Source organism: Nesterenkonia ebinurensis, assembly GCF_008711175.1.
GTDB classification, from domain to species: domain Bacteria; phylum Actinomycetota; class Actinomycetes; order Actinomycetales; family Micrococcaceae; genus Nesterenkonia; species Nesterenkonia ebinurensis.
In genome coordinates, this window is the sequence record NZ_VWNF01000041.1 from 287,554 (window position 1) to 341,806 (window position 54,253).

Here is a 54,253-nt window from a genome sequence, read left to right on the forward strand (position 1 = left end):
GTTCAGCGCACCCTCCTTGCAGGTGCCGATCTCCTCGGATCGAGGCCAGGTGCGAGTCGACTTCTGCTGGGAGGGCGACAAGGTGATTGGGGAGTTCGACGGGCGCACTAAGTATGTTGACGAACAGATGCTCAACGGCCGGGATCCCGGTGAGGTGCTGTTTGCCGAGAAGCTGCGCGAAGATGCTCTGCGCCGGGCAGGGTGGACCGTTGTGCGCTGGACCTGGGATGACCTCAACAATCCCCAGCGCTTAGCAAAGTACCTCGCTGCTGCCGGGATCAGCCTCAGACAGTGAGCCTTCCCAGAGTGTGAGCTTGTCTGGGTTGCGCATAATCCAGATGCTGGCGATCCCACGGGCGCCCGTCGCACAGGTCATCACCCCTGCGATCTGACCCTCTAAGAGCATCACCGCACCCAGTGCCCCCGGTGTCCTGGCCAGCTGGACTGTGGCATGCGGATACTTGGTGCGCAGTCCAATCAGAAGGCGAGAGACCCTCTCCAGTCCGACTACTGGACGGCGTGCCGCTGAGACCTTTCCTCCGCCGTCGCTTCGAACCACTACTGCCGGGTCGAGGCTCTTTGCCAAGCTGGCCAGATCGCCGGTCACACAGGCACTCACGAAAGCTCTGACGGCGTCGTCGTGCTCAATCGGTGTTACCTGGTGACTCAGGAAGCTTTCCTGCAGGTGCCGGGTCGCGGTGCTGAACAGCTGGCGGCATGCTCCCGGAGTGCGCTGCAGTATCTCCGCGATCTCCGCATACGGCAGAGCAAAGGACTCTCGGAGCACATACACGGCGCGCTCGGCTGGAGTGAGCCGCTCGAGCAGAATCAGGATGGCCTGGGAGACGTCATCCTGGATGACCACAGCATCGGCAGGGTCAGTGGCCATGCCAGAGGCAAAGTCCGACGCCGCCGGGATCGGCTCCGGAAGCCACTCACCGATGTAGTGCTCACGTTGAACTCTGGCGGATTTGAGATGGTCTAACGCGATTCGGGCGGTGACCCGCATCAGCCAGGCTCCCTGGTGACGAATGGACTGCTGCTCCTCGTCCGGCAGCTGGTAGAGCCGGGCAAAGCCTTACTGCACCACATCTTCGGCATCAACTACAGTGCCGAGCATCCGGTAGGCCAGTGCCCGCAGTCGAGGGCGCTCCGCTTCGATGTTCACAGTCCACATCATGACAGAGTGCAAACTGACATTCTGGCGGCCTGGATCGTCGTCTGTGCAGTAGGGGATCATGCCGTGCTGAGGAATGACTGACATAAGGAGTCTGACGTGAGAATAGTTGTGATCGGCGGGACAGGAGTCGCAGGCAGTGCTGTGATGCGGCAGGGCCAGCGGCGCAAGCATGAGATGACTGCTGTTTCACGCGCCTCGGGAGTGGACGTGCTGAGAGGGACCGGGCTCGAGGAGGCCATGGCGACAGCGGATGCGGTAATCGACGTCAGCAGTATCAGGACATTGTCACAACGCCGAGCCACGCAGTTCTTCCGGACCGCAATGACCAACATCCTTGCGACTGCCACCCACGTGGAACTGCCGCACCTGGTCCGCCTGTCGATCATTGGAGTGGATCAGAACCCGCGAGGTTTCTACGCAGGTCAGCTTGCGTTGGAGCAGATGTGCGGAGACTCTGCGGTGCCGAGCACGGTACTCCGGGCCGCTCAGTTCCACGAGTTCGCCGCCCAGACGCTGCAGCGGGGCGCGGTCGGGCCGCTGGTGCTGGCTCCGCGAGCGCGGGTGCAGCCGATTGCAGCAAAGGAGGTCGGTGCGCGGTTGATAGAGCTTGCTGAGAATGGCCCCCAGGGGCGGGTGCGCGACTTAGCGGGGCCGCGGGAGGAGGAGCTCGGCGAGATGGCCCGAGACTATGCTCGGCGGACTGGGCGAGGCGGCCCAGTGGTGTCGGTGAGTTTGCCCATGGCGATGATGCGCGGTATGCGGCAGGGGCTGAACCTGCCAGGGTCTCACGCAGACCTGGGTGTCCAGACGTTTGCAGAGTGGCTCAGGGAGCTGCCATAGCGCACAACTACACCGGGTTTTCACGTCTACACCGCTTTATAACCCCGTGCACTTGAGAAAAGTCGGTGTACTTGGAGTGTGCTGGGCGGGCCAAAACCGGAGCGGAACGTCCGTGACTACGGACGACGGGTTCTTGGTTCTTAAGGGCGCGTGAGGCTGGCCGAGGCAGCCTGCACGGCTAGAGGAAGAAGTCGGGGAGCAGCTCGGCGCTGGGATCCACCGCATAGTTGGTGAAGTCGGTGATCCCGGTGGCTTTGAGTACCTGCTCATCGGTGAGGAAGTTCCCGGATCCCAGGTCAGCCTCCCCGGTGATCAGGGCGGCGGCAGCCTCGGCCACGATTTCCGGCCTCCGAGCCCCGGGAACCAGGTTCTTTCCGCCTGGGATATTGCGCACTGCCTCGGTGGCGATCAGGGTGACCGGCCAGAGACTGTTGACCATCACCGGCGCATCAGCCAGTTCAGCGGCCAGTCCGATGGTGGTCATCGACATGGCGTATTTGCTCATGGTGTAGCCCAGGTTCTTGGCGAACCATTTGGGGTCCAGGTTGATCGGCGGGGACAGGGTGAGGATCTTGGAGTCCCAACCGTCCTGCTGGGCGCTGGTACGCAGATGCGGGATCGCGGCCCTGGACAGGGCGAAGCTGCCGCGGGCATTGATGTCCTGCATCAGGTCGTAGCGCTTCATCTCCTGCTGCTCGGCCGGGCGCAGGTCGATGGCCGAGGCGTTGTTGACCACCACATCGATCCCGCCGAAACGCGCAGAAGCGGAATCCACAGCCCGGGCGATGTCCTCGTCATTGCGGATATCGCCGACTACGGCCAGACCCTGACCTCCAGCGGCCTCCACATCAGCCGCTGCGGTGTGCACCGTGCCGGGCAGAGTGGGATGCGGCTGATCGGTCTTGGCCAGCAGCACAATATTGGCTCCGGCCGCGGCCAGTTTCACCGCAATGGCATGGCCGATGCCGCGGCTGCCGCCGGAGATCAGAACGGTCTTGGAAGTCAGGGAGGCTGTGGTCTGCGTCATAACCCCTTAGCTTACTGACCAGTAGCTACTACCGCCACCAGCTGCAGGCAACAAGTCGAGGGCGATGTTGCGACTTTCCAGACGCAAAGGCCGGCACGGCTTTGTCAGCCGGGAGAGGAGCGCGGCGGAACCCATGACGTTAGGGTCACGCGCAATCGCGTAATCATGATGCGGGCCGCATCATGGCGAGGCGAGCGCGGCGGAAACCGCGACATAGGCACCCGTGCAAACGCCTGGGCGTTGGTGCGGGCCATGTGGTGGCGCACGCGCCGCCGGGACCAGCGCCGAATTTTGTAGGGTCCCTACATTAGGACGTCCCAGCATCCTCATTAGACTGTGCTTCAGTTTGTAGGACCTCGACGAAAGCGCGCCGTAGAACACCATGGATGATTCCCCGCAGCCGATCCCGCGCCCCAAGACCACTGCCGATAAGCTGGCGGACTTCCGGGCCCGGCGCGATAAAACCCTGCACCCGGTCGGTGATGAGGCCATCGCCAAGCAGCACAACCGTGGTAAGCACACAGCGCGGGAGCGCGTCGAGATGCTGCTGGACGAGGACTCCTTTGTGGAGTTCGACGCCCTGGCTGTGCACCGCACTCATGCCTTCGGGATGGAGAAGAAGAAGCTGCTGGGCGACGGGCTGGTCTCCGGCTATGGCACGGTGGAGGGGCGGCTGGTGGCTGTCTACTCCCAGGACTTCACCGTGTTCGGCGGCTCTTTGAGCGCGGTCAATGGGGAGAAGATTGTCAAGGTTCAGGAATTCGCCGCTCGCAACGGCTGCCCGGTGATCGGCATCAATGACGGCGGTGGGGCCCGCATCCAGGAGGGCGTGGCATCGCTGGCGATGTTCGCCGATATCTTCCGCAACAATGTGCACGCCTCCGGAGTGATCCCGCAGATCACCCTGATCATGGGGCCTGCTGCCGGCGGGGCTGCCTACTCACCGGCGCTGAATGACTTCGTCATCATGGTGGACAAGACCTCCCATATGTTCATCACTGGCCCGGATGTCATCAAGTCGGTCACCGGTGAGGACGTGCAGATGGAGGAGCTCGGCGGGGCGCGGACCCATAACACCACCACCGGCACTGCCACCTATATGGCTGCCGATGAGGCCGACGCCATCGAGTTCGCCAAGGAGCTGTTGGAGTTCCTGCCGCTGAACAACCTGGCCGAGGCCCCGGTAGAGCCCTTTGAGCCCCGGCCCAAGATTGAAGCTGAGGACGAGGCGCTGAACTCACTGGTCCCCGACTCCGCCTCCGCTCCCTATGACACAACCCAGCTGGTCGAACAGCTGCTGGATGACGGCTACTTCTTGCAGCTGCAGGCCCTCTATGCGCCCAACATCATCATCGGCTTCGGCCGGGTCGAGGGGCGCTCAGTGGGGGTGGTAGCCAACCAGCCCAGCCAGTTCGCCGGCACCCTGGACATTGCCGCATCCGAGAAGGCCGCCCGGTTTGTGCGGTTCTGCGATGCCTTCAACATCCCTGTGCTCACGCTGGTGGATGTGCCCGGGTTCCTGCCCGGCACCGACCAGGAATGGAGCGGAATCATCCGCCGCGGGGCCAAGCTGCTCTACGCCTATGCGGAGGCCACAGTGCCGAAGATCACAGTGATCACCCGCAAAGCCTTCGGCGGCGCCTACATTGTGATGGGCTCCAAAAAGCTGGGCGCGGACGTGAACCTGGCCTGGCCCACTGCCCAGATCGGGGTGATGGGAGCCCAGGGTGCGGTGAACATCCTCTACCGACGCGAGCTGGCCGCGATGGAGAAAGCCGGCGGGGATGTGCAGGCCCGGCGGGCTGAGCTGATCGAGGAGTACGAAGCCAAGCTACTGAATCCGTATCAGGCCGCTGAGCTGGGCTATATCGACGCGGTGATTGAACCGGCGGAGACCCGCTGGCAGATCGCCAAGGCATTGCGCGCCACGTATCACAAGCGCGAGCAGCTGCCCGCTAAGAAGCACGGGAACATTCCGTTATGAGCGAGGATCTTCTGCCCGTGCGCGGCGCCGAGCTCACTGAGGAGGAGACTGCCGCAGTGGTGGCCGTGTTGGCCACCCTTGCCGCAGGGGAAACGGCGAATAACGACGACGCCGGCTCTACTGGGCCGGTCGACCGGACGATACAGCGTAAGCATCGGCTGCAGGGTTCTCAGCACGGACTCTGGGGCCGGCCCGGCCCCACCTCCTGGTACCAGGCCACCGGGGGTCTGCGATGAGAGCGAGTTCCCAGCAGCCGCGTCTGATTCTGGCCTCAGCCTCTCCCAGCCGCAGGATGATCCTGAAAGAAGCCGGGTTGGAGTTCCAGGTGGTGGTCTCTGATGTGGATGAGCGCGGCGTCGTCGACTCTGCCGCCTCAGTCTCCGGTCCGCTGAGCCCGGCCGAGGAGGCTGAGCTGCTGGCCCGGGCCAAGGCCGAGGATGTGGCCACCAAGCCGGAGGCACGCGGTGCTTTGGTGCTGGGCTGTGATTCGGTGTTTGAGCTGGACGGCACTGCCTACGGCAAGCCGTATGAAGTGGAGGTGGCGGTACAGCGCTGGCAGCAGATGCGCGGACACACCGGCATTCTGCACACCGGGCACTGGCTGGTGGACACTACTGAGACTCCTGACTCGCGGCGCGGGCGGTGGTCCGAACCCGGGCTGGAGTACATTCTGGGCTCAGCACCCACCGGGGAGACCCGCAACCTGCATTCAGCTGGGGAGACGGTCTCCTCCCAGGTGCACTTCGGCGCCCCCACCGATGAGCAGATCCGCGCCTATTGCCAGTCCGGGGAGCCGCTGCACTGCGCCGGGGCGTTCACCCTGGAGGGCGGGGCCGCGGAGTTCATCGATGCCGTGGACGGTGACCGCGAAGCAGTGATTGGGGTTTCTCCCGCAGCTCTGTGCCGTCTGCTGGAACGACTGGACCACAGGTTAGAGAGTTTCAGAGGACCACAACCGTGAGTGCGTGGTTTGTGCAGCGTTTCGGGGCCGAAGCCTGGCAAAGTGCTGCACAATTCATGCACTCAGCGAAGGAACGAGTGAAGGACTGAGAATGACGGAGTTCAACAAGGTACTGATCGCCAACCGCGGGGAGATCGCGGTGCGGATCATTCGGGCTGCCCAGGATGAGGGCCTGTCCACGGTGGCGGTCTACGCTGAGCCTGACCGCCAGGCCGTGCATGTCAGCCTGGCCGATGAGGCTTACGCCCTGGGCGGGGATACTTCGGCCGACTCCTACCTGGTGATCGATAAGCTGCTGGCCGCCGCTGTGGCCACCGAGGCCGATGCTGTGCATCCCGGCTACGGGTTCCTTTCCGAGAACGCCGAGTTCGCCCGGTCGGTGATCGAAGCCGGGCTGGTCTGGATCGGGCCCAGCCCGGAAGCCATCGAGCTGCTCGGCGACAAGGTCTCCGCCCGTCAGCTGGCCGAGAAGGTGGGCGCCCCGCTGGCCCCGGGCACCAAGGAGCCGGTGAGCTCCGCCAAGGAGGTGCTGCGCTTCGCCGAGAAGCAGGGCCTGCCGATCGCTATCAAGGCCGCCCACGGCGGCGGCGGGCGCGGCATCAAGGTGGTGCGTGAGCATGAGGAAATCGTGGAGCTCTACGAGTCCGCCGTTCGCGAGGCCACTGCCGCCTTCGGCCGCGGCGAATGCTTCATCGAGAAGTTCCTGGACAAGCCCCGGCATGTGGAGACCCAGTGCCTGGCAGATCAGCACGGCCATGTGGTCGTGGCCTCTACCCGTGACTGCTCCCTGCAGCGCCGGAATCAGAAGCTGGTAGAGGAGGCCCCAGCCCCCTTCCTGACCCGGGCGCAGAACCGGCAGCTGTACCGGGCCTCCAAGGCGATCCTCAAAGAGGCCGGCTATACCGGTGCCGGCACCTGCGAGTTCCTCATCGGAGCAGACGGCACCATCAGCTTCCTGGAGGTCAATACTCGGCTGCAGGTGGAGCACCCGGTGACCGAGGAGGTCACCGGCCTCGACCTGGTGCGCGAGCAGTTCCGGATCGCCCGTGGTGAGAAGCTCGGCTATGACGACCCCGCAGCACGGGGACACAGCCTTGAGTTCCGGATCAACGGCGAGGATCCCGGCCGCAGCTTCATGCCTGCCCCCGGCCGGCTGGAGAAGTTCGAGACTCCCACCGGGCCCGGGGTCCGGGTGGACTCTGGGGTCCGCGCCGGTGAGGCCATCTCCGGTGCCTTCGACTCCATGGTGGCCAAGCTGATCGTCACTGGGGCCGATCGCCGCCAGGCGCTGCAGCGGGCCAAGCGGGCACTGGCCGAGCTGAACATTGAGGGCATGCCCACAGTGATCCCCTTCCACCGCAAGGTGGTGGAAGACCCCGCGTTCGCTCCGGAACTTCAGCAGCCGCGGGCCAGCAGGTTCACTGTGCACACCCGGTGGATCGAGACTGAGTTCGTCAATGACATCGCTCCGTTCAACGCACTGACTGCCCATCCCACCGGCGGTGACCAGGAGGGCCGCGAGGAAGTGGTGGTCGAGGTCAACGGCAAGCGGGTCACGGTCAATGTTCCGGCCTCATTGGCGGCCGGGAAGCTGGTCGGCACCAACCAGGCTGGCCCTAAGAAGAAGCGCCGCAAACGCACTGCCGCGGCTGCGGCGGCCGGCGGGGATGACCTCAGCTCTCCCATGCAGGGCACTGTGGTGAAGGTCGCGGCGAAGAACGGTGCCAAGGTGGCCGAGGGTGACCTGGTGGTGGTACTGGAGGCGATGAAGATGGAGCAGCCGATCACCGCGCATAAGGCCGGCAAGGTCAAGGGGCTGAGGGTGGAGAAAGGCACTTCCGTGAAGGCCGGCGAGGTGCTGGCGACTATCACCGACTGATCCGGCTCCGCGACGCTCAGTGCAGCCGGGCGCTGCGCCAACGGCGGTAGGCGGTGATCGTTAAGAGTACGACGACGCCCCAGGCCAGCAGTACCGGCACCCCGGTCATAATGCCCGGTTCGGCAATGAAGGCCCCCACTGCCACCAGCGAGACCTGGCCGGGAATGATGGAGAGCAGGCTGGCGGGCACGTAGACCGCTGTGCGCACCCCGAAGGCACCGGCCCCGTAGTTCACCGGCCAGTAGGGCACTCCGGGCATCAGCCGCAGCATACAGACCGCCTCGAAACCGGCGCTGGTGAGGTGCTCCTCCACTCGCGGCCGGTGTCGGCCCAGCATCCGCAGTACGGTCTTCTTGCCCAGTCCGCGGGCCAGCCAGTAGGCACCCCAGGCGCCCAAAAAGGCACCGATCACTGAGAGCACACTGCCGATGACAACACCGAAGAGGAAGCCGCCGGTCATGGCCATAATGGTCACTGGGATCGGGGTCAGGGCCACCACAGCGTAGAGCCCGGCGAAGACGAACCAGGCCGCCCAGCCGAAGCCTTCGATGGTCTCCTGCAGCTCCTCCGCCGGGGGAAGATCCACATTGAACAGCAGCCAGACCATGCCCAGCACCACCGCCACCAGGGCGGCGTTGCGCAGCGCGGCCATCCAGTGTGACTCCTCCGACTGGCCCGGCTTCTGGGGCTGGCCAGTCTCCGCGGCGTCGTTCTCTTCGCTGCTCATCCCGCCATGCTATCCCTGGCCGGAGGCCTACTCAGTACCTTCGGTGTAGAGCGACTTCTGACTGGTCTCCGGGGAGAGGATAAGGCTGATCATGGTCAGGGCGGATAGGAAGACCAGGTAGAGGCCCACCGCGCCTACGCCGTAGTTCTGCACAAGCCAGGTGGCTACGAAGGGGGTGAGCGCAGCGCCCAGGATGGAGGAGAAGTTATAGGCCACTCCAGAGCCGGTGTAGCGGGTGTTGGTGGGGAACAGCTCGGGTAGATAAGCCGACATCGGGCCGAAGGTCAGGCCCATCAGTGCCATGCCCACACACAGGAAGGCGAAGAGCTGCCAGACATTGAGGTCCTCCCCGGTGCCCAGCTGCTCAGCACCGATGAACCAGCCGAAGCTCAGCCCGAAGACGATGATTGCAGCAGTGGTGCCCATCAACATCCGGCGGCGGCCGAAGGCATCAGCCAGTCGGCCAGCCACCGGGATGAACACGGCGAAGAGCACAATGGAGATCACCTGCAGCATCAGGAAGGTCTGGTAGTCGTAGCCCAGTGAGCCCACCGATTCCGGCTGGACCACATAGGTGGCGATCCAGGTGGTCATGATGTAGAAGAGCCCGTAGGTGGCCAGCATGATGAAGGTGCCAAGGATGATCTCCCACCAGTTCTTGCGGAAGACTTCGCCCACCGGCGCTTTGACCTTCTCCTTGTTCTCCAGGGCTTTGGCGAAGACCGGGGTCTCCTCGATGCGCAGCCGCACGTAGAGGCCCACGGCGATCATGATCAGCGAGGCGATGAACGGGATCCGCCAGCCCCACACCAGGAACGGGTGGGCCAGGGCCTCTTCGAACGGCATATTGCCCACATCGGCCAGGTTGAAGCTGAAGGAGACGGCCAGCAGCAGGAACAGCCCATTGGCCAGGATGAATCCGAAAGGCGCACCGAGCTGGGGCCACATGGCCGCCTGGGCGCGTTTGCCCGGCCGTGCAGTCTCGGAGGCCAGCAGGGCGGCCCCGGACCATTCCCCGCCCAGACCCAGGCCCTGGCAGAAGCGCAGCACGGTGAGCATGGCCGGGGCCCACATGCCGATCTGGTGATAGGTGGGCAGGAAACCGATGAGTACAGTGGCGATGCCCATCACCAGCAGCGCACCGACCAGGGTGACCTTACGGCCGATCTTGTCCCCGTAGTGGCCGAAAACGATCGCACCCAGGGGGCGGGCCACGAAGGCCACACCGAAGGTGGTCATCGACAGCAGCAGGGAGCGGCCGAGGTCATTATCATCGCCGTAGAAGAACAGCAGCGGGAAGATGGAGGCCGCTGCAGTGGCAAAGATGTAGAAGTCGTAGAACTCAATGGTGGTGCCGATCAGTGAGGCACCGATGATCCGGCGGCGCGGCACCGTGAGATTCTCATCGGCGATCTCGTCATGCTTATTCGGGTTCTCTGGCTCCGGCGCCGGGGCGACAGCGGTATCAGCTGTGGTGGACATTGAAGGACTTTCGTCATAAGGCAGTTGAGGCAGTGGCATCCCGGTGGAGACCGGGGCAAACTCGAGAATCTTAGAGTGCCGGCAGATTATCCCCACACTGCCCCAGCAGCCATCTCAACATGTGAGACTACTGTGATGTGCCGCACGAGATCAACTGTGCGCAACTACCCCACACCGACTGAGGTTCCAAGCCACTCCGACTACTATCGACTGCCGTGAATGAAACAGTCCAGGACACCTTCGACGCCGTAGTCGAACGCTGGGGCGTGGAGGCCTCTCCTGAGCCGGAGGCGGTGCTGCTGATCACCGCAGCAGTGGTTGTGCTCACCGCTGTTCCACAGGTGTGGCGGGCGGCCCGGCAGGCTTCGACCATCATCCATGAGATGGGGCACGTCTTCGCCGCTCTGCTCTGCGGGCGCAGGGTCTCCGGGATCAAGCTGCACAGCGACACCTCCGGAGTGACCGTCTCGCGCGGGAAGCCACAGGGGCCGGGCCTGCTGCTGACCTTCCTGGCCGGGTATCCGGCTCCCGGGCTGCTGGCGGCGGGGCTGGTCTGGCTGGGCGCGGCCGGCCACTCAGGGGCCGCACTGACTGTGTACCAGGTGATTCTGCTGCTGGCCCTGCTGCTCTCCCGGAATTTCGTGGGGATCGTCTCCTGCCTGCTGGCAGCGCTGGCCACCGGGGTGATCTGGTGGCACAACGACCCGCAGACGGTGGGCTATACGGTGGTGGCGCTCGGGGTATTCTACGCCCTGGCCGGGGTGCGCGGCACCCTGGATGTCTGGCGGGTGCACCTGACCGCTCGGCGGCGCTCCCGGGCGGAGGTGGCAGGGACTGATGCCGCCCAGGCGGCCCGCGCCTGGCGTTTCCTTCCGCTGCCGGCCGCGGTCTGGCTGCTGTTCTTCCTGGTTGTCACCCTGGCCAGCGCTGCTACCGTTTTCTGGCTCCTCTTCGCCTGAGCTCGCAACGGCCGAGGAGACCCAGCGAGCCCCTGGTACGGTGAGAAAGTATGCGACGGATACTGAGCTGCACGGCGGCTGCGGCACTTCTGGTGGCCGGCTGCGCCGGGGACTCATCCGAGCAGGAGACTATTGGGCCGATCGACTCCGAAAACGGCGAGGACACCGCGGATCCCACAGAAGAACCGGCCACCGGGGAGCAGCCGGACACTGAAGATCCGGAGGAGAACGACGCCGCCCCCGTCACCGGGATCACCATCACTGAGCAGGCTGAACTCAGCTCACCATGGGCCATGGAGTTCCTGCCTGGCACCGAGTATCTGCTGATCACCGAGCGCACCGGTGCCCTTCAGCTGCGCGACCAGGAGACCGAGGAGATCCAGGAAGTCAGTGACGCACCGGAGGTGGACTCCGCCGGGCAGGGCGGTATGCATGATGTCATAGCCGGCCCCAGCTTTGAGCAGGACCAGACTGTATACCTCAGCTGGGTGCAGACAACCGATGACGGTCGGCAGGGCGTGGTCGGGCGTGCTCAGCTCAATGCTGAGGAGCCTTCGCTGGAGCATCTCGAGGTGATCTGGGAGCAGGATCCTGCTAGCGGGAACGGCCACTACTCGCTGCGTATGGTGATCCATGACGATCATCTCTTCGTCACTTCCGGGGATCGGCAGGAGCTGGAGCCTGCTCAGGATATGGCCAATAATCTGGGCACTGTTGTCCGGCTGACTCTGGACGGGGAGCCGGCTCCGGGTAACCCGTTGGAAGACCAGGCCGCCCCCGCCGATGAGTTCTGGACAGTGGGACACCGCAACCCGTTGGGGATCGCAGTGGACTCAGAGGGCAACCTGTGGTCCTCGGAGATGGGACCGGAGGGCGGCGATGAGCTGAATCTGCTGGTGGAGGGCGCAAATTACGGCTGGCCGGAGGTTTCCATGGGTGTGCATTACAGCGGCGAGGAGATTCCGGACCATTCCGATGATGATGAGTTCGAGGCTCCGCGGGCCCACTGGGTGCCAGCGATCTCACCGGGCAACCTGTTGATCTACCAGGGTGAGCTGTTCACCGGCTGGCAGAGCAGCGCACTTCTGGGCGGGCTCTCCGGCCAGAACCTGGTGCGGGTGGAGCTTGACGGTGTGGATGCCGAGCAGGTGGACGAATGGGATATGGGAGACCGCATCCGCGCCCTGGCCGAAGCTCCCGACGGGGCCATCTGGATCGCCACCGACAGCGGCCGCCTCTTGGAGGCACGACCCGCCGACTGACCCAGCCTTCAGAAGGCCATCAACTTTTATCCTGAGGCTGTCATCCTTAGCTGGCTTCGACGAGATACGCCTGCGGAATGGGTGGGGGTGCTGGCGGTGTTGGTGAAGGGTATGCGGTTGTTTGTGGGGTTTATGCTGCCTGACCACGTCAATACTCACCTGGGATGGGCTGTAAATTCCGTCAACGACGCCGTCCCCACAGAGATCACCGGATACGGCCGTCCCGCACTGCGCTGGGTACAGCCTTCAGCCCGGCATATCACTCTGGCGTTCTACGGGGAGGTCCCTGCCGGTGCGGCCGAGGACTTGGCTGCCCGTCTGCAGAACGAACTCGTAGACGTCTCCCCGCTGGAGCTGCGGCTCCGGGGCGCCGGAGTCTTCACCGGACGCACCCTTTGGGTAGGGGTGCAGGAGCAGACCGCGTCCGAACACTCCAACGGCTCCAGCCCTCTGATCGACCTGATGCGCCGGGTGGAGGGGGTGGGTGCGGAGTATGCCCGTAATCCTGATCTGCCGACTGCCCGGGAGCGGCGTCGTGCTCATGTCACCCTGGCCCGCACCCGGGACAGGCGGAAGGGTGAGCCACAGATCCGGGCACACGCTGAGGCGCTGGCCGTCTACGAAGGCCCGGTGTGGACTACGGATACCGCCCATCTGATGCGCTCTGAGCTGGGCGGGGGCAAGTCCGGTGCCCCGCTCTACACCTCCCTGGCCGAGGTTCCCTTGGGAGCACGGTGAGGAACCACCGTCGACACTGGCGCGGCGAAAGCCCCAAGAAGTCCCTATCTGGTCCTCATCGGTCGGGTGTCAAACCTCTCCCCACCAGGGTTCGCGATGCCGCCAAATTAACTCGAACCGACCGATCCATTCGACCCCTAGGACCAGCGGGCTCGCGAGGCCTCTCCATTGACGCAGAGAACAACGATTGATCAGTAGTAGACGGCCAGGTGGCCGTTGGGGCCATCGATGACCTGGACGTCGGTGTTGAAGATCTCGGAGAGCACGTGATTCTGCATGATCTCGGCCGGAGTGCCGTGCTTGACCACCTGACCGTGCTTCATCGCCAGGATCTTATCCGAGTAGTGGGCGGCAAAGTTGATGTCATGCAGCACGATCACAATAGTGCGGCCCAGTTCGTCGGCGGCGGCGCGCAGCTGCTTCATCATCTGCACCGCATGCTGCATGTCCAGGTTGTTCAGCGGCTCGTCAAGCAGCACATAGTCGGTCTGCTGTGCCAGCACCATGGCCACATAGGCGCGCTGCCGCTGGCCGCCGGAGAGCTGGTCCAGGTAGCGGTTCTCCAGCTCGGTGAGGTCCAGGAAGTCGATGGCCTCGGAGATGTAGCGCTCATCGCCCAGGGTCAGTCGGCCGCCGGAGTGCGGGAACCGGCCGAAGCCCACCAACTGCCGCACGGTGAGCCGGGTGACGAAGTGGTTCTCCTGCCGCAGCACCGAGAGGATCTTGGCGATGGCTTTGGAGGGGGTACTGACGACGTCGTGCCCGGCCACGGTGATCTGCCCGGTGTCGATGTCCAGCAGCCTGCCGATCATGGTCAGGATGGTGGATTTCCCGGCTCCGTTGGGGCCTACCAAGGCGGTAATGCCACCGGATTCGATCTCGGTGGTGACCGGACCGATCTGCACGGTGTCCTTGGACGCCCCGGAGTTATAGTCCTTCTGGACATCGGTCAGGGTGATGCTCACAGGCGCCCCTTTCTGAGGATGAAGATCAGGAAGACCAGGCCGCCGATCAGTTCCACGATGATGGTCACCGCGCCGGCGGCGTCCCATACATGGCGCAGGATGAAGTAGCTGCCGGTCAGGATGCAGTAGCCGAACAGGAAGGCCATCGGGAACAGCAGCCGGTGGCTGTAGGTGTCGGCGAACTGGTAGGCCAGGATCGCAGTGAGGAAGCCGAGGAACATCATCGGCCCTACGAGTGCGGTGGCCATGGAGATGAGGATGGAGACCAGCATCAGCAGCTTGATCAGCTCCCGCTTGTGGTTCAGCCCGAGGTTCATGGAGGTGGTCTTGCCCAGGGAGATCACGTTCAGCTTGGGCGCCCACAGCCAGAGCACCAGGGTGACAGCCAGCGCGATCGGGATGGCGTAGGGCAGGTATTCAGCGCGGGCGTTGGAGATGTTGCCGAACAGCCGGGCAGTGAGCACGTCGAATTCAGAGGGGGTGAGCATCCGCTGCATGAAGTTGGACAGTGAGCCCAGGGTCCCGCCGATCACCACCCCGACCAGCAGCATGATGTGAATATTGGAGAACTTGCCCGAAAGCAGCCAGGTGTAGAGCGCAGTGGCGAGGATCAGCATGATGATCATCTGCAGGAAGAACTGCGGAACCCCGACCAGCATGGTCACTCCGGCCATGCCGAAGACGTAGACGAATCCGGTCTGGATGGCGGTGTAGAGACTGCCGAAGCCCATGATGCCCGGAGTGATGATCCGGTTGTTGGTGGCGGTCTGGAAGGCGATGGTGGCCATTGCGTGGCACAGTGCCACCACTGCGATGGTCAGCAGGGAGTCCCGGCGCATTCCGGCGATCATCCAGTAGCCGTCCGAGCCGAAGGGCATCGGGTTGTTCCAGCTCATGATCGCCACGGTGAAGAAGATCGACAGCGCACCCAGCACCACCATGGCGATCACGTAGTTGCGGATGTGCTTCTTGCCGGTCAGCGGACCAGTGCGCCGCCGCTTGGGGGCAGGCGGGCGGGTCTCAGCGGTGACCGGGCGGGTAGGGCTGGCTAGTTCGCGGACCTCACGCTGTTTTTCTAGTGTCATGTGACCAAACCGCCTTTCTTGCGCTGGCGCAGCAGCAGGCCGACAAAGACGACGCCGCCCACCAGGCCCAGCACCAGCCCGACGGGGATTTCGAAGGGAGCTCGGATGGTGCGGCCGATCAAGTCACAGACAGTCACCACCGCGATGCCGGTCAGGCAGACCCAGGGCAGGTTGGAGCGCAGGTCGTCACCGCGGAAGAGCGCAACAATATTAGGCACCACCAGGCCAAGGAACGGCAGGGTGCCCACCACAGTGGCGGTGACCCCGGTGGCGACGGCGACCATGGCGGTGCCCATGAACAGCACGAAGGTGTAGTTCAGGCCGACGTTGGTGGCCATGTCCTTGCCGAGCCCGGCCACGGTGAACTGGTCAGCGACTACGAACACCAGCACGGTGACCCCCAGGACGATCCACATCAGCTCATAGCGGCCCTCAATGACCCGGGTGAAGGAGCCGGCGAACCAGATGCCCAGGTTCTGCAGCTGGTCGGTGACCAGCGCCAGGTAGGTGGTGAAGGAGCTGACCACCGCCCCGAGCATGATGCCGATGATCGGCACGATCAGACTGGATTTCAGCGAGACTCGGCGCAGGAACAGGAAGAAGATCATGGTCCCGATGAACGCCATGGTGACTGCTCCGGACATCCGGGCGAACAGGCTGGCAGTGGGGAAGAGCAGCATGACCAGGATGAGCCCGAGGCCGGCCCATTCGGTGGTGCCGGTGGTAGTCGGCTCCACGAATCGGTTTTGGGTCAGCAGCTGCATGATGATCCCACACATGGCCATCGAGGCACCGGCCAGCACAAGGGCGATAGTGCGCGGGACCCGTGTCACCCAGAACATCCAGAAGCTGTCCTCGTCGCGGAAGATGTCGAACTGGCCGGTCAGCAGGGAGAGCACCAGCAGGCCCAGCACAATCAGGATGGCGATGGCAAAGGCCGGGGTCCACAGTCTGCGCCGCCGAGCTCCGCGGTCCTCGACCATGACATCGCGGGTGGTGTAGGCGATGTCCTGGCGCAGGCTGGTGGTCATGGATGCTTCCGGGGGATTGAGAACGAGTAAGTGCGCTAATTGCGTTAAGTTCATGCTAAGCGAGACGGGGCACTGGGCAAAGTCCAGTCCCCCGCCTCGCTCAGCCGGAGCAGGTGCTCAGCAGGTTCTTACTGTGCGGCCTCGAAGGCGTCTGCGATATCGCCGAAGAACTCGATGTAGGCCTGGATGTCCTCGGTGAGGTACATGTTGTTGGGCGCATAGATGATCTGATCCTCCTGCACTGCAGTGACCTCCTGCAGGGCTGGTGAGTCCTCGATCAGCTCAGCAGCTGCCTGGTAGTCAGGCTCATCTGAGTTCATCGCATCGCGGTCCATCACGATGATCCAGTCCGGGTTGGACTCGGCGATGGCCTCCACCGAGATATCGTCGCCGTGGGCCTCATCCTCTGCCTCGTCCTCCAGGGCGGGGACCAGATCCAGGGCGGGGAAGACCGGACCCACCGAGCGGCCGGTGCCTGGTGCCGCGTAGTTTATGACACCGCCGGTAGTCAGCACGCCGAGCACGCTTTCTTCGCCGTCGTAGGCAGCTTGTGCGCGCTCGACCTCAGCGTTGAGTTCGTCGATGAGGCCCTGGGCGGCCTCCTGCTCACCGAAGATCTCACCGAGTGCCTCGGTCTTTTCGATCAGGCCCTCGATGAAGGTGTCGGGGTTGTTGACACCCTCGTCGAACTGGAGCACCACGGCCTCGGGGGCGTAGCTCTGGATCTCCTCATGGAACTGGCCGAAGCGCTGGCCGTTGATCACCAGATCGGGTTCGGCGGCGATCAGCGCCTCGAAATCGGGCTCGCGGTGGGAGCCGAGGTCGGGGATGTCAGCCTCGCCGTAGCTGGTCTCACGGGCCAGTCCCAGTGGGGCGGCAGAGAGCTCCACGCCGAACTCCTCCAAGGTGCGGAAGGAGCGGTTGTCGGTGGCCACGATGGAGTCGACCTCGTCCAGGTTGAACTCATGTGTGCCGTGGTCGTCCTCAATGGTGATGGTACCGGTGCCGCCGGCGGCCTCAGCGCCGCCTTCGTCCTCGTCGGCTCCGTTCTCGGAAGTCTCTGCGTCGTTGTCACCGTTGTCGGCGTCGTCGTTCTCGCCGTTGCAGGCGGTCAGCGCCAGGGCAGCGATCGCCGCCACGGAGAGGAAACGGAGGGTTCGGGGCTTCTTCGCCTCCGCAGTGATGGTGTCGAGTGTCATTGAAGGGGTACCTTCCTAAGCGTTATTCAACTTAGCCTGTCCTAAGCGGATATGAAACTACAGTGTCAACTAATCCTACGCAAGGCCCCAGCGTTGTGTTACGCGACTGTTTCATTGCTCTCTGGGTTAGCGTGGAGGGGTGCCCGGTGCCATCCCCGACCCGATCAGGCCCTTGCTCTCCCCGGAGACCTGGGAGCTGCTGAACTCACTGCCGGAGTACAGGCGGCAGGGTGCAGATGAGATGAACATCACGCTGCGCAAGCAGGGCTGGCCGGCGGAGACTGTGGCGGCGGTGCTGACCCAGCTGCGACTGCGCGCTCGGGCCAAGACCAAGTTTGGTGAGTTCGCGGCCCGGATGCTGTTCACTGAAGCAGGGCTGCAGCAGTCCACCAGGCTGCCGGTGGCAGCCCGCCATGCCCGGAGGTTCCGCGAGGCAGGCGTGCGGCGGGTGGCTGATCTGGGCTGCGGGCTGGGAGCGGACTCCTTGGCCTTCGCCTCGGCGGGATTGGCAGTCACCGCGGTGGAGGCGGATGAGACCACTGCCGCGGCGGCCTATCTGAACCTGCGCCCCTTCCCGGAGGCGCAGGTGGTGCACTCCACCGCCGAGGACTGGGCCGCGGAGCATCTCGAGGTCCTGAGTGCATACTTTGTGCAGCACTCTGGGGCTGAATCGGGTAGAAATGCTGCACAGATCATGCACTCGACGGAGAAAGTGGGGAGCTGGGGGCTTTGGCTGGATCCGGCGCGGCGGAACGAGCGCTCCCGGCTCTGGGACCCGGAGCAGTTCTCGCCCCCGCTGAGCTTTGCCACCGAGCTGGCCGCCACCGGTGCCCCGCTGGGGGTCAAGCTGGGGCCGGGCATCCCGCACGAGCTCATCCCGGCAGACTGCGAGGCCGAGTGGACCTCGGTGGACGGCCAGCTGGTGGAAGTCACGCTCTGGTTCAACGCCCTGGCCCGCCGGGATTCCGAAGGCAGGATGGTCCGCCGCGCCGCCACCATGCTGTCTGCAGGAAACAACGTCCGACTGAGCCGAGCGAAATGTGACGCTTGCGGCGCAATGTCCGAGGCCACTGAGGATTGTCCGAGATGCAGGCAGGCGACTCAGGAGAGTAAGCACGACAGCACGAACACCGCCAGCACAGTCAGTGCCGCCGAACTCACCTCAGTCACCGACTTCGGTGAGGGGACTGAGCTGAGTCCCGCCGGTGCGGAAGGGCTGGCCGGCATCCTGTGGGAGCCGGACCCCGCCGTGATCCGCGCCGGACTGGTGTCAGAGCTGTGCGAGCAGATGGGTGGCCGACTGCTCGATGAGCGCATCGCCTACCTCACAACCGACGACGCCGTCGGCTCATCTCTTGCACGCGGGTATCGCGTGGTCGAGGTCATGGACTTTTCGGCCAAGCGGCTCAAGCGCTGGTGCACCGAGCAGGGAATCACCAGCGTGGAGATCAAGAAGCGCGGGGTGGACGTGGTGCCTGAGCAGCTGCGCGCCCAGATCCTGCCCAAGAAGAAGCCCCGGGGCCCGGCCACCCGTGCCGTGCTGGTGATCACCCGGTTGGGCGATCGCCGTCTGGCTGCGGTGGTCGAGCCCCTGAGCTGATCCGCAGAAGACTACTGGCGACGGCGACGGCTCACGGCGTAGCCGCCTACAGCCGCCAGGGCCAGGACGGCAGCTGCCAGCAGGCCCCAGCCGATGATCCCGCCCCAGCCGCCGGAGTCCTCATCGTCCTCGGAATCGACCATCGTCACTGGAGACTCTTCCTGGGTCAGTTCAGGCTCCGCTGCTGCCGGAGCCTCAGTGTCTTCCTCGATCACCTCTACCTCAGGAGTCTGGGTGCCGGACTCATCCTCCGTCAGGGGTAAGTCCACCTCGAAGCTGAAGCTGTGCTCCTCACTGTGCCCATCGGAGTAGACCACCCGGTAAGCGACCTCATACTCCCCGTTGGGCAACGGTTCTGGGATCTCGGTGCGCATGGTGGAGCCCTCCACCTCGGCGGGATCCTCGGAGGCCCAGTTCTCCTCCTCGGAGTCGAGCACCCAGATGTCGTTGGTGATGGCGTCCCCGGTGGTCAGTCCGGAGCCGGAGAACTCGAGCACCACCTCGACAGGCGGCTGAGTGAGGACTTCGCCCTCCTCTGGGCTGGAGCTGATCAGGGTGTCGTGGGCCTGGGCTGGAGCTGCGGTGAGTGTTGCAAGGACCAGTGCGGCGGTACCACTCAGTGCGGCCAGGCGCAGGCGGACAGGGGCGGATGAAGCAGTGTGCATGTTAAGAGGTCTTTCGTTCTCGTGAAGGTTTGTGCTGCGACTTAGGCGCAGCGGTGTCTGCGGCTACTTCACGAGGGCAGGCGGGCCGCGCAGGCTGCGGGGGCCGGCGCCGGGCCAGGCGTCCTGGCAGTTCTCCGGGGGCGAGGTAAGGGTGATCCGGCGCGGTGCAGTGTGCGCGGCCGGCTGGGATCTCAGCAGGATGAGCACCGGGGTGATGCTCAGGCGTTCGGCGATCCCGCAGAGCAGGGTCTCGCCGCCGCGCAGCAGTGCGTAGGCGAAGACTGCGGCCACTAAGTGTGCGGCGATCATCGAGGCATCGGTCTGGCTTGCCACGCTGTGCGCGGAATCCTGGGTGGCCTCCACAACGCTGGGGGGCACCGCCACCTCGTAGGAGACTCCCTGTTCGCGCACTGGCAGGATCAGCGGCTCCCCGTGGTGAGCGGAGGAGTCAGCGGACAGGGCGGAATGCCCGGTGGATGAGGCGGGAAAGAGCGCGAAGAGCCCGTGCAGCAGGATCTGGCTGCTCAGCACTGCTGCGGCCAGGCGCATGCGACTGAGCATGACCCCGGAGAGCTGAACGCACACCGGGATGCTGATGCACAGTGCCAGCAGGACTACCAATGGGTGCGGGGCGTGGTGCCCGGCGGCGGTGTGCCCCAGGGCGGCTGAGCCTACAGCCACCAGGGCAGCCAGAGCTCCGCGGAGCAGCTTCGCGAAACCGGCTATCCGGCGCTGGTCAAAGGCCACATCCTGGATTCTACATCCGGTTTCTATCGCCGGTAGAAGACCGTTGGCGGTGAGCGCAGCCTTCTTGCTGCCTCATTCGGAGAGCATCGCCGTGGTGGAGAGGCCTGCCAGCTGATCGGCACGAAGTGGCGTTTTGTGCCCGGCGTGGACCAGGCAGACTGTCGAGCTTGCTGAGACCATCACCGACAACTAGCTGGCGTCATAACGCTTGGGCGGTGAGGCCGATACTGGCACACTGGAGGGATGCGGAACAGGACCGGACGCGGCGTCGTCGTACTGATCTTTGCGGCCACAGTCACTGCCTGCGGCGCAGAGCCAGAGACCACTGAACCTGAGCAGGCAGAGCCGTCGCCCCCAACAAACGACCCCACCGGGAACGAACTACCCGATGAGGACCCACCACCTGAAGAACCAGAGCTGGAAACCCGGGCAGAGATCCTCGATGAGGACACCCTGGAGCTGGTCACCTACGGCAGTTCCACCTGCCCCGATGAGGTCACCGAGGTCGAGGCCACCGACGCCGGCACCCTGGCCGTGGAACTGCACAACCCGCACCAGGACGGGCCCTGTACCGCCGACTACGCACCCACCGAGCACATCATCGAAATACCGGGCGAGGTCACCGAGCGCCCCGTCACCCTAGAACTGGAGTGGAAAGACTCAGACCACACGGACACCATCACTGCGGAGTAGAGCACCCAAGGGGCGCAGCCCGGTCAGACTGGTACGCATCATAGGCGGCTGCACCCCACGGGCTCAGCAGGCGGAGTGGCCGGCCGGGAAGCTGCCCACTTCTACCGGGAGCGCTCCGGGGGCTTCTGCGCCGGTGAGCACCTCCACCAGGGCAGCGAAGGACTCCGGCGTCCGGCCGTAGAGCCCGATCTTGGTCTCCGCTGAGGAGTCGGCCAGCCCCTCGGGCCGGTCCAGAGAAACTACGACGTCGCCCGTGCTCGGGGTGGTGCCGCCCAGCAGAGTGATCACCGGGCCCCAGCCGGTCTGCAGTCCGGCCTGCTGCGCTGCGGCGGCCAGCCGGTCACGATCCTGCTGGGTGCCACCCTGGATCTGGATCGCCTCAGTGACCAGCTCAGCCTGACACTGACCCTCCACCAAGGTGACCGCCTGGGCAGCCACCTGCTCCGCGAGCTCTGGGGCGGTGAGCTCCTCCAGGGGCCCGCTGTCAGCTTCCCGCTCCTGGGCATCCTCCCCCTGGGCTGTATCGTCGGGATGTGAATCTGAGTCCAGCTCCACGGGGCCATAGATCATTCGGCCTGCCAGCTCCTCCGGGGTCTCCGCCCCAGGGCCTGCGGCGAGCTCCCCAGCGGACAGTGCCTGCTGCCAGAGCACCAAGGCCACCACTCGTTCGGCAGCCTCATTGAGCCGAGTCTCCTCCAGATCCCCGGACTCCACCGCGGCAATGATCGCCGCATGCGCCCCCGGTGCGCTGGCCGGCATCAGGATCAGGTCCGCCCCGGCGTCTAAGGCAGTGACCACAGCCTGGTCCCCGCCGTAGTGATGCGCGATCGCCGCCATATTCAGCGCATCGGTGACGATGACTCCATCATGGCCCATCTCGCGGATCTCGGCATAGGCGGCTGGGGACAAAGAGGACGGCACCCCAGCCTCCAAGGCCGGCACCTCGAGATGGCCCATCATCACCATGGGCGCACCAGCCTGGATCACCTCTGCAAAGGGCAACCAGTCACGCTCGCGCAGCTCCTCCAGGGTGGCCTGCTGTATGGGCAGGCTGTGGTGGGAATCCTCTGTCACCGAACCGTGGCCGGGGAAATGCTTGGCTGATCCAGCGACCCCGGCGTCGGCAAGGCCGCGCAGTCCCTGGATGGCCAGGGACCCCACTGTCTCCGGGTCGGAGCCGAAGGTTCGTGAGCCCATGGTGGGATCAGAGCTGCCGATGGTGACATCGGCGTTGGGGGCAAAGGTGACGGTGAATCCCAGCTCAGCCAGATCCGCAGCCATCAGCCGGTGCACCTGACCAGAGCTGAACAGTCCGTCGCTGCCGTGGTGCACCGCACCCAGCGCCATAGGGGTAGGCCATTCGGTCATCGGGGATCCCACCCTGGTGACCAGTCCGCCCTCCTGGTCCACCGAGATGATCGGCGGCACGGCACGGCCCTCACCACCAGCCCCGGAGAGGACACTGATCTGCTCAGCGAGCGCCTCCACATCCACAGAGTTCTCGCCGCCGGGAATGTTGTGCCCCATCAGGATCACCCCGGCCAGATGATGCTCCTCAATGAGCGCCACCGCGGAATCCACATCTGTGCCCTGGTACTCGCCGATGATCACCTGGCCTGCACGTTCAGCCACACTCATCTCCGCCACCAGTTCAGCGGCAAACTCCCGGTGGTCCTCGCCTGGCCCGGCCAGCGCCTGCTCCTGCTCCTGAACTGCTTCCGCTCTGGCGGCCTCTGCCTCAGCACGCTCCTGTTCGGCCACCTCTTCCTCACTCAGCCCTGTGCTCTCAGAGCCCGGCTCACCGGTATCGGATGAGCCGGCGTCGTCGTGATCTCCTCCCCCGCAGGAGGTCAGCAGCAGAGCACTAACCAGGGCGAAGGAGACCAAGAAACGGGTGTATCGGAACATCTACATAAGGGTAAGGTCTCGGCACGGAGGTAAGCGTCAAGCGAGCCTGCAGGAATTGTTCAGACTAGTGCCGATAGTGTTATCGAGCGTGCCTGCCAGTTCGACGCCGTCGCGAGCAGGTGCTGCATGGAGTGGTTAGCAAAGCGACGGAAGAAGCAAATGCCGGAAGCATTTGTGACTGACGGAGACGCAGTAGGACGCGCATGCGGTGCCGGGCAGTGGCGGAAGGGGCGCGTAGTTGCACTGAAACCGTTCTGACAAGGAGAATCTCATGGGATTGCCGTTTGCTGAGTCACAGCGCTCTACGCTGGGCATCGAATGGGAGCTGGCCCTGGTGGACCGGCAGACCGGCGATCTGCGGAGTGTGGCCGAACGGATCCTGGAGGCCACCCGGACCGAACATCCTGAACTCTCCGGCGATGAGGAACATCCCTATGTGAAGCAGGAGCTGCTGCTGAACACCGTGGAGCTGGTCACCGATGTCTGCACCACGGTGGAGGCGGGTGTGGAGCAGCTGCGCGAGACCGCCCGGAACGTGATGAAGCACTGTGAGCCCCTGGATGTGGACCTCTACTGCCAGGGCTCCCACCCTTTCGCTCCGCCCACCAAGCAGCCGGTCACTGATAAGGAGCGCTACAACGAGCTGATCCGGCGCACCCAGTGGTGGGGTCGGCAGATGGTCATCTACGGCATCCATGTGCATGTGGGACTGGAGGATGTGAAGTATGCGATGCCGGTGGTCAACGCGCTGTGCAACTACAACGCACACTTCCAGGCGCTTTCGGCCTCCTCCCCCTACTGGTCCGGCGAGGACACCGGCTACGCCTCCAACCGTGCACTGATGTTCCAGCAGCTGCCCACCGCTGGGCAGTCCTACCAATTCGAGGAATGGTCCGGATATGAGCGGGCCGTGGCTGATCTGGAGCACACCGGGGTGATCCACGATGTCACCGAGGTCCGCTGGGATGTCCGGGCTGTGCCGCGGCTGGGCACTGTGGAGCTGCGCATCTGCGACGGGGTGGCCACCTTGGAGGAGATCGGTGCTATCGCTGCCCTGGCCCAGTGCCTGGTGGAGGACACCGTCCAGCATCTGGAGGGCGGCGGGAAGGTCACCTCCATGCCGCCCTGGTACGTGAAGGAGAATAAGTGGCGGGCGGCCCGCTACGGGATGGATGCGATCATCATCCTCAATGAGGAGGGCGATGAGGAGCTGGTGACCGATCACCTGGCCGGTGAGCTTCAGCGGCTGGCACCGGTGGCTGAGCAGCTCGGCTGCGCTGAGGAGCTGGGCTACCTGGAGACCATGATGGACAAGGGGGCCGGCTACCAGCGGCAGAAGAAGGTGGCCGAGACCCACGACGGCGACCTGCGCCAGGTGGTGTTGGACTCCGCGGCGCTGACCCGGACCAGCATCAACGGTTGACTCTCACCCATATCCCTCATGTTCGGTGGCCACTTACGACGACGTTTTGGGGCGAAAATGGCCATCTTCATCGTCATACGGGGCCAACGAACAGCAAGGAGAGGGCCCAGGCCCGGATCAGATCAAGATGCGGCTGGCCTGGAGGCTGGAGTCGGCGGGGATTGCCAACGACGACGCCGGCGCACCGGCACCGACTAACTGTGCTCCCAGCGCAGCCACCATGGCACCGTTGTCGGTGCACAGCGGAATCGGTGGGACTCTCAGCGTGATGCCGGCGGTCGCGCAGCGCTGGGCCAGCAGTTCGCGCAGTCGGGAGTTGGCGGCCACTCCCCCGCCGAGCAGCAGACTGGTCAGACCGTGCTCCTGACAGGCCCGCACTGCCTTGGAGGTCAGCACATCCACCACGGCCTCCTGGAAGCTGGCCGCGATATCAGCGGTGGGGACCGCCAGCCCCTGAGCCTGGAACTGCTCGGCAGCGCGGGCCACTGCGGTCTTCAGCCCGGAGAAGGACCAGTTGTGCCGGTGCTTACCGGGGTTCTCCGCGGTGCCCTCGAACTTGGGCATGGTCAGCCCGCGGGGAAAGCGGAAGGCTGTCGGATCGCCCTTCTTGGCTGCTTGGTCGATGGCCGGGCCGCCGGGGTAGCCCAGCCCCAGCAGCCGGGCGGTTTTGTCGTAGGCCTCTCCTGCGGCGTCGTCGATGGTGGAGCCGATCAGTTCCACATCATCGGTGAGCGAACCGACCCGCAGGATCTCGGTATGCCCCCCGGAGACCAGCAGCGCAGCAGTATTGGGCGCAAGCACCGGTGACTCGACCGTCCCAGTACTCCTTTCGGTCCGGGAGGTGCCCTGATGCCCACCTTCCAACAGCCCCACAGCGACGTGGGCCACCAGGTGGTTGATCCCGTAGAGCGGCTTGCCGGTGGCCAGGGCCAGGCCCTTGGCGGCGGAAAGACCCACCATCAGGGCACCAGCCAATCCCGGACCTGCGGTGACCGCGATCGCGTCAATGTCCTTCAGCTGCACCCCGGCGGTGGCCAAAGCTCTGCGCAGGGTGGGGGTGAAGGACTCCAGATGGGCCCGTGCGGCGATTTCCGGTATCACTCCGCCGAACCGGACGTGCTCCTCCATCGAGGAGGCCACCTCATTGGCCAGCAGGTGGGTGCCGCGGACAATGCCGACTCCGGTCTCATCGCAGGAGGTCTCGATGCCCAGCACCAGGGGCTCAGCCATGGGACGCACCGCCCGTGATCTGTTCGCTGCCGACCGCGCCCACTGCGGCCGCGGGCTCGGTCAGCCGTTTGCGCATGATCAGTGCGTCCCCGCCGTCGGGGTAGTAGCTACGGCGCAGATGGATCTGCTCGAACCCGTTGCGCCGGTAGAGCCGCTGGGCGCCGGGGTTGTCGATGCGCACCTCCAGCAGGAGATCCTCGGCGCCACGACGCCGCGACTCCTGCTCGATCAGGCCCAGCAGCCGGCTGCCCAACCCTTCGCCCTGGGCCTGCGGAGCCACCGCAAGGGTCTGCACATCGGCCAGCGGGAGTACGCACATCATGCCCGCGTAGCCGAGGATGCTGCCGCGTTGGGGGTCGCTCGGGGCGGCATCGGGGACGGGAGCGGCGTCGTGCTGGTCCTGCTCAGCGACCCAGTACTTCCGGGTGGCCCGATGCGCGGCAACGGCGGGCTCAGCCTGGGCGAGCTCGTCGTAAAGGAACCGTTCGGGCCAGGCGTCATGCGGGAAGAGCTGGCGTTCCAGGGCCATCACCTCAGGCACGTCTGCGGCAGTCATCGCCCGGATCATCCGGCACGGCCTTTCATCTGTGCGGGGACTTTGGCATCGGAGTCGCGCAGGTAGAGCGGGCGCGGGGCGCAGAGCACACCGTGTAGCTCGCCGGTGAGCGCCCCATGTGCCAGTCGGCCCAGCTCAACGGCATGCGGGGTCCAGGCAGCGGGGTCGGCCGGCGCACCGGCCAGCTCAGCAGATGTCAACTGATCGGGATAGAGCCAGAGCCCCGCACCTACGGAGGGCAGATCGGGAAGCTCTTCAGCGGGGCCTACGAACGGCCCTTCGACCAGACGGCAGCCTGCCTGAGGTGGCCCAGAGAACTCTGAGGATTTTCCCGGAGACCAGACCTCAGGGGCCCATTCAGCACTCTCATACCGGGCCCAGTAGAGCTCACGGCGCCGGGCATCGCTGGTGGCCAGGAACTGCCCGCTGATTCCGGCATCATCCGCGCGCAGAGCCAGCGAGTCCAGGCTGCACACCCCGTGCAGCGGCACATCCCAGCCTTCAGCCAGCCCGTGTGCCAGCGCCAGTCCCACCCGCAGCCCGGTAAACGGCCCGGGTCCGGCACCGACGACGACGCCGTCCAGCTCCTCCCCGCGCAGGCCCACCTCGGTCAGGGCCTCAGTCACTGCCGGGGCCAGCCATTCGGCATGGGCGTTGGGCACCTGGGTCTCGGCGGAGTGGAGCACCTCGGGGGCCGCGTCAGGCACGTTCCCTGATCGGATCAGGGCGAGGGACGCCCCTGCGGAAGAGTCGATGGCGAGCAGCAGCACCCATCCATGGTACCGGCGGCGCTGATTCCCTATCAGGCTGACCGCAGGGTAGCTACGGCACGGGGCCACTCCCCGGTGGAGTCATCAACCAGGGCGAAGTCAGCACGCAGTCCTTCCTTCAGCGCTCCGCGGTCGCTCAGCCCGGCGACCCGGGCCGGACCGGAGGTGATCAGGCCCACCGCCTCCGGAAAGGTCAAGACTCCCCGCTTGGCCAGTAGCGCAGCGGCCGCCAGCAGTCCGGTGGGCAGATAGTCGGAGGCCAGGGCGTCCACCAGTCCGACCTCCACCAGCTCACGGGCCGAGATATTTCCTGAGTGGGAGAGCCCACGCAGGATGTTCGGGGCTCCTGCCACAATGCTCAGCCCCTGCTCACGGGCCGCCTGGGCTGCAGCCAGCGTGGTGGGAAACTCCGCCACCGCACCACCCCGGGTAGCCAGGGCGCTGATCTCCTCCGCGGAATCCGGGTCGTGTCCCAATAGCCGGACCCGCCCCCGGGAGACTTCATCGCAGAGCCAGGCGAGGTTGGCCTCCCTGATGTGCAGATTCTGCTCCCGCTCCCGGATCAGCCGCTGGACCTGCTCCTGGGCAGCGGCGGGGTTCAGGCCGTCCCCGTCCACCAATGAACGGAACATCACCTGCGGATCGGCGTACTGCCCTTGGCCCGGGGTGTGGTCCTCATGGGAGACCAGTTGGACAGGACCACCTTCAGGCAGAGCATCGAGCCGTCTCTTCAGCGTCCTGGCGCCCTCCTCGGAGAGGACATCCAGCCGGTGCAGCACCCGATGGTCCACCCGGTAGGAGAGATGCTCATCCACTGCCAGGCACATCTCCAGTGCCAGATGAGCCCGGCGGGTCAGGCCCCGGGCGGTCTGATGCTGAAAGGCTGCGCCGTGGAACATGGTGGTGGTGCCGGCTGAGGCGATCCGGCCCTCGTAGGAAGCCAGGGCGAATTCCAGGGGCACCTCGGCATGAGCCCGGGGCATCCGTTCGCCCTCCAGCGCATCGCTGTGCACGTCGATGAAGCCGGGAGCCAGCAGCAGGTTGTTGCCGTTGAGGTCTGCGACCGTGTCGGCCCGGCCTTCAAGGATGCCCGCTATGCGCCCCTCGCGCACCACCACGGTGGCCCCGTGGACGATACGTCCGGGGAGCACAGCGCGTACACTGCGCACTGCGTAGTGGGCCGGCGGCAGGCCCAGCTGCCAGGGTCCGGCTGTTTGAGCTGCAGAATGCCCTGCAGGGGCGGTGGCGGGAGCAGTCATTTGGCTTCCTCTCGGTGTGGGGCGAAGGCGGCGACGTCGACGATCTGGTCGGCTACGGCATCGCGGACCTCAGCGTCATGACAGATGGCGAGCATGCCTGTTCCGGCCTCCAGCCGCTCCCGGATCATCTCGATGACTACGCCCCGGTTGCGGGCGTCCAGGGATGCGGTGGGCTCATCGAGCAGCATCAGCGGGGTGGAGGTGGCGAACCCCCGGGCGATATTGACCCGCTGCTGCTCACCGCCGGAGAAGGTCGCCGGGGGCAGCTCCCAGAGCCGTTCGGGGATGCTGAGCCGGTCCAGCAGCTCACCAGCCTGCTGGCGGGCCTGGGGGCGGGGGATGCCGCGGTCGGTGAGCGGTTCGGCCACCACATCGACGGCGGGCACTCGCGGCAAGGCCCGCAGGAACTGGCTGACGTAGCCCATGGATTCCCGGCGGGCGGTCAGCATCTGCCGAGGCTGAGCTGCGGCAAGGTCCAGGGATCGGTCGCGGTGGTTGAGCATCATGCTGCCAGAGTCGGCCTGGTAGCTGCCGTAGACCATCTTCATGATGGTGGACTTTCCTGCGCCGGACTCCCCGCCGAGCACCACGCATTGCCCCTGGGGAACATCGAAGGTCACCCCGGTGACCACGGGCAGCCGCAGGGAGCCTTGCAGGTGCAGGATGAAAGTCTTGGCCACGTCCTTGACGCTGAGCACTGAATGTTCTCGGTTCATATCAGTCATCACCGGTCAGCCTTTGAGGATGGATGAAACGAGCAACTGGGTGTAGGCGGCCTGGGGATCATCCAGTACGCGGTCGGTCAGCCCCTGCTCAACCACCTGCCCACCCTGCATCACCAGGGTGCGGTGGGAGATGAGTCGGGCCACGGCGAGGTCATGGGTGACCACCACCACGGCCAATCCCAGATCAGCTACCAGGGAGCGGATGAGATCCAGCAGCTTCGCCTGCACGGAGACGTCCAGCCCGGAGGTGGGCTCGTCCATGAACACCAGGCGTGGACCGAACACCAGGTTCCGGGCGATCTGCACCCGCTGACGCATGCCCCCGGAGAAGGTAGCCGGGGTCTCGTCAATCCGGTCAGCGAGGATCTCAACCCGCTGCAGCCAGTCCGCAGCGCGGGCACGGATCTTCCCGTAGTGCCGAGCGCCGTTGGCCATCAGCGGCTCGCCCACATTGCCTCCGGCTGAGACGTGCATGCGCAGACCCTCGGCCGCGTTCTGGTGCACAAATCCCCATTCGGTCCGCCACAGTCGGCGCACCTCTGGCTCACTGAGCGTGGCCAGATCTGTCATCTGGCCCTCGGCGGTCTGGTAGTGCACGGAACCCTCGTCGATGTTCAGTCGCTGGGACAGCATGCCCAGCAGGGTGGATTTCCCGGAGCCGGACTCCCCCACCACGGCGAGCACCTCACCGGGCCAGAGGTCGAAGCTCACACCGCGGCAGCCGAATCGGTTCCCATAGTGGTGCCCGGCACCGCTGACACTGAGCAGTGGACTAGCGGATTCAGCGATCATTGAACAGCCCCTTCAGTGCCGGTCCCGGTGGCAGGGAAATCCCACTCGCCTCTCGTTCTGCTTGCGCGGAAGCCAACCGCCGAAGCGGCGCGTGTGCAGTGGTCGGTGTCACTGCAGACGTACATGGCCCCGCCGGCGTCGTCGGTGACCACCTCGTCCAGGTAGACGCCCGACGAGCCGCAGATCTGGCAGGGTTGGTCGAACTGCTGGGGCTCAAAGGGAAAATCCTCGAATCCCAGGGACTCCACCGAGGTGTAGGGCGGCACCGCGTAGATCCGCTTCTCCCGGCCCGCCCCGAAGAGCTGCAGGGCCGGGTTCATATGCATCTTGGGATTGTCGAAGCTGGGTACCGGCGAGGGTGCCATCACATAGCGTCCGTTGACCATCACCGGATAGTCGTAGGTCTTAGCGATATGCCCGTACCGGGAGATGTCCTCAAAGAGTTTCACGTACATCAGTCCGTACTCCTCCAGGGCGTGCAGCCGACGGGTCTCCGTCTCCCGCGGCTCCAAAAAACGCAGCGGTTCGGGGATCGGAACCTGGTAGACCAGGATCTGTCCCTCGGCGAGCGGGGTCTCCGGGATCCGGTGGCGGGTCTGGATGACCGTTGCCTCATCGGTGCGGGTAGTGGACTCAGACCCGGCCACCCGCTCAAAGAACTGGCGGATGGAGACCGCGTTGGTGGTGTCGTCAGCACCCTGGTCGATCACCTTCAGCAGGTCATCTGGACCGATCACCGAGGCAGTGACCTGCACCCCGCCGGTGCCCCACCCGCGCGGCATCGGGACCTCCCTAGAGGCGAAGGGCACCTGAAAGCCTGGGATCGCAATCCCCTTCAGCAGCGCCCGGCGCACTACACGCTTGGTCTGCTCGTCCAGATAGCCCTCGTTGTAGACGATCCGAGGCTCAGCCAGCATCTTCACTCCCCTCAAACTCGGCGTTAAGCTGGCGCAGCAGCACCAGTTCAGCCTGGAAGTCCACATAGTGCGGAAGCTTCAGATGCTCTACGAATCCGGCGGCCTGCACATTGTCCGCGTGGGAGATCACAAATTCCTCATCCTGGGCTGGGGAGATGCGGCGTTCGCCGAACTCTTCGGAGCGCAGTGCCCGATCCACCAGCGCCATGGACATCGCCTTGCGTTCGGCCCGCCCAAAGGAGAGCCCATAGCCGCGGGTGAACTGCGGGGGCTTTTCGGCAGAGCCCACAAACTGGTTGACCATCTGGCATTCGGTGATCTCGATTCGACCGATCGGCACTTCATAACCGATCTCCGCGGGCTCGAAGAGCACCTCCACCTCACCTACCCGCACCTCCCCGGCAAAGGGGTGGGTGTTGCCGAAGCCGCGCTGGGTGGAATAGCCCAGCGAGAGCAGGAAGCCCTCATCCCCGCGGGCCAGTGCCTGCAGCCGCTCGGGACGGGTCATCGGGAAGGTGGTCGGCTCCCTGGTCAGATCACCCGGGTCCTCATCAGCCCAATCCTCGGGGTGGTCAGGTTCCACCAGGGACCCGTGCCCCAATAAGTCGGTGATGCGCGGCATAGTCCCGGGGGCGGCGTCGTCCTCTTCCTCAGTATCCTTCGGGATCTCGGAAACCTGAAGCCGCTCAGCGAGCAGCCGATGGGTGTAGTCGAAGGTGGCGCCGAGCTGCTGCCCGCCGGGGAGGTCTTTGAAGGTGGCCGAGATGCGCCGCTCCGGGGGCAGAGCACCGGTGTCCAGGGCTACGGTCGCACCGAAGCGGGGCAGGGTGGTGCGGTAGGAGCGAAGCAGGGTGACCGCCTCCAGCACATCCCCTTGAGCCTGCAGCAGCGCCTTGGCTGCTAAGTTCGGGTCGTAGAGGGAGCCCTCGTTCATCACCCGTGAGACAAGTACACCCATCTGGCCACGCAGCTGCCGGGAAGCGATGCGCTCCTGCGCAGCGCTCTCGCCGGAATCCTCCTGGCCAGAGCCTCGTTGGGCGAGCAGGGCGTGGGCATTAGCAATCGCTTTCTCCCCGCCTTTGACGGCTACATACATCAGGCGCCTCCTTCCGCTGCAGTGTCCGGTCCGGTCGGCTCAAGGACGGTGGTGCGCGGCAGCCCGGTGACGGTGCCTCGGCCGGTGATCAGCACATCCACTCCGCGCGGGAACCCTCCGGCATGTTCGGCACGGGCGGTGCGGAACTGCTCAGTCATCCCGTGGCCGTCCCAGTCCAGGGCCTCCCGGATCCCTGGACCGGTGCCCCGCAGTCTCTGCCGGGACCCGGTCTGTTCCGCCTGCACGATCAGGGTGGTTGAGCGGTGCGGCTCCTGGTCGGTTCCCGGGCTGAGGTCTTCAAAAGGCGGTACCGCGTCCGGAGAGGACGCCAGGCAGAACAAAGCCTCGGCGGCTGCGGCCACCAGTGGTGCCCCGGTGTGGAAGCCCAGCCAGGCGGTGACCTCGTGATGGCGGTGCAGCTGCGGGTCCACCCAGAGCGGCGTCTGCTCATCACAGAGGGTGAGGACGACGCCGCCAGCTTCAGCAGTCAGCGGGGCAGGGGGTGTCAGCGGCACTGCCAGCGCCTGTGGCTGCAGCGGGCGGGCCATGGCTTCGAGCACTGCGCGGAAGACCCGCTGAGCATCCTGCACGGGTTGGGCGAACCCGGGGGTGAGGGTGGCTGCTGCCTGGTTCATTCGTCCTGATCCCCTTCCCCGCCGTCGTTCTCCCGGGCCACAGTGAAGAAGTCGACTACCGTGCTGCGGGCATCGGCCCGGCGAGCAGCCTCACGGGTGTTCTGGCGCTGCTCGAGCACTGTGATGATCTCAGCCATGGCTCTCTTTCGTTGGCTGGAGTTCAGCAGGGCGTCAAAGATCGCGGCCAGTCCGGCATGCTCCGGGTAGCTGCCCAGCACATAGGCGGTGCCGGTGGATTCTTCCCCTTCGGCGTTGAGGGTCACAGTCGCGCGGGTGACGGTGGCCTCTCCCAGGTTGAAACGGTCTCCGGTGCCGCCGACCCGGCCCTGCACCATGACCAGGCCGGATTCGGGTCCGCGCAGATATTCGACCTGCGGTTTCTGCGGCCAGCTGTGCCACAGTTCGGCGAGCTCCTGCTGTGATGCGGCCGCAAGCACACGGGCGGTGCGCTGCCGCTGCTCGGGCGGTACTGCTGTGCTGGATTCTGCCATGACTGTTATGGTCTGCGGTCGGGATGAATCAGCTGGCACTGTTGAGTGAACTCGGGGTGAACGGGCCGGTAACCTTCCTGTCACCTGTCGGGGAGCAGGTTCAAGACTCCACGGTCACCCGGACCACGTCTTGGCGGTGCCAGGTGCGGGAGACCATCAGGGGTGCTGAGGTTTCGGCCTCCACGCTCAGGGTCTGCACTCTCCAGGCCAGGGCGGGCCGGGGAAGCTCCAGCCGCCGTGCGATATCTGCTGGCGGATACTCTGTCGAGACGGTGCTCCGCGCCCGTTTGGGGTGGTGGCGTCCCATGCGCAGCACTTCGTGGAGGGATTCCACAGCACCCAGGGCTACACCGACCTCGCTCACCAGGTGCGGAAGAATCCACTCATAGGAGCAGCAGGCGATCCGGTCATCGACCCATCCCAGACGGGTCAGCCGGATCACCTTCAGTCCCTCCGTCTGGCCGAGCATCCGGGCCATTTCCACCGGAGGCTGAGCCTGTTGGTCAATATCCACCCGTTTGGTGCGAGGACGGTGCCCGGCAGCCTGCACAATCGCGTGGAAGGAGGGCGGCTGCTTGCTGGAGATCAGCATCTCGACGGGGCGGGACACATAGGTTCCCACGCCTCGGCTCCGCCGCACCAGGTTCTGCTCGATGAGCATCTCCACCGCCGAGCGCACCTGGAATCTGCTGGTGCCGAATCGGCGAGCGAGCTCCTGCTCTCCGGGCAGCCTGGCCCCGTCGGGCTCACCGGCGATCTGCTCCATCAGAGCAGAGGCAATCTGCTGAGCCTTCTGCCTGGGTTCTGCCATAGACCCGGGGCTCACTGTTATCTGACGACTTTTCGGACGTACATGGAAATCAGCTCCAGGATAATCACCACTACCAGAATGTTGATGATCAGCAGGCTGAGGATCTCGTAGCGGCTACGGGCTGAAGCTTGCAGCAGGTCGAAGCCGATGCCCAGACCGAGCACACCCAGCAAAGTAGCAGCCCGGAAGTTGACGTCCAGCTGGTAGAGGATGTGCGCCACCGTGGCTGGTGCAGTCTGGCGAACCGTTGCTGAGAAGAAGGTCTGAACCCGGTCGGCTCCACCGGCCCGGACGGCATCCTGGACTCGAGTATCAGATTCTTCAAGAGAGTCGGCCACCAGTTTGGCGAGCAGTCCGATGGAGCCGAAGGCCAATGCGATCACACCCGCAGTCGCGTCGAACCCCAGGATCACCACCAGCACAATCGCCAGTACCAGCTCGGGGAAGGCGCGGCAGGCAACAATCAGGCAACGGAAAAAGGTGGCGATGTTCTTGGTAGGAGCTGCGTTCCGGGCGGCAAACGCACCGATCGGCAGGGCAACGAAGAGTCCCAGCAGCAGCGAGGCCATGGCGATCTGCAGAGTCTCTACCAGGGCCGGGAAGTAGCGGCTTGCATAGTGCCCATGGTCATCTGGTGGGAAGAACCGGCTGACCACATCCGGGAAGTTGCCCAAGGTGTTCATCAGCACTTCCCAGTTCAGTTCGACATCGTAGATCGCCAGGAAGGCCAGTGTGATCAGCGCCGCCCAGCCGAAGAAGCGCTGGATTCGGCCAGCATCCCACTGCGGGGCCACTCGCACGCGGCCCTTTGGTGTGCGCTGTGCAGTGTGCGGATCAGTGGGAGCGTGCACCCAGCTGTTCTGGGCGATTCGTTCTAGCAGGCCCAGGACCCCACGACGCCGTCCGCCGGAGTCTCTGCCCATCATCTGAGTTCTAATCGCCCCGGAGAGTAGTTCCATGAGGATGCAGAGCACAGTGATCACGATGGTGTAGCCCATCACTAGATCCCACTGGCGGGTATTCATTGCATTACTCAGAGCCTGTCCCAATCCGGGAACTCCCACGAAGCCCAGCAATACAGAGTTCCGCAGGTTGATATCCATCCGGTGCAGACCATGGGCCACGATCTGCGGCATGATTTGCAGGATTACGGTGGACTGGATCCACTGCCACCGGGCCCCTCCGGCGGCACGGATCGCTTCGCTGGGGCCCCGGTCCACGTCTTCGATATTGTCAGCAAGGAGCTTGCCCACCATGCCGATGGAGCTCAGCCCCATGGCCACAATGCCGATCAACGCACCGTTGGCGGGGCCGAATACACGAATCAGGATGATGGCGAAGACCAGGTCGGGAGCGGCACGGCAGAAGATGATGATGATTCGCGCGGTCTGTCGCGAGATGGCCCCTGTGGTGGTGTTGACTGCGGCGAAGATAGCGATCGGCACCGAGGTGATCACAGAGAACAGAGTGGCCAGGAAGACGATCCCCAGGGTGGTGAGAATCAGCTCCACCAGTCGTGCCGCCTCTGGAAACTGCGGCGGGAAAAGATTCTCGGTGATCCAGTCCCAGCCGCTGATGATGTTGACCAGAACGTCAAAGAGGTTAATGCCCAGGTCGAACATCGACCACACGCCGCCGGCGATCAGTGTGAGGAAGATGCCCCATACTGCGATCACATGAATGCTGGGCGTTGGGCGCTTGGGCACAGGGCGCCGTCCCGATGTGCTGCGCGGAGCCTCCGCCGCTTCGGGCCTCAGAGTTGCCATCAGTCTGTCTCTCCGCTCAGAGGCTCAGTTCAGGAATGTTGCTCGCCAGCGATGCCCGCCAGCTCAGGAGCCTGCTCCTGGATCTCTTCTTCAGTGACCACAGCAACGGCGTTGTAGATCTCGTGAGCTTCTTTGAGGCTCAGCGAGTGTGAGTCCCGGTCCATCACCAGCTGGCCGCCGCGCAGACCAATGATCCGGTCAGAGAACTCCAGGGCAACCTCTACCTGGTGCAGGGAGCAGACCACAGTGAGGTTGTCTTCCTTGGCAATATTGCCGATCAGGTTCATCACCGTAGCAGAGGAGACCGGATCTAGAGCTGCTACTGGCTCGTCAGCTAGGAGAACCTTGGGCTCCTGGATAAGTGCACGGGCAATAGCCACCCGCTGCATCTGACCGCCGGAGAGTGCATCGGCGCGCTGGAACGCCTTATCAGCCAGACCGACCCGTGCCAGCTGCTCCATAGCCTGCTCCTTAACCTCCCTGGGGTACATAAACAGTCCCAGCCGGGGGCCGGCCAGAGAGCCGAGTTTCCCAGTGCAGACGTTCTCCAGCACAGACATGGACTCCACCAGGTGGAAATGCTGGAAGATCATGCCGACTTCACGTCGGAGTTTTCGCAGTTTGCCTGCACCGGCCCGGTGTACCTCAGTGCCCAAGGTGACTACCTCTCCACTGGTGGGCTTGTGGAGTCCATTAATATGGCGCAGTAGGGTGGACTTGCCAGATCCGGAAAGGCCCAGCAGCACATTGATCTTCTGCGGGGCAAAGTCAATGTTGATGTCGTTGAGCGCGGTGACATCATCGAACTGCTTGGTGACGTTGCGCAGTTGAATGGAGCGTTCCTCCGCGCCGGTGAAAGTTGCTCTCTCGGCAGTCATACTCTGGGCCATGGTTGTGGTCTCCCTGGTCGGTGTTTCTCAATGGTGGAATGGTTCGGGTCCGCGCCCTGCCCGCCTCGGTACAGGGCGCGGACCCAGTGGTTCAGTGATCAGCCTTCGCAGGCATCTGCCTGCGTGATCTCGCAGACTGCGCGGATACCGTCGAACACAGAGTCAGAAGCCTCGATGTACCCCCAGTCAGCGGTGGGCACCAGGTTGCGGCAGTCGCCAGACTCAGGGTCAGCGTCATCGCAGTAGCCGTTCTCGGCGAGCCAGTCAGTGTTGAGGTACTCGATGAGGATCTCTTCCATAGCCTCGACCATGGAGTCGGGCAGTTCGCCGCTGGCGGCGAAGGGAGCAGAGGGGATGTCCTCGGACTCCCAGACCACCTTGACCTGTCCTTCCTCGAGGTCACCGGACTCGATCATCTGCTCATCGACCATGGTGTCGTAGGCGAAGGCAGCGTCACAGGTGCCGTCCAGCACCGCCAGTACAGAGTTGTCATGGCCGCCGGAGTAGTAGGAACTGTAGTCCTCCTCTGCCTCCAAGCCGATCTCCATCAGGCCTGCAGTGGGGTAGAGGAAACCGGAGGTGGAGACCTCGTCCACAAAGCAGACAGTGGTGCCCTCAACATCTTCGATACCGTTGATGTCGTTGTTGTCGGCCAGGGTCACCAGGTAGGAGACGTATGAGGGCTCAGCCCCTGGTTCGTCAATAGCTACAGCCACCGGTTGCGCGCCGGCAGTGTCAGCGGCGACCACAAAGGAGAAGGGGCCGAAGTTCGCGATATCCGCGGTGCCCGCGCCCATGGCCTCGATCACTGCGGCATAGGCGGTGACCTCACTGGATTCGATCTCCACCTCCAGGGCTTCCTCGAACATGCTGATCAGCGTCTCGTACTGCTGGACCAGTTCAGTCTGCTCCTCGGAGGGGATGGAGACGAACTGCAGTTCGGTGGGCCAGTCGTCGCCGCCGTACTCGGCGCGCAGGTCAGGCAGGGAGCCGCCGCCGGCGGCCTCGGCGCCGCCGTTGTCTCCATTGTCATCGCCGTTGTCGCCGTTACAGCCGACAAGGGCCAGAGTCATTGCGGCAACTGCCGCGGGGAATGCAAGTTTGCGTGCCATAGTGAGCTGTCCAGTTCCTTCGCATCAGGTGATCCGGGTGATTGTGGCTAACGGCCCGGCACCTTGCGCAGGCCCGGCCGGTACCTCGACAAGACTGCTCACCGAAGGTTGACCCTGGGGGACCAGAAGCGTACTAACAGGCGAAGCGAAGGTGAACTATAGACAAACTGACATCTGTATTTTGCCATCCGGAACCGCGTTCGTGATTCACATCACATTGCAAAAGAATATGGAACGTTCCAGGTGGTTTTACTGTTCAGAGCACTCCGAGGGGCTGGCTCCACCTGTCGCCGTAGCCGCGCAGCACTGCAGTCCGGGCTGTGCCCAAGGCATCCTGCTCACTCTCACTGAAGTCAGTTTCGATACTGTCAACGCCAACTGGGGATTCAGGTGCGAACGCCGGCGCCACCGCAGTCGGCCGAGAGGCGAGCGGGGTTCCCTGATCTGACCCACCCGGCTGCTCCGCATCCGCGCAGGTGCCAGAGGTCAGGGGTCCGCCCCCGCCGCCGGGACTAGCGCTGAGTTCCAGGTCCAGCCACGAGCCGCCGGGGCCCACCGAGGCCTGTTCCACCAAGCCGCGCCCCCATTCGACCACGGTCACCGAATGCGGCAAAGTGGCCAGCAGGTCCAAAGATTCCAACCCGGAAGCGTCAGTGCGATAAGCGTCCACATGAACCAGGTCCGGGGCGGCGTCGTCGCTATTCTGATGTATCCGAGAGAGCACAAAGGTCGGAGAGCTGATCTGCCCCTGGATTCCCAATGCCTCCCCCAGCGCCTGGGTGAAGGTGGTCTTGCCTGCACCCAGTCCGCCGGTGAGCACCAGTAGATCTCCGGCGCGCAGCTGTGCTGCCAGTCGGCGGGCGAACGCAGCGGTCTCTTCCAGATCGGCGAGCTGGAACTGGCACCGCCAGTTCTCCCCGGGCAGCGGCGGGCGAGGTGAGGAGATGTCGCTCTTCACTCAGCGGGCTCCTGGTTGACCACGGTGCGTGGGACCCGGGCACCGATCCGGGTGATGATCTCGTAGTTGATGGTCCCGGCGGCGGCACCCCAGTCGGCGGCCTCGATGCCGGAGTCCCCGCCGAAGATGGTGACCTCATCACCGACCTGGACATCGGTATGCTCGCCCAGGTCCACCACGAACTGGTCCATGGCCACCCGGCCGGCGGAGTGGTAGCGGCGGCCGCGGATGAGCACGGGGGCGCCGACTGCGTTCCGGGGGATGCCGTCGGCGTAGCCCAGTGGGATCAGCCCCAGGTGGGTGGGGGCCTCCACTCGGTGGGTGAGCCCGTAGCTGATGCCGTGACCTGCCGGAACGCGTTTGACATTGGCCACGGTGGTGCGCAGCTCCATGGCCGGCCTGAGTCCCAGCGAGGCCGCGGGGCGGTCGGCGAAGGGGCTCTGCCCATAGATGCCCACGCCCACCCGGACCATGTCGAAGTGCGCGTCCGGCCGGGAGAGCGCCGCCGGAGTGTTCGCCGCGTGGCGCAGGTCGGGGACGACGCCGCCGGCTTCCGCAGCTGCCAGGGCCTCACCGAAGGCGGCCAGCTGCTCGTCGGTCTCTTTGCGGTCCGGCTCATCGGCCACCGCCATATGGGTGAAGACGCCTTCCACGCTGATCAGGCCCTGGTTTTGGAACTCCGCGGCGCGCTGGACCAGGCCCGGCCAGTCGGTCATGGCGGCACCATTGCGGCCCAAGCCGGTATCGACCTTCAGGTGGACCCGGGCCGGCTCGTGAAGAGCCTCGGCGGCTGCGGCCACCTGGTCCAGGTCCCAGCCGGAGGTCCCGAGGTCGATATGCGCCTCGATCCCGGCGGCGAAGTCTGAGTCCCGGGTGTGCAGCCAGGCCAGCAGGGGGGCGTCGATTCCAGCTTCGCGCAGCTGCAGGGCCTCGGTGATATGCGCGGTGCCCAGCCAGTCGGCACCGCCGGCCAGGGCCGCACGGGCGGCAGGGACCAGCCCGTGCCCATAGCCGTCGGCCTTGACTGCGGCAAGCACCTTGGCTGGGCGCACGAACTCAGCGATGGTGCGCACATTATGCGCAATCGCGGAGGCATCGATGATCGCTGCCCGCTCCGGAGAATTCATCCGTTCAGCGTATCGCGATCCACTCACTTCTTTACCGTGCGATAGATCAAGTATCCGAGGCCTGTCAGTAGCAGTATCGCCACTGCCACGACGGTCAGAAAGATCGTGCGCATTTCCCGGGCGATGCTCTCGTGATTGGCATCAATGTGCAGCAGCCAGTCCCACCACATCACAGTTTGCTCACCTCCGTGGCAGTTTCAGGGCCTCGGCAGCCATCGTCGTCGTCACCTTTACCGCTGAGGCGGACCACCAGGTGGACAGCGCCAACCAGCAGCAGGACCAAAGGGATGATGAAAAGCGAGAAGATCCCGCCCAGGAACAGCACATCGCCGGAGAGCGGGACTGTATCGTCGTCGCCGCCTTTAGCCTGGGCCATACCCTTGGCGGACTGGTAGCCCATCACTATCGCGGTGATCATCCCCACGCCGGCCGCCACCGCATAGGTCGCGCACCAGCCCTTGGGTTTAGGCAGTTCCAGGTCTTGGTGCTGCGGGTTAGACATGGGGGATTTCCTCAATGAGCTGAGCAGCCCCAAAACGGCCGCGGTGCTGCGGGTCAATGTGCTGCGCCGCCGCGGTGTGCATACTGACCCCCCAGGCTGCGACGGCGAGCCAATCCTCCTGCTGGGTACTGGCCAGTGCGCCGAGGATGCCGGAGAGCACGTCCCCGGTGCCCGCGGTGGCCAGCCCGGGGGCTGCGGCCCGATGCAGGATCACCTCGCCCTGCGGTGAGGCGATGACCGTGGTGGCCCCCTTGAGCAGCACGGTGCAGTCCAGTCGACCAGCGATCCGGCGGGCGGCCTCCACTGGATCAGTCTTAGGCCAGTCACTCTCCAGCATTCCGGCCAGCACGCGGTCTCGCAGGGTTTTGGCGATCTGCCGGGCCTCCCCCAGGTGCGGGGTGATGAGCACATTCTTGTTCAGCCCCCCGCTGCGGCGCAGCTGGTCGCGGATCAGCCCCAGCCCCGAGGCGTCCAGCACGCAGGCGGTGCCGGTCTCCAAGCACTGCTCCAGCACGGCTTCTGCCTCCTGAAGGCGTGCCGGCTCCTCCCCGATACCCGGCCCGACGACGACGCAGGATGCTCGGCTGACTGCCTCAGCACTGTAGTGTGCCGAGACACCGATCACTTCCGGGTGGGCAGCCAGCACCTGTGAGCGCACCGTCTCCGGAGCCTGCAGGATCACCATTCCCACTCCGGTGCGCACCGCGGCGCCGACCGTGAGCCGAGCCGCACCCGGGTACTGCTCGGAGCCGGCCAGGATATGGACCACTCCCCGGGAGTACTTATGGTCGGTGGGCTGCGGGGGACTGCTCGGCACCGGGTCAGTCCCAGGAGTGTGGGTGATCAGCTGCACCGGGACCTGGGGCAGGTGCTTGCCGAGCCCGATGTCCACGGTGTGCAGCCGGCCGCTGAGGTGTCCCCCACGCCCAGTAATCAGTCCCTGTTTGAGTCCGCCGAAGGTCACCGTGTGGTCAGCTGGGATGGTGCCGTCACCGGCGGCACCTGTGTCGGCGTTGACTCCGGAGGGCAGATCGCAGGCGACCACCACGCACCGCCGGGCCGCGGTGTTTGCGCTACAGCGCTTACGCTCCTCAAGCGACTGCCCGCGTCGCGGGCACCTCTCAATGGTCTCGGAAACTGCGCCGCAAACGCGGCATTGCGTTCGGCTCAGTCGGGTCTCGGAAGACTCGGAGCCAGTCTCTGACGTCAGGGCCCCCGCTCGGCTCAACAGGGCGTCGTCATCCAGCAGCTGCGCCAGACCGGGGATCTCCGGACGGGTGAACTCTCCGCGGAAGCCGGTGCCGAGCACAGCGTCGATCAGCACCTCGGTCTCCGAAGGCACGGAGCTGATCACTCTGCCACCAGCTGTCCGGAACGCCTGCAGCGCCTCGGGGTGCGCCCGGTCCCGGACCAGCACCGCCCGTACGACGACTCCGCGGCGGGCCAGGAACGCCAGCGCATATAGCCCGTCCCCGCCGTTGTTCCCCGAGCCGATCAGTCCGGTGACCCGGGCTCCGTAGCCACGGCCGCACAGCAGCCGGGCAATGTGCTGGGCCAGCCCGTAGGCGGCCCGCCGCATCAGGACAGGGCCCTGGCCGGCGTCCAGCAGAGGCTTTTCGGCCGCACGGATCTGCTCCCCGGTATAGACCGGGGTCAGCGGCAGATGGTGTCCGCCCATATCCGTTCCTCCCACACCGCTTCCGAGGACTCATCTCCAGACTAACGGGTGCGGCCAGCTCAGGACTCGGCAATCACCATGGCCGTGGCGAGGTCGCCGTCGTGGGAGAGCGAAAGATGCCAGCGCTGCACACCCTTAGCCTCGGCCACAACGGCTACGGTGCCGGTCACCTGAAGATAGGGGTCACCGGCGTCGTCACAGACGACCTCGCAGTCCTGGAAGCTCATCCCGGCCGGGGCGCCCAGTGCCTTGGCCACTGCCTCCTTGGCGGCGAACCGGGCGGCCAGTGAACGCACCCTCAGCTCACGCTCGGCGGGTGTGAACAGGCGTTGGCGCAGCGTGGGGGTGCGCTCCAACTGCTCGACGAAGCGCGGTACATCCACCACGTCCATCCCGATCCCCACGATCACCTCAGTCTCACCTCTCATACATCTGTTCATACCTCTGTCTCCGGCACCCCATCCCGCTGAGTGCATGTTTTGTGCAGCGTTTCGTTCCCGAATCGGCCCAAAATACTGCTCACATCATGCACTCAGCACAACCCTTCACTCCACGGTGACCGATTTGGCGAGGTTACGGGGCTGATCTACGTCATAGCCCTTCTCGGTGGCCAGGGCGCAGGCGAAGATCTGCAGCGGCACGGTGGTCAGCAGCGGCATCAGCAGCGGCTGAGTCTCGGGCACGAAGAAGACGTTCTCCGAAAACTCGGTCACCGCATCGTCGCCATCTTCGGCCACGGTGATGGTCTTGGCCCCGCGGGCACGGACCTCCTGGATGTTGGAGACCACCTTGCTGTGCAGGGAGTCCCTGCCCCGGGGTGAGGGCACCACCACAAAGACCGGCTGGCCTTCCTCGATCAGGGCGATCGGTCCGTGCTTGAGCTCCCCGGCAGCAAACCCCTCGGCGTGGATATAGGCCAGTTCCTTCAGCTTCAGGGCCCCTTCCATCGCTACGGGGAACCCGACATGCCGGCCTAAGAACAGCACCGACGGGGTCTGGGCCATACCCCGGGCCAGAGCCTTGATCGGCTCAGCTCCATCAAGAATGGTCTGAATCTTGCCCGGGATCTTATGCAGATCGGCCAGAATGTCGCTGATCTGCCCGCTAAACAGCTGGCCGCGCAGCTGAGCCAGATACAGGCCCAGCAGGTAGCTGGCGGTGATCATCGCAAGAAATGCCTTGGTCGAGGCCACCGCGATCTCCGGGCCAGCATGCAGATACAACACCGCATCAGACTCCCGCGGAATCGTAGACCCGTTGGTGTTGCAGATGCTCAAGGTCCTGGCCCCTTGTTCCTTGGCGTAGCGGACCGCCATCAGAGTATCCATCGTCTCCCCAGACTGGGAGATCGAGACCACCAGGGTGGTCTCATCGATGATCGGGTCCCGGTAGCGGAACTCGTGAGCCAGCTCCACCTCCACCGGGATCCGAGTCCAGTGCTCGATGGCATATTTGGCCACCGTGCCGGCATAGGCGGCAGTGCCGCAGGCCAGCACAATGATCTTGGAGGTCCGCTTCAGCTCCTCTGGGCTGATCCGCAGCTCATCCAGGGTCAGCTTCCCCGAGGCATCAGTACGGCCCAGCAGGGTGTCTTCGACTGCTTTGGGCTGCTCATGGATCTCCTTCTCCATAAAAGAGGCATAGCCGCCCTTCTCAGCAGCCGAGGCGTCCCAGTTGATGTGGAACCGTTTTCCCTCAGCCGGGGTGCCGTCAAAGTTGATGATCGCCACATCACCGGTGGTGATCGTCACGATCTGGTCCTGCTCCAGCTCCACCGCTTCCCGGGTGAAGTCGATGAACCCGGAGACGTCCGAGCCCAGGAAGTTCTCGCCCTCGCCCAGGCCGACCACTAGCGGGGAGTTCCGCCGGGCGGCCACCACCCGGTCCGGCGCCTCGGTGTGGACCGCCAGCAGGGTAAAGGCCCCGTCGAGTTCGTTGACCGCCTGCCGCATCGCCTCGGTCAGGTCCCCAGTAGCCTGATAAGCCTCGCCGAGCAGTTTGGCGGCCACCTCGGTGTCGGTCTGGGAGTCGAACGTGTGCCCGGCCGCCGAGAGCTTCTGCTTCAGCTCGGCGAAGTTCTCAATGATCCCGTTGTGGATCACCGCCAGGCGCCCGTCGTCGCCGAAGTGCGGATGCGCGTTCTGGTCCGTGGGCCCGCCGTGAGTCGCCCAGCGGGTGTGCCCGATTCCCAACGAGGCTGGGACCAGCGGGGCGCCCTCGATCTCATCAATCAGATTCGCCAGCTTCCCTGACTTCTTCCGCGCCTCGATGGTGCCGCCGGCCACTGTGGCCACACCGGCAGAGTCGTAGCCGCGGTATTCCAACCGCCGCAGCCCTTCCAAAAGCACATCCAACGCCTGATGCTCAGCAATCTTCTCCGGCAGCCCGATATAACCAACGATTCCACACATGCCGGTCAGAATACCGTGAACAGCCCACCGCACCCTCCAGGCAGATGACGGCGCCTGATTGAGCCGAATGCAGCCCCGCTCACTTTGGCGCGCCTGAGGCGTTTGATGAGCGCAGGCAGAGCAACGCCGGGAGACGTGAGACATCCCACACTGGACTATGCTGAGGTGATGAGCATTGCATCCGAACAGATCGAAGCGGTGGTCCGGCGCTACTACCAGTTGGTCGACGCCCAGGACCTGGCCCTGCTGGAGACTTTTCACGACGACGCCACCTACAAACGTCCCGGATATGCGGAGTTCCGCGGCCATGATGAGCTGCGTGAGTTCTACTCCGGGGAGCGCATCATCGATGCCGGCGCCCACACCATCGGTCAGCTGTTCATTCACGGTCCCCATGCCGCAGTGGAGGGCAGTTTCACCGGCACCCTGAAGGACGGACGATCGGTAGAACTGGCCTTCAGCGACTTCTTCGACCTTCAAGAGCGGGCCGGAGAGGTCCGCATCGCCGCCAGACGCACCTACTTCGACGACCAGCAGGTCTGAGACCGCAGCCGCTGTAAAGTGGGTCTGTGCCCCATGAGCCGCAGACCCCTACCTCCCCTGTGCCGGTGCCTCCGGAGATCTCCGGGACGGCACCCTGGGCGGGCTCCCCTCCGGCAGACAACCAGGCGACGTCGTACTCCCCTTTTGTGGAGCTGGGCAGATCCGCCTGGGCGCGGCTGGCGGAGTCCATTGAGCAGCCGCTGAACCAGGATGACGTGGACCGGCTGCGCGGTATCGGCGACCACCTTTCCCTGGAGGAGGTGGCCCAGGTCTACCTGCCGCTGTCCCGACTGCTGAACATCTACGTGGAGAATGCCGCCCAGCTGCGCGCGGCCACCAATGACTTCCTGGGCGAGTCCACCCGGCGCACACCGTTCATCATCGGAGTGGCTGGTTCGGTGGCGGTGGGCAAGTCCACCACTGCGCGGGTGCTGCAGGAGATGCTGCGGCGCTGGCCCTCCACACCGCGGGTGGAGCTGGTCACCACTGACGGGTTCCTATATCCGAACGCGGAGCTGCGCCGCCGCGGGATCATGGACCGCAAAGGCTTTCCGGAGGCCTATGATCGTCGCCGTCTGCTGCGCTTCGTCTCCGAGGTGAAGTCCGGCCGCCCGGAGGTCTCCGCCCCGGTCTACTCCCACCTGAAGTACGACATCATCCCAGGTGAGCACCACATTGTGCGCCGTCCTGATGTGCTGATCCTGGAGGGACTCAACGTGCTGCAGCCGGCCCGGGTGCGCGCTGATGGCACAGCGGGACTGGCGCTGAGCGACTTCTTCGACTTCTCGATCTACGTGGACGCTCGGCAGGCTCATATCCAGCAGTGGTACGTAGAGCGGTTCATGCGCTGGCGACACGGGGCCTTCTCGGACCCTGAGGCCTATTTCCACCAGTACAGCCGCCTCACTGATGAGGAGGCTGTCACCCGCGCCACCGGCATCTGGAACCGGATCAACGGACCCAATCTGCGCGAGAACATCCAGCCCACCCGCTCCCGCGCCCGCCTGGTGATGTCCAAGGATGAGGAGCACAGCGTCTCCCGGGTGCTGCTGCGGAAGGTCTGATGCGCAGCCGGGATCTGTGGGCATTGTGCTGCCTGTGCGGCCTCGTGCTCTCTGGGTGTGCGCATGCGGAGGATGAGCCCTCCGGGGCCGAACCGAGCAGAACGCAGGACCTCCAGGGTACGACGACGCCCGCTGAGCCCCGTGCCCAGAGCACGCTTCCGGTGCCCGACCCCACCCCGGAACCGCCTGAGCCGACCCGGGCCTCAGACCCCAGCTGGGACCCGGCTTCGATCCATGTGCTGGTGAACCGGCAGAATCCGTTGGATCCGGTGGACTATACACCGGATGACTTGGTGGAGCTTGAAGTGCGCACCACGGTGGGAGGCCCGCTGTACCTGCGCGAGGAATCTGCCCAGGCACTGGATGAGATGTTCAGCGAGGCTGCCGATCAGGGTGTGGTGCTGGCGGTGACCAGTGCGTACCGATCCTTCGACGGGCAGGCCCGGGTCTACTCCGACCGGCACCAGCATCTGGGCACTGAGGCCACTGATGAGTTCGCCGCCCGGCCCGGATACTCCGAGCACCAGACCGGTCTGGCGGTGGATGTCATCAGTATCGAGAACCCGGAGTGCATCCATGGAGACTGCTTCGACCGGACTCCAGAGTTCGCCTGGGTTCAGGAGAACTCTGCCGGTTATGGGTTCGTCATCCGGTACCCGGAGGGTGCTGAGCACATCACCGGCTTCGGCTATGAGCCTTGGCATCTGCGCTATGTGGGCCCGGAGACCGCAGCGGAGGTGGCGAAGGAGGACCTCACCCTGGAGGAGTACTGGGATCAGCCCGCCGCCCCCGACTATGACGAGCCGGAGCCGGATCTTGATCTCCTGCGCGGTGAACGTGCTGGCGCACAACACCAGGGCGTGGTTACGTGGGAGGATTAAGGTATGACTCGCGTATCCTTTGCTGCCGCTGAACCTGCCATTGCCCTGGGCGCCCTGGAAGGCCGCTACCGCTCGGTGGTGGCCGCTTTGGTGGACCACCTGTCTGAGGCTGCGCTGAACCGCAACCGGATTCATGTGGAGGTCGAATGGTTCATCCATCTCTGCCAGGCCCAGGTGCTGCCCGGTCTGCCGCAGCTTACTGCTGAGCAGATCGCCGGGCTGCGCGGCATTGTGGAGGGCTTCGGGCCGGAGGAGATCACGGAGCTGGCTGCGATCGAGGCTGAGACCGTGCATGATGTCAAAGCCGTGGAGTACTTCATCGCTCGGCGTCTGGAGCCGCTCGGCCTGGGTGGGCTGAAGCCACTGGTGCACTTTGCCTGCACATCGGAGGACATCAATAACCTGGCCTATGCGCTGGGAATCCGTGACGCCGTCACCCAGGTGTGGCTGCCCGCGGCCCAGGAAGCTGTGGCGGAGCTGGGTGAGTTGGCGGCGTCCTCGGCTGAGCTGCCGATGCTCTCACGCACCCATGGCCAGCCGGCCACCCCCACTACCCTGGGCAAGGAGATCGCGGTTTTCGTACACCGGCTGAATCGGCAGTTGGGCCGGATTCAGTCCCAGGATTTCCTGGGCAAGATCAACGGTGCCACCGGCACCTACGCTGCGCATCTGGCGGCGGCCCCAGAGGCTGACTGGCCGGGAGTTGCGCGTCAGTTTGTGGAGAAGCTGGGGCTGACCTTCAACCCGCTGACCACTCAGATTGAGTCGCATGACTTCCAGGCGGAGCTCTACGCCGATGTGGCCCGGTTCAATCGGATTCTGCACGGGTTGTGCGTGGATGTGTGGAGCTATATCTCGATCGGCTTCTTCCGGCAGATCCCGGTGGCCGGGGCAGCCGGGTCTTCGACCATGCCGCATAAGGTCAACCCGATCCGGTTCGAGAACGCTGAGGCGAACTTGGAGATTTCCAACGCTCTACTGGACACATTGGGGGCCACCCTGGTGGAGTCGCGCTGGCAGCGAGATCTCACCGATTCCTCCGGACAGCGCAATATCGGCACCGCTCTAGGGCATTCAGTGCTGGCCCTCTCCAATGTGACCAAGGGCCTCAAGCAGCTGGACGTGGCCCAGGAGGTGATCGCCGCGGACTTGGACGCCAACTGGGAGGTGCTCGGCGAGGCCATCCAGACCGTAATGCGCGCCGAGGCGATCGCCGGGGTTGAGGGGATGGAGGACCCCTATGAGCGGCTGAAGGAGCTGACCCGCGGCCGCCGCGTGGACGCCGAGAAGCTCAAGGAGTTCGTGGCCGAGTTGGGACTGAGCCCCGAGGCTGAGGCACGACTGAAGAACCTCACCCCCGCCGACTACACCGGCCTGGCCGCCGCCCTCGCCCAGGAGTTCGGCAAGTAGGTCCAGTACAACGACGACGGCCGCCTGACGCTATCCCTCAGTGCTCGGCAACAGCTTCACAGAGCTGTATATCGACACTAAAATAGGTACGTACCTACACCCAGGAGCGTGTTGTGACGACCATCAGTGCACGAGAATTCAACAAGGACGTCAGTGCCGCCAAGCGCGCTGCTGCGCACAGCCCGGTCTTCATCACTGATCGGGGCCGAACCTCCCATGTGCTGCTCACCGCAGAGGAGTACCAGCAGCTCGCAAGCGTGCGCAGCTCACTCGCCGAGGCCCTTGAGCATGGATGAAGCAGGGATCGGTGACTTCGAGCCGCCTCGCTCCAGGCACAACGCACCAGGCCGGAGCGTGACTCTTTCATCGCCGCCACTGCGCTGACGAACAATCTCGGCATCGTGACACGCAACACCACCGACTTTCAGGACACCGGCGTCCAGTTGTTCAACCCCTGGGTCCCGTAGGATTGCCCCAAACCCGCATCCCGCCATCTGATCACCCACCTGTCCCTGGGCAAGGACCGCCATGGACTTCTGCCCCGCCGGGAAGCCCGGCTGCCTGCATCCTCAGCCGTTGGCCGACGCTGCGGGACTCTCCCCAAACAGGAGTAATGCCACATCTGAGCTGAACCAGCAATTGGGCAAGATGATTGCCGCGAAGATCTCTGTCGAAGCCTGGGGGCGAAATAGACTTGTCATATGACTCGTCCAGAAGCTGACAAGCTGTATGCCCACGACGGGCGGAGCAACTGGGAGCGGCTGCAGGCCGGGGACTGGTACCAGGCCGATGAGGAGATCCTCCAGCGGGCATTCGCCGCCCAGCGGATGGCCGCCGAGTACAGCGCTCTGGTCCAGCAGGGCCAGTACGACGACGCCGCAGCCCGGCTTCCCCAGCTGATCGGAAACCTTGGCGAGGATGTCGCCATCAGGGCGCCGCTGATGGTCGACTACGGGGCGCATATGTCCATCGGGGACCGCACCTTCATCAACACGGGTCTGGTGGCCCTCGACGTCGCTCCGATCACCATCGGCGCTGACTGCCAGCTGGGCCCGAACGTCCAACTGCTCACACCCATACACCCTCTGGAGCCCGGACCCCGGAGGGACAAATGGGAGTCCGCCCAGCCCATCACGATCCAAGACAACGTGTGGCTCGGCGGCGGCGTCACCGTCTGTCCCGGTGTGAACATCGGCGAGAACTCGGTGATCGGTGCGGGCGCGGTGGTCACCCAGGATATACCGGCCAATGTGGTGGTGGTGGGCAATCCTGCTCGGGTGGTCAAGCAGCTGGCCTGACCACCCCTGCCTCACTGCTCGTCGCCGTCGGCCTGCACCTCCGCGCCGACGATGAACATCCACTCCACGCCGAACTTATCTTTGGGGTCCCAGTGAGCGGCCTCCAGCGGAGTGGATATCTCGGCATCGGGGGCGAATTTCTCCCAGTCCCAAGACCTGGCACAGCCGACGCTGTCCACCCTGAGTGCTCTAGCCCACCTTTGCAGTACCTGAGGCCAGGAACTCCCGAATATGCTTCTCGACGCGGGGCCAGTCGCTGGTGAACCAGATGAGGTGGTGCTCCGCTGAGGTCTCCAGCAGAGAACTCTGCGGCAAGGCTTCGTGCAGGGTTTCAGCATGGCGGAAAGGCACCGAGCCGTCCCGTCGGCTGTGAATGATGAGAGCAGGCTGTGCAGCTATCTCTTCCCGATGCTGGTCGAGCACCTCAAGATCGTTGCGGAACCCGGTCTGAGAGCGCATCCGGGAGAACAGCTCGATCAGATCCGCGCGGTGCTCTGCGGAAACGTCGGCGAGGACCTCCTTGCTGGAGGATGTGGAGAGGCCGCCGAGCAGCGCTTTCAGCCCGAGAACCGGCACCCTGCGCATAAGCTGCCGGACCATCGCCCATGTCCTGCGCTCTGTCACCGGAGAGAATACGCTGCGGGCGACCAAGCGGGCCAAGCGCCCTGGCCAGGGAAGCGAGCCGACGGAGGCCTGCAGAATCACCCGCTCCACCAGGTCTGGGCTGCATGCTGCCAGAGCAGTGGCGTAGGGCCCTCCCGCAGAGACTCCGACCACCGCTGCCACGCGAGTGATCCCCAGGTGCTGCCACAGCTCAAGTATGGACTCAGCAAACTTCTCGGGCCCAGGGCCGGCGGTCAGCGACGTCTGACCATATCCAGGGCGAGACACCACGAGCACCGAGTGATCCGCCTCGATGAACACCGCTTCACCCACCGCTAGGCCGGCGTGCATGTGCCCACCATGCAGAATCACGACGACGCCGTCCCCGCGCCTTTCAAAGCGATACTCCACTGCGCCTGCGCTCAGTGCAGCAACGGCAGTCGGCCGCGCCATATCGTGGCCATCCCTCTCGCCTGAACTCTTCTCCATGCCCCTAATACTGCCTCCGGGGCTACGAGGGGACAATGGCTCGCAGGAATCAACCGAGTTCACGGTCAACCACTACGCAGCTTCCTACACCTGGGCTTCGATCCGCAGGGCGGAGACCAGGTCCCGGTACAGCTCGGTGCTCTCCAACAGTTCATGGTGGGTGCCGCGGCCGATGATTCGGCCGGAGTCCATCACCAGGATCTCCTCAGCCTCGATCACTGTGGAGAGCCGGTGGGCGATCGTCACCACGGCAGCCCCTTGAGCGACCTCGGCGATGGTCTCCTTGATCGCCGCCTCGGTGATCCCGTCCACCTGGGCGGTGGCCTCGTCCAGCAGCAGCACCCGAGGTTTGGCCAGCAGGGCACGGGCCAGCGCGATGCGCTGGCGCTGGCCCCCTGAGACGTTGGTCTCGGTGAGTGTGGTCTCCAGCCCCTCGGGCAGCTCAGCGATCTTCTCCGCCAGGTGCAGCCGGTCCAGGAGCGCAGCGATCTCGTCATCCCCCGCCGCAGGGTTGGAGAAGAACAGGTTCTCCCGGACGGTCCCGGGAACCACCGGCGTCTCCTGCTCCACATAGGCGAAGGCCTGCCGCACCTGAGCGTGGTCGAGCTGCGAGTAATCAGCACCTGCCAGTCGGATCTGGCCGGAGGCCGGCTCCAGGAACCGCAGCATCAGGTTCAGCAGGGTGGTCTTGCCCGCTCCGGAGGAGCCGACTAGAGCGATATGGCCGCGCTCGGGAACACTGAAGCTGATCTGCTCCACCGCCGGCTCCGCATCAGCCGAGTAGCGGGCGGTCACCTCCTGGAACTCAAGCAGTGGGGAGGAACCGGTACACACCTCGCCAGGCCCAGTGCGGGCTGCGGCACTCAACCGAGCCTCAGCAGCCTTGACATCGGCTCCATGCCGGGTCTCGGCAAACACCTTGACATCGGCCCCCTCACCCTCGACCTCCATCTGCTCGATCTGCGCGATGCGGCCCGCGGCAGCCATCCCGGACTGCAGGGTGGTCAGGTTCTGAGTCAGTTCTGTCAACGGCCCCATGAGACCCCAGACATAGAGCAGGAAGGCCACCAGGGCCGAGACCGTCATCTCCCCGGCAGAGACCCGGTAGGCGCCGAAGGCCAACACCATGATCACCGCACCGTCGAGGCCGATCCCGGCCACTGTCCACGCCCCGGCCTGGATCCGCACCGACTTCATGCTGAACCGGCGGGACTCGGCCACATGGTGCATCAGTGAGCTGAACCGGCGCGGTTCCGCGGAAGAGGACTTCACGGTCTTGATCGCCCGCACAGTACCCTCCAGCTCGGAGCCGAGATCGCTGAGTGCGGCCTGTGCCTTCTCCTCCACCTTGGAGATCTGTGGCATCAGCACCGCGAAGAGGGCCAGGACCACCAGGAGAGCAGCGAGGGTGGTGCCCAGCAGCACCCAATCCAGCCGCGCCATCAGCACCAGGGAGCCGATGATCATGATCACTCCGTTGATCAGCCCGATGATCGAGGACGACGCCGCCTGGTTCAGCAGCACAGTATCCGAGGTCACCCGGGTGACCAACTCACCGGGGCCGCGGGAGAGCAGGGCGAAGACCCTGGCGCCCAGGTAGCGCAGCATCATTCGTTTGCGTGCATCGTAAACGATGTCTTCGGCCAGCCGTCCCAGCATCACCCACTGGAACCAACCGACCACCGCGCCGATGACCAGCAGGCCCACCAGCACGAGTACCGGGTCACGCAGCGAGCCGCCGATCGCCAAGGTGTCCAGCACCCATTTGGTGACCATGGGGCTGGCCAGGCCCATCGCCGAGACAGCGAGCGAGAGCACCAGACCGAAGATCAGGATGTGCCGGTAGGGACGGGCATAGGACCAGAGGATGGCCAGTCGAGCCGATGTGGAAATAGTTGATTCACCCATGGTCACTATTGAGACATACTTGTCTTATTTTTGTCAATCAATGATTCAGGGTGGAAGCTTCTAGTACCCTTATGGCATGCCTGAGCACACTGCAGCCGCCGAACGCACCCGGCGCGCCGTCCTCGAAGCGGGCATTGAGGTTCTCGCCTCCAATCCCAGCGCCCCGCTCTCCGAGATCGCCGCAAAGGCCGGGGTCTCTCGCAGCACCTTCCACCGGTACTTCAGTGATCGGAGCGCCCTGAAGAAGGCCGCCGGCGAACTGGCCGTCGAGGCGTGGCACACGGCCGTCGAACGTGCCGGCCTCACAAAGGGGACCGGGTTGGAGGCATACCGGCGGCTGTGCACCGAACTGATGGACAGCCTGCCTGCCCTGATCTGGTGGATGACGCAGGACGCCCCCGAGGACCACCCTGAGGGCGAGGAGATTGACCGCAACATTGCCGCCATGCTGCAGCGCGGGCAGGAAGACGGCAGCATCGATCCGCAGCTCAGCATCGAGTGGATCAGCAACTCGGTCTGGGCGATGCTCTATGCGGTCTACTACATCCCCATTGAGACCCCGGAGAAGCTGGGCCGCTTCGAAGCCCGCCAGCAGGCTCTGCGCGCCCTGATGAAAGCTGCCGCCGCCGACCCCTCCTCGGTGTGAGCATCACGCGGTCGATAGCTTTTCCTACTTGGAGCAGGCGTGCCAAGTCCATGCAGGCATGGACGGTGGTAGCCCGACGGACGCCGCAGCAGTATTCGACAGGTTTGTAGCCCACGCCGGTGCGGGATACCGTTCGGTGATGGTCACTGACGAGATCTTGGTTCGGGAGGGTGCCGGGCTGCACGACCGCTTCGGCGTTGAGCGTGCCGATCAGTTCGGTCAAGCACTTCCTGCCCTGGTGGGGGAGCTTACGGAGCTTTGGGAGCTAAGCATCGAGAAATTCCTTGATGCCGGTGCGACCTCGATCGTGCTGGCCGCCAGCGATGGCTCCGGAGCTCCGGCAGTCCTGAAGATCAGTCCTGACCAGGCGTTCCTGGCGCGTCAGGTGGAGATGCTGCATCATTTGGCCCCGACCGGACGAGTGCCGGCGATTCTGAAGTCCAGCCCTGAGACTGGTGCCGTGCTACTTGAGCGGGTTCTGCCCGGAGACACCGTCAACAGCCCAAATCTGGCGCAGCCCACAGTGCAGGATTGGGCAGCCCTGCTCCATGACCTCCATGCAGCGACCGCTGAGGGCGTGACCGACCTGCTCGATGATCGGTGTGAGGAGATGTTCGAGCGGATCGGGCAACGCCAGCGGAATCCGGCCGTCCGGGAGCGGGTGCCGGACATCGTGTGGGAGGAGACAGTGGATCTGTGCCGCGAGCTGCTGGGCAGTAACGCAGAGAAAGTGGTGATCCACGGGGATCTGCACCTGGGAAACGTCCTGGCCAGCGATGAACATGGACTGGTGGCGATCGACCCGAAGCTGTGCCTGGGCGATCCCTGCTTCGATATGGTCGACTTCGCGATGGTCGAGGGCGGGCCGGCTGAGATTGCGTTCCGCGCCGGCCAGCTGGCTGAGGCCGTCGGGGTGGACCGCAGCCGGATGCTCGCCTGGAGCAAGGTGAACGCCGTGATCACCTCAATCTCACGCCTCACCTTCTACGGCCCGGAGGAACGCAGCAGAGATCTCCTGACCTTCGCCGCACTCACGTGAAGCGACCGGCCGGATGGGAGGGTCTTTCGGCCTCTGGTGCGGTCGTCACCAGGAGCGGAGGGTTTCCACCAAGCTCAATAAATCTGTGATGACCCCCTGCGATTCGTATACGTCACCGTAGTCGGCCGGATGGACAAGATACCGCTGTTCGGCACCTACTAATGTGTGTGTTAGTTAGTCGACTCAGGCGGCGGTGTGGATGTACGCCAGATTCGGGTCATGGAAGAATCCACGCACCAGATGCGGCAGACGCTGCAGGCGGCGCAGCCCTGAAACAGCCAGGCGCTTCAT

At 64.7% G+C, this 54,253-nt stretch carries 56 protein-coding genes (1 of these 56 cut by a window edge); 20 read left to right on the forward strand and 36 right to left on the reverse strand.

Annotated elements, in window-relative coordinates; genetic code table 11:
- Positions 1–295: the 3' portion of a hypothetical protein gene (locus tag F0311_RS12555; protein ID WP_150462265.1), read on the forward strand. The gene continues 815 nt to the left of window position 1, outside the view; the window shows 295 of its 1,110 coding nt (coding positions 816–1,110); the start codon falls outside the window, past its left edge; its stop codon occupies positions 293–295.
- On the opposite strand, the gene F0311_RS12560 is transcribed toward F0311_RS12555, so the two are convergent.
- A complete protein-coding gene (locus F0311_RS12560; protein WP_150462266.1) occupies positions 251–1,009 on the reverse strand; it encodes a sigma factor-like helix-turn-helix DNA-binding protein in 759 nt (252 codons plus the stop codon). The genes F0311_RS12555 and F0311_RS12560 overlap by 45 nt on opposite strands.
- 69 nt (positions 1,010–1,078) lie before the next feature.
- Positions 1,079–1,168 (reverse strand): sigma factor, encoded by a 90-nt coding sequence (locus tag F0311_RS18825; protein ID WP_191089912.1) that lies wholly within the window; start codon positions 1,166–1,168, stop codon positions 1,079–1,081.
- Between the two features lie 108 nt (positions 1,169–1,276).
- On the opposite strand from F0311_RS18825, the gene F0311_RS12570 reads away from it, so the two are divergent.
- Positions 1,277–2,020, forward strand: a complete 744-nt coding sequence (locus tag F0311_RS12570; RefSeq protein ID WP_191089913.1) for an SDR family oxidoreductase — start codon at positions 1,277–1,279, stop codon at positions 2,018–2,020.
- Positions 2,021–2,198: 178 nt separating this feature from the next.
- Here F0311_RS12570 and F0311_RS12575 read toward each other — a convergent pair whose 3' ends face one another.
- Entirely contained in the window at positions 2,199–3,047 is an 849-nt protein-coding gene (locus F0311_RS12575; RefSeq protein ID WP_150462269.1) for an SDR family oxidoreductase, read from the reverse strand.
- A gap of 382 nt (positions 3,048–3,429) precedes the next feature.
- Between F0311_RS12575 and F0311_RS12580 the strand changes: the two genes are divergently transcribed.
- The 4 genes from F0311_RS12580 (at position 3,430) to F0311_RS12595 (ending at position 7,871) form a co-directional block, all read left to right on the forward strand.
- Positions 3,430–5,031, forward strand: coding sequence for an acyl-CoA carboxylase subunit beta (locus tag F0311_RS12580; RefSeq protein ID WP_150462270.1), 1,602 nt, complete (start codon positions 3,430–3,432; stop codon positions 5,029–5,031).
- On the forward strand, positions 5,028–5,267 hold the full coding sequence (locus F0311_RS12585) for an acyl-CoA carboxylase subunit epsilon (RefSeq protein ID WP_150462271.1): 240 nt from the start codon (positions 5,028–5,030) through the stop codon (positions 5,265–5,267). Before F0311_RS12580 ends, F0311_RS12585 begins: the two co-directional genes overlap by 4 nt.
- Positions 5,264–5,992 (forward strand): Maf family protein, encoded by a 729-nt coding sequence (locus F0311_RS12590; RefSeq protein WP_150462272.1) that lies wholly within the window; start codon positions 5,264–5,266, stop codon positions 5,990–5,992. The genes F0311_RS12585 and F0311_RS12590 overlap by 4 nt, the downstream gene beginning before the upstream one ends.
- A gap of 91 nt (positions 5,993–6,083) precedes the next feature.
- Positions 6,084–7,871 (forward strand): acetyl/propionyl/methylcrotonyl-CoA carboxylase subunit alpha, encoded by a 1,788-nt coding sequence (locus F0311_RS12595; RefSeq protein ID WP_150462273.1) that lies wholly within the window; start codon positions 6,084–6,086, stop codon positions 7,869–7,871.
- A 16-nt stretch (positions 7,872–7,887) separates the two neighbouring features.
- Here the strand turns inward: F0311_RS12595 and F0311_RS12600 are convergent, their stop codons facing one another.
- Complete coding sequence (locus F0311_RS12600) at positions 7,888–8,598, reverse strand: TVP38/TMEM64 family protein (RefSeq protein ID WP_150462274.1); 711 nt, start codon at positions 8,596–8,598, stop codon at positions 7,888–7,890.
- A 27-nt stretch (positions 8,599–8,625) separates the two neighbouring features.
- The gene (locus tag F0311_RS12605) at positions 8,626–10,080 is read right to left on the reverse strand and encodes an MFS transporter (protein WP_150462275.1); all 1,455 of its coding nucleotides are present in this window, start codon (positions 10,078–10,080) and stop codon (positions 8,626–8,628) included.
- A gap of 215 nt (positions 10,081–10,295) precedes the next feature.
- Here F0311_RS12605 and F0311_RS12610 point away from each other — a divergent pair, with 215 nt between their 5' ends.
- The 3 genes from F0311_RS12610 (at position 10,296) to thpR (ending at position 13,039) form a co-directional block, all read left to right on the forward strand.
- Positions 10,296–11,039 carry a M50 family metallopeptidase gene (locus F0311_RS12610; RefSeq protein ID WP_150462276.1) on the forward strand — a complete coding sequence of 248 codons (744 nt, stop codon included), beginning with the start codon at positions 10,296–10,298 and terminating at the stop codon, positions 11,037–11,039.
- 50 nt (positions 11,040–11,089) lie between these two features.
- Complete coding sequence (locus F0311_RS12615; protein WP_150462277.1) at positions 11,090–12,301, forward strand: PQQ-dependent sugar dehydrogenase; 1,212 nt, start codon at positions 11,090–11,092, stop codon at positions 12,299–12,301.
- A gap of 111 nt (positions 12,302–12,412) precedes the next feature.
- On the forward strand, positions 12,413–13,039 hold the full coding sequence (gene thpR / locus F0311_RS12620) for an RNA 2',3'-cyclic phosphodiesterase (RefSeq protein WP_150462278.1): 627 nt from the start codon (positions 12,413–12,415) through the stop codon (positions 13,037–13,039).
- A 191-nt stretch (positions 13,040–13,230) separates the two neighbouring features.
- On the opposite strand, the gene F0311_RS12625 is transcribed toward thpR, so the two are convergent.
- From F0311_RS12625 to F0311_RS12640, 4 genes are all read right to left on the reverse strand, one after another.
- The gene (locus F0311_RS12625; protein ID WP_396897442.1) at positions 13,231–14,004 is read right to left on the reverse strand and encodes an ABC transporter ATP-binding protein; all 774 of its coding nucleotides are present in this window, start codon (positions 14,002–14,004) and stop codon (positions 13,231–13,233) included.
- The gene (locus F0311_RS12630; RefSeq protein ID WP_150462280.1) at positions 14,001–15,089 is read right to left on the reverse strand and encodes an iron chelate uptake ABC transporter family permease subunit; all 1,089 of its coding nucleotides are present in this window, start codon (positions 15,087–15,089) and stop codon (positions 14,001–14,003) included. The genes F0311_RS12625 and F0311_RS12630 overlap by 4 nt, the downstream gene beginning before the upstream one ends.
- Positions 15,086–16,072 (reverse strand): ABC transporter permease, encoded by a 987-nt coding sequence (locus F0311_RS12635; RefSeq protein WP_150462333.1) that lies wholly within the window; start codon positions 16,070–16,072, stop codon positions 15,086–15,088. The genes F0311_RS12630 and F0311_RS12635 overlap by 4 nt, the downstream gene beginning before the upstream one ends.
- A 176-nt stretch (positions 16,073–16,248) precedes the next feature.
- Positions 16,249–17,319 (reverse strand): siderophore ABC transporter substrate-binding protein, encoded by a 1,071-nt coding sequence (locus F0311_RS12640; RefSeq protein ID WP_150462281.1) that lies wholly within the window; start codon positions 17,317–17,319, stop codon positions 16,249–16,251.
- Between the two features lie 139 nt (positions 17,320–17,458).
- Here F0311_RS12640 and F0311_RS12645 point away from each other — a divergent pair, with 139 nt between their 5' ends.
- Complete coding sequence (locus tag F0311_RS12645; RefSeq protein ID WP_223881317.1) at positions 17,459–18,919, forward strand: class I SAM-dependent methyltransferase; 1,461 nt, start codon at positions 17,459–17,461, stop codon at positions 18,917–18,919.
- 11 nt (positions 18,920–18,930) lie between these two features.
- Here F0311_RS12645 and F0311_RS12650 read toward each other — a convergent pair whose 3' ends face one another.
- Both F0311_RS12650 and F0311_RS12655 read right to left on the reverse strand, forming a co-directional pair.
- Entirely contained in the window at positions 18,931–19,584 is a 654-nt protein-coding gene (locus F0311_RS12650; RefSeq protein WP_150462282.1) for a copper resistance CopC family protein, read from the reverse strand.
- Between the two features lie 63 nt (positions 19,585–19,647).
- On the reverse strand, positions 19,648–20,331 hold the full coding sequence (locus F0311_RS12655) for a hypothetical protein (protein ID WP_150462283.1): 684 nt from the start codon (positions 20,329–20,331) through the stop codon (positions 19,648–19,650).
- A 243-nt stretch (positions 20,332–20,574) separates the two neighbouring features.
- On the opposite strand from F0311_RS12655, the gene F0311_RS12660 reads away from it, so the two are divergent.
- Entirely contained in the window at positions 20,575–21,024 is a 450-nt protein-coding gene (locus F0311_RS12660) for a hypothetical protein (RefSeq protein ID WP_150462284.1), read from the forward strand.
- Positions 21,025–21,087: 63 nt separating this feature from the next.
- Here F0311_RS12660 and F0311_RS12665 read toward each other — a convergent pair whose 3' ends face one another.
- Positions 21,088–22,932 carry a glycoside hydrolase family 3 protein gene (locus F0311_RS12665; RefSeq protein ID WP_223881318.1) on the reverse strand — a complete coding sequence of 615 codons (1,845 nt, stop codon included), beginning with the start codon at positions 22,930–22,932 and terminating at the stop codon, positions 21,088–21,090.
- Between the two features lie 271 nt (positions 22,933–23,203).
- On the opposite strand from F0311_RS12665, the gene F0311_RS12670 reads away from it, so the two are divergent.
- Positions 23,204–24,355 carry a glutamate--cysteine ligase gene (locus F0311_RS12670; RefSeq protein ID WP_150462285.1) on the forward strand — a complete coding sequence of 384 codons (1,152 nt, stop codon included), beginning with the start codon at positions 23,204–23,206 and terminating at the stop codon, positions 24,353–24,355.
- A 117-nt stretch (positions 24,356–24,472) separates the two neighbouring features.
- Here F0311_RS12670 and tsaD read toward each other — a convergent pair whose 3' ends face one another.
- The 21 genes from tsaD to glmS all read right to left on the reverse strand — a co-directional run bounded on the left by tsaD (position 24,473) and on the right by glmS (position 44,081).
- Positions 24,473–25,585: a tRNA (adenosine(37)-N6)-threonylcarbamoyltransferase complex transferase subunit TsaD gene (gene tsaD, locus F0311_RS12675; RefSeq protein WP_150462286.1), complete on the reverse strand. Its 1,113-nt coding sequence runs from the start codon at positions 25,583–25,585 to the stop codon at positions 24,473–24,475.
- Complete coding sequence (gene rimI / locus F0311_RS12680) at positions 25,578–26,141, reverse strand: ribosomal protein S18-alanine N-acetyltransferase (RefSeq protein ID WP_317982616.1); 564 nt, start codon at positions 26,139–26,141, stop codon at positions 25,578–25,580. Before rimI ends, tsaD begins: the two co-directional genes overlap by 8 nt.
- An 8-nt stretch (positions 26,142–26,149) precedes the next feature.
- Positions 26,150–26,911: a tRNA (adenosine(37)-N6)-threonylcarbamoyltransferase complex dimerization subunit type 1 TsaB gene (gene tsaB, locus F0311_RS12685; protein WP_150462288.1), complete on the reverse strand. Its 762-nt coding sequence runs from the start codon at positions 26,909–26,911 to the stop codon at positions 26,150–26,152.
- A gap of 32 nt (positions 26,912–26,943) precedes the next feature.
- Positions 26,944–28,170: an alpha-D-ribose 1-methylphosphonate 5-triphosphate diphosphatase gene (locus F0311_RS12690; protein ID WP_150462289.1), complete on the reverse strand. Its 1,227-nt coding sequence runs from the start codon at positions 28,168–28,170 to the stop codon at positions 26,944–26,946.
- Positions 28,167–28,895 (reverse strand): phosphonate C-P lyase system protein PhnL, encoded by a 729-nt coding sequence (gene phnL / locus F0311_RS12695; protein ID WP_223881319.1) that lies wholly within the window; start codon positions 28,893–28,895, stop codon positions 28,167–28,169. The genes F0311_RS12690 and phnL overlap by 4 nt, the downstream gene beginning before the upstream one ends.
- A gap of 6 nt (positions 28,896–28,901) precedes the next feature.
- Positions 28,902–29,687 (reverse strand): phosphonate C-P lyase system protein PhnK, encoded by a 786-nt coding sequence (gene phnK, locus F0311_RS12700; protein WP_150462290.1) that lies wholly within the window; start codon positions 29,685–29,687, stop codon positions 28,902–28,904.
- Entirely contained in the window at positions 29,684–30,604 is a 921-nt protein-coding gene (locus F0311_RS12705; protein WP_150462291.1) for an alpha-D-ribose 1-methylphosphonate 5-phosphate C-P-lyase PhnJ, read from the reverse strand. Before F0311_RS12705 ends, phnK begins: the two co-directional genes overlap by 4 nt.
- Positions 30,594–31,700, reverse strand: coding sequence for a carbon-phosphorus lyase complex subunit PhnI (locus F0311_RS12710; RefSeq protein WP_150462292.1), 1,107 nt, complete (start codon positions 31,698–31,700; stop codon positions 30,594–30,596). The genes F0311_RS12705 and F0311_RS12710 overlap by 11 nt, the downstream gene beginning before the upstream one ends.
- Positions 31,700–32,335: a phosphonate C-P lyase system protein PhnH gene (phnH, locus tag F0311_RS12715; RefSeq protein WP_150462293.1), complete on the reverse strand. Its 636-nt coding sequence runs from the start codon at positions 32,333–32,335 to the stop codon at positions 31,700–31,702. The genes F0311_RS12710 and phnH overlap by 1 nt, the downstream gene beginning before the upstream one ends.
- The gene (gene phnG, locus F0311_RS12720) at positions 32,332–32,826 is read right to left on the reverse strand and encodes a phosphonate C-P lyase system protein PhnG (protein WP_150462294.1); all 495 of its coding nucleotides are present in this window, start codon (positions 32,824–32,826) and stop codon (positions 32,332–32,334) included. The genes phnH and phnG overlap by 4 nt, the downstream gene beginning before the upstream one ends.
- A gap of 100 nt (positions 32,827–32,926) precedes the next feature.
- The gene (locus F0311_RS12725; RefSeq protein WP_150462295.1) at positions 32,927–33,637 is read right to left on the reverse strand and encodes a GntR family transcriptional regulator; all 711 of its coding nucleotides are present in this window, start codon (positions 33,635–33,637) and stop codon (positions 32,927–32,929) included.
- Between the two features lie 17 nt (positions 33,638–33,654).
- Positions 33,655–35,403: a PhnE/PtxC family ABC transporter permease gene (locus tag F0311_RS12730; RefSeq protein ID WP_150462296.1), complete on the reverse strand. Its 1,749-nt coding sequence runs from the start codon at positions 35,401–35,403 to the stop codon at positions 33,655–33,657.
- 29 nt (positions 35,404–35,432) lie between these two features.
- Entirely contained in the window at positions 35,433–36,293 is an 861-nt protein-coding gene (phnC, locus tag F0311_RS12735) for a phosphonate ABC transporter ATP-binding protein (protein ID WP_223881320.1), read from the reverse strand.
- Between the two features lie 98 nt (positions 36,294–36,391).
- Complete coding sequence (locus tag F0311_RS12740) at positions 36,392–37,405, reverse strand: phosphate/phosphite/phosphonate ABC transporter substrate-binding protein (RefSeq protein WP_150462298.1); 1,014 nt, start codon at positions 37,403–37,405, stop codon at positions 36,392–36,394.
- Positions 37,406–37,661: 256 nt separating this feature from the next.
- Complete coding sequence (gene tsaE, locus F0311_RS12745) at positions 37,662–38,363, reverse strand: tRNA (adenosine(37)-N6)-threonylcarbamoyltransferase complex ATPase subunit type 1 TsaE (RefSeq protein ID WP_223881321.1); 702 nt, start codon at positions 38,361–38,363, stop codon at positions 37,662–37,664.
- The gene (gene alr / locus F0311_RS12750; protein WP_150462299.1) at positions 38,360–39,490 is read right to left on the reverse strand and encodes an alanine racemase; all 1,131 of its coding nucleotides are present in this window, start codon (positions 39,488–39,490) and stop codon (positions 38,360–38,362) included. The genes tsaE and alr overlap by 4 nt, the downstream gene beginning before the upstream one ends.
- A 23-nt stretch (positions 39,491–39,513) precedes the next feature.
- The gene (locus tag F0311_RS18120; protein WP_191089914.1) at positions 39,514–39,663 is read right to left on the reverse strand and encodes a hypothetical protein; all 150 of its coding nucleotides are present in this window, start codon (positions 39,661–39,663) and stop codon (positions 39,514–39,516) included.
- Positions 39,660–39,992 carry a hypothetical protein gene (locus tag F0311_RS12755; protein ID WP_150462300.1) on the reverse strand — a complete coding sequence of 111 codons (333 nt, stop codon included), beginning with the start codon at positions 39,990–39,992 and terminating at the stop codon, positions 39,660–39,662. The genes F0311_RS18120 and F0311_RS12755 overlap by 4 nt, the downstream gene beginning before the upstream one ends.
- Positions 39,985–41,670 (reverse strand): NAD(P)H-hydrate dehydratase, encoded by a 1,686-nt coding sequence (locus tag F0311_RS12760; RefSeq protein WP_150462301.1) that lies wholly within the window; start codon positions 41,668–41,670, stop codon positions 39,985–39,987. Before F0311_RS12760 ends, F0311_RS12755 begins: the two co-directional genes overlap by 8 nt.
- A 59-nt stretch (positions 41,671–41,729) precedes the next feature.
- On the reverse strand, positions 41,730–42,080 hold the full coding sequence (locus F0311_RS12765; RefSeq protein ID WP_150462338.1) for a holo-ACP synthase: 351 nt from the start codon (positions 42,078–42,080) through the stop codon (positions 41,730–41,732).
- Positions 42,081–42,215: 135 nt separating this feature from the next.
- The gene (glmS, locus tag F0311_RS12770) at positions 42,216–44,081 is read right to left on the reverse strand and encodes a glutamine--fructose-6-phosphate transaminase (isomerizing) (protein WP_150462302.1); all 1,866 of its coding nucleotides are present in this window, start codon (positions 44,079–44,081) and stop codon (positions 42,216–42,218) included.
- Positions 44,082–44,249: 168 nt separating this feature from the next.
- On the opposite strand from glmS, the gene F0311_RS12775 reads away from it, so the two are divergent.
- The 6 genes from F0311_RS12775 (at position 44,250) to F0311_RS12805 (ending at position 49,277) form a co-directional block, all read left to right on the forward strand.
- On the forward strand, positions 44,250–44,624 hold the full coding sequence (locus F0311_RS12775; protein WP_150462303.1) for a nuclear transport factor 2 family protein: 375 nt from the start codon (positions 44,250–44,252) through the stop codon (positions 44,622–44,624).
- A 77-nt stretch (positions 44,625–44,701) separates the two neighbouring features.
- Positions 44,702–45,688, forward strand: coding sequence for a type I pantothenate kinase (gene coaA, locus F0311_RS12780; RefSeq protein ID WP_191089923.1), 987 nt, complete (start codon positions 44,702–44,704; stop codon positions 45,686–45,688).
- Positions 45,688–46,569 (forward strand): M15 family metallopeptidase, encoded by an 882-nt coding sequence (locus F0311_RS12785; RefSeq protein WP_150462304.1) that lies wholly within the window; start codon positions 45,688–45,690, stop codon positions 46,567–46,569. The genes coaA and F0311_RS12785 overlap by 1 nt, the downstream gene beginning before the upstream one ends.
- 3 nt (positions 46,570–46,572) lie before the next feature.
- Positions 46,573–47,979 (forward strand): adenylosuccinate lyase, encoded by a 1,407-nt coding sequence (gene purB, locus F0311_RS12790; RefSeq protein ID WP_150462305.1) that lies wholly within the window; start codon positions 46,573–46,575, stop codon positions 47,977–47,979.
- A gap of 113 nt (positions 47,980–48,092) precedes the next feature.
- Positions 48,093–48,275 (forward strand): type II toxin-antitoxin system Phd/YefM family antitoxin, encoded by a 183-nt coding sequence (locus F0311_RS12795; protein ID WP_223881322.1) that lies wholly within the window; start codon positions 48,093–48,095, stop codon positions 48,273–48,275.
- Between the two features lie 405 nt (positions 48,276–48,680).
- A complete protein-coding gene (locus F0311_RS12805; RefSeq protein WP_150462306.1) occupies positions 48,681–49,277 on the forward strand; it encodes a sugar O-acetyltransferase in 597 nt (198 codons plus the stop codon).
- A gap of 11 nt (positions 49,278–49,288) precedes the next feature.
- On the opposite strand, the gene F0311_RS18125 is transcribed toward F0311_RS12805, so the two are convergent.
- The 3 genes from F0311_RS18125 to F0311_RS12815 all read right to left on the reverse strand — a co-directional run bounded on the left by F0311_RS18125 (position 49,289) and on the right by F0311_RS12815 (position 52,277).
- Positions 49,289–49,456 (reverse strand): VOC family protein, encoded by a 168-nt coding sequence (locus F0311_RS18125; RefSeq protein WP_191089915.1) that lies wholly within the window; start codon positions 49,454–49,456, stop codon positions 49,289–49,291.
- A gap of 10 nt (positions 49,457–49,466) precedes the next feature.
- The gene (locus F0311_RS12810; protein WP_223881323.1) at positions 49,467–50,369 is read right to left on the reverse strand and encodes an alpha/beta fold hydrolase; all 903 of its coding nucleotides are present in this window, start codon (positions 50,367–50,369) and stop codon (positions 49,467–49,469) included.
- 84 nt (positions 50,370–50,453) lie between these two features.
- On the reverse strand, positions 50,454–52,277 hold the full coding sequence (locus F0311_RS12815; RefSeq protein ID WP_191089916.1) for an ABC transporter ATP-binding protein: 1,824 nt from the start codon (positions 52,275–52,277) through the stop codon (positions 50,454–50,456).
- A 76-nt stretch (positions 52,278–52,353) separates the two neighbouring features.
- Here F0311_RS12815 and F0311_RS12820 point away from each other — a divergent pair, with 76 nt between their 5' ends.
- Positions 52,354–52,923, forward strand: a complete 570-nt coding sequence (locus F0311_RS12820) for a TetR/AcrR family transcriptional regulator (protein WP_150462307.1) — start codon at positions 52,354–52,356, stop codon at positions 52,921–52,923.
- A 139-nt stretch (positions 52,924–53,062) separates the two neighbouring features.
- Positions 53,063–53,962 (forward strand): aminoglycoside phosphotransferase family protein, encoded by a 900-nt coding sequence (locus tag F0311_RS12825; RefSeq protein WP_191089917.1) that lies wholly within the window; start codon positions 53,063–53,065, stop codon positions 53,960–53,962.
- Positions 53,963–54,253: the final 291 nt, after the last annotated feature.

Excerpts from the sequence above, each read along its gene's own strand:
- F0311_RS12760 (WP_150462301.1), bottom strand. The coding sequence starts at position 41,670 with ATGGGCGGACACCATCTGCCGCTGACCCCGGTCTATACCGGGGAGCAG.
- tsaD (WP_150462286.1), bottom strand. The coding sequence starts at position 25,585 with ATGGCTGAGCCCCTGGTGCTGGGCATCGAGACCTCCTGCGATGAGACC.
- F0311_RS12595 (WP_150462273.1), top strand. The coding sequence starts at position 6,084 with ATGACGGAGTTCAACAAGGTACTGATCGCCAACCGCGGGGAGATCGCG.
- thpR (WP_150462278.1), top strand. The coding sequence starts at position 12,413 with ATGCGGTTGTTTGTGGGGTTTATGCTGCCTGACCACGTCAATACTCAC.
- F0311_RS12810 (WP_223881323.1), bottom strand. The coding sequence starts at position 50,369 with ATGGAGAAGAGTTCAGGCGAGAGGGATGGCCACGATATGGCGCGGCCG.
- F0311_RS12600 (WP_150462274.1), bottom strand. The coding sequence starts at position 8,598 with ATGAGCAGCGAAGAGAACGACGCCGCGGAGACTGGCCAGCCCCAGAAG.
- glmS (WP_150462302.1), bottom strand. The coding sequence starts at position 44,081 with ATGTGTGGAATCGTTGGTTATATCGGGCTGCCGGAGAAGATTGCTGAG.
- phnG (WP_150462294.1), bottom strand. The coding sequence starts at position 32,826 with ATGGCAGAATCCAGCACAGCAGTACCGCCCGAGCAGCGGCAGCGCACC.
- F0311_RS12815 (WP_191089916.1), bottom strand. The coding sequence starts at position 52,277 with ATGGGTGAATCAACTATTTCCACATCGGCTCGACTGGCCATCCTCTGG.
- purB (WP_150462305.1), top strand. The coding sequence starts at position 46,573 with ATGACTCGCGTATCCTTTGCTGCCGCTGAACCTGCCATTGCCCTGGGC.
- F0311_RS12825 (WP_191089917.1), top strand. The coding sequence starts at position 53,063 with ATGGTCACTGACGAGATCTTGGTTCGGGAGGGTGCCGGGCTGCACGAC.
- F0311_RS12775 (WP_150462303.1), top strand. The coding sequence starts at position 44,250 with ATGAGCATTGCATCCGAACAGATCGAAGCGGTGGTCCGGCGCTACTAC.
- F0311_RS12725 (WP_150462295.1), bottom strand. The coding sequence starts at position 33,637 with ATGGCAGAACCCAGGCAGAAGGCTCAGCAGATTGCCTCTGCTCTGATG.
- F0311_RS12635 (WP_150462333.1), bottom strand. The coding sequence starts at position 16,072 with ATGGTCGAGGACCGCGGAGCTCGGCGGCGCAGACTGTGGACCCCGGCC.
- F0311_RS12665 (WP_223881318.1), bottom strand. The coding sequence starts at position 22,932 with ATGTTCCGATACACCCGTTTCTTGGTCTCCTTCGCCCTGGTTAGTGCT.
- F0311_RS12730 (WP_150462296.1), bottom strand. The coding sequence starts at position 35,403 with ATGGCAACTCTGAGGCCCGAAGCGGCGGAGGCTCCGCGCAGCACATCG.
- F0311_RS12660 (WP_150462284.1), top strand. The coding sequence starts at position 20,575 with ATGCGGAACAGGACCGGACGCGGCGTCGTCGTACTGATCTTTGCGGCC.
- F0311_RS12590 (WP_150462272.1), top strand. The coding sequence starts at position 5,264 with ATGAGAGCGAGTTCCCAGCAGCCGCGTCTGATTCTGGCCTCAGCCTCT.
- F0311_RS12785 (WP_150462304.1), top strand. The coding sequence starts at position 45,688 with ATGCGCAGCCGGGATCTGTGGGCATTGTGCTGCCTGTGCGGCCTCGTG.
- F0311_RS12580 (WP_150462270.1), top strand. The coding sequence starts at position 3,430 with ATGGATGATTCCCCGCAGCCGATCCCGCGCCCCAAGACCACTGCCGAT.
- phnH (WP_150462293.1), bottom strand. The coding sequence starts at position 32,335 with ATGAACCAGGCAGCAGCCACCCTCACCCCCGGGTTCGCCCAACCCGTG.
- phnC (WP_223881320.1), bottom strand. The coding sequence starts at position 36,293 with ATGGCCCAGAGTATGACTGCCGAGAGAGCAACTTTCACCGGCGCGGAG.
- F0311_RS12640 (WP_150462281.1), bottom strand. The coding sequence starts at position 17,319 with ATGACACTCGACACCATCACTGCGGAGGCGAAGAAGCCCCGAACCCTC.
- F0311_RS12670 (WP_150462285.1), top strand. The coding sequence starts at position 23,204 with ATGGGATTGCCGTTTGCTGAGTCACAGCGCTCTACGCTGGGCATCGAA.
- F0311_RS12575 (WP_150462269.1), bottom strand. The coding sequence starts at position 3,047 with ATGACGCAGACCACAGCCTCCCTGACTTCCAAGACCGTTCTGATCTCC.
- phnL (WP_223881319.1), bottom strand. The coding sequence starts at position 28,895 with ATGACTGATATGAACCGAGAACATTCAGTGCTCAGCGTCAAGGACGTG.
- F0311_RS12755 (WP_150462300.1), bottom strand. The coding sequence starts at position 39,992 with ATGTCTAACCCGCAGCACCAAGACCTGGAACTGCCTAAACCCAAGGGC.
- F0311_RS12560 (WP_150462266.1), bottom strand. The coding sequence starts at position 1,009 with ATGCGGGTCACCGCCCGAATCGCGTTAGACCATCTCAAATCCGCCAGA.
- F0311_RS12740 (WP_150462298.1), bottom strand. The coding sequence starts at position 37,405 with ATGGCACGCAAACTTGCATTCCCCGCGGCAGTTGCCGCAATGACTCTG.
- F0311_RS12615 (WP_150462277.1), top strand. The coding sequence starts at position 11,090 with ATGCGACGGATACTGAGCTGCACGGCGGCTGCGGCACTTCTGGTGGCC.
- alr (WP_150462299.1), bottom strand. The coding sequence starts at position 39,490 with ATGAATTCTCCGGAGCGGGCAGCGATCATCGATGCCTCCGCGATTGCG.
- F0311_RS12650 (WP_150462282.1), bottom strand. The coding sequence starts at position 19,584 with ATGCACACTGCTTCATCCGCCCCTGTCCGCCTGCGCCTGGCCGCACTG.
- phnK (WP_150462290.1), bottom strand. The coding sequence starts at position 29,687 with ATGATCGCTGAATCCGCTAGTCCACTGCTCAGTGTCAGCGGTGCCGGG.
- F0311_RS12710 (WP_150462292.1), bottom strand. The coding sequence starts at position 31,700 with ATGTATGTAGCCGTCAAAGGCGGGGAGAAAGCGATTGCTAATGCCCAC.
- F0311_RS12805 (WP_150462306.1), top strand. The coding sequence starts at position 48,681 with ATGACTCGTCCAGAAGCTGACAAGCTGTATGCCCACGACGGGCGGAGC.
- F0311_RS12705 (WP_150462291.1), bottom strand. The coding sequence starts at position 30,604 with ATGCTGGCTGAGCCTCGGATCGTCTACAACGAGGGCTATCTGGACGAG.
- F0311_RS12630 (WP_150462280.1), bottom strand. The coding sequence starts at position 15,089 with ATGACACTAGAAAAACAGCGTGAGGTCCGCGAACTAGCCAGCCCTACC.
- rimI (WP_317982616.1), bottom strand. The coding sequence starts at position 26,141 with ATGACTGCCGCAGACGTGCCTGAGGTGATGGCCCTGGAACGCCAGCTC.
- F0311_RS12605 (WP_150462275.1), bottom strand. The coding sequence starts at position 10,080 with ATGTCCACCACAGCTGATACCGCTGTCGCCCCGGCGCCGGAGCCAGAG.
- F0311_RS12585 (WP_150462271.1), top strand. The coding sequence starts at position 5,028 with ATGAGCGAGGATCTTCTGCCCGTGCGCGGCGCCGAGCTCACTGAGGAG.
- F0311_RS12690 (WP_150462289.1), bottom strand. The coding sequence starts at position 28,170 with ATGACTGCTCCCGCCACCGCCCCTGCAGGGCATTCTGCAGCTCAAACA.
- F0311_RS12820 (WP_150462307.1), top strand. The coding sequence starts at position 52,354 with ATGCCTGAGCACACTGCAGCCGCCGAACGCACCCGGCGCGCCGTCCTC.